Annotated in this window: 56 protein-coding genes and 5 pseudogenes; 28 read left to right on the forward strand and 33 right to left on the reverse strand. The window is 68.4% G+C overall.

Features of this window, described 5'->3' with window-relative positions:
* The first annotated feature begins 486 nt into the window (after positions 1-486).
* Positions 487-1068: a TetR/AcrR family transcriptional regulator gene (locus tag ACIBK0_RS46105; RefSeq protein ID WP_399094658.1), complete on the forward strand. Its 582-nt coding sequence runs from the start codon at positions 487-489 to the stop codon at positions 1066-1068.
* A gap of 744 nt (positions 1069-1812) precedes the next feature.
* Here ACIBK0_RS46105 and ACIBK0_RS46110 read toward each other — a convergent pair.
* The gene (locus tag ACIBK0_RS46110) at positions 1813-2529 is read right to left on the reverse strand and encodes a hypothetical protein (protein ID WP_399094661.1); all 717 of its coding nucleotides are present in this window, start codon (positions 2527-2529) and stop codon (positions 1813-1815) included.
* Positions 2530-3433: 904 nt separating this feature from the next.
* Here ACIBK0_RS46110 and ACIBK0_RS46115 point away from each other — a divergent pair.
* The 5 genes from ACIBK0_RS46115 (at position 3434) to ACIBK0_RS46135 (ending at position 7845) form a co-directional block, all read left to right on the forward strand.
* Positions 3434-4702, forward strand: coding sequence for a hypothetical protein (locus tag ACIBK0_RS46115; protein ID WP_399094664.1), 1269 nt, complete (start codon positions 3434-3436; stop codon positions 4700-4702).
* A 37-nt stretch (positions 4703-4739) separates the two neighbouring features.
* Positions 4740-5243, forward strand: coding sequence for a hypothetical protein (locus tag ACIBK0_RS46120; protein WP_399094667.1), 504 nt, complete (start codon positions 4740-4742; stop codon positions 5241-5243).
* An 898-nt stretch (positions 5244-6141) separates the two neighbouring features.
* On the forward strand, positions 6142-6351 hold the full coding sequence (locus ACIBK0_RS46125; protein ID WP_399094670.1) for a hypothetical protein: 210 nt from the start codon (positions 6142-6144) through the stop codon (positions 6349-6351).
* Entirely contained in the window at positions 6348-7049 is a 702-nt protein-coding gene (locus ACIBK0_RS46130; RefSeq protein ID WP_399094678.1) for a restriction endonuclease, read from the forward strand. The genes ACIBK0_RS46125 and ACIBK0_RS46130 overlap by 4 nt, the downstream gene beginning before the upstream one ends.
* 454 nt (positions 7050-7503) lie before the next feature.
* Complete coding sequence (locus tag ACIBK0_RS46135; RefSeq protein WP_399094681.1) at positions 7504-7845, forward strand: DUF6233 domain-containing protein; 342 nt, start codon at positions 7504-7506, stop codon at positions 7843-7845.
* A gap of 80 nt (positions 7846-7925) precedes the next feature.
* On the opposite strand, the gene ACIBK0_RS46140 is transcribed toward ACIBK0_RS46135, so the two are convergent.
* Positions 7926-8867 carry a Ku protein gene (locus ACIBK0_RS46140; protein WP_399094685.1) on the reverse strand — a complete coding sequence of 314 codons (942 nt, stop codon included), beginning with the start codon at positions 8865-8867 and terminating at the stop codon, positions 7926-7928.
* Positions 8868-9067: 200 nt separating this feature from the next.
* Here ACIBK0_RS46140 and ACIBK0_RS46145 point away from each other — a divergent pair, with 200 nt between their 5' ends.
* Positions 9068-10594: a pentapeptide repeat-containing protein gene (locus ACIBK0_RS46145; protein WP_399094689.1), complete on the forward strand. Its 1527-nt coding sequence runs from the start codon at positions 9068-9070 to the stop codon at positions 10592-10594.
* Between the two features lie 419 nt (positions 10595-11013).
* Here the strand turns inward: ACIBK0_RS46145 and ACIBK0_RS46150 are convergent, their stop codons facing one another.
* The 5 genes and pseudogenes from ACIBK0_RS46150 to ACIBK0_RS46170 all read right to left on the reverse strand — a co-directional run bounded on the left by ACIBK0_RS46150 (position 11014) and on the right by ACIBK0_RS46170 (position 15254).
* Positions 11014-11646: an HNH endonuclease family protein gene (locus ACIBK0_RS46150; protein ID WP_399094692.1), complete on the reverse strand. Its 633-nt coding sequence runs from the start codon at positions 11644-11646 to the stop codon at positions 11014-11016.
* Positions 11647-11836: 190 nt separating this feature from the next.
* Positions 11837-12360: pseudogene (locus ACIBK0_RS46155) on the reverse strand (Tn3 family transposase); the annotation flags it as partial.
* 311 nt (positions 12361-12671) lie between these two features.
* Positions 12672-13301 carry a hypothetical protein gene (locus ACIBK0_RS46160; protein WP_399094695.1) on the reverse strand — a complete coding sequence of 210 codons (630 nt, stop codon included), beginning with the start codon at positions 13299-13301 and terminating at the stop codon, positions 12672-12674.
* A gap of 287 nt (positions 13302-13588) precedes the next feature.
* A complete protein-coding gene (locus ACIBK0_RS46165; RefSeq protein ID WP_399094698.1) occupies positions 13589-14167 on the reverse strand; it encodes an HD family hydrolase in 579 nt (192 codons plus the stop codon).
* A gap of 13 nt (positions 14168-14180) precedes the next feature.
* The gene (locus tag ACIBK0_RS46170) at positions 14181-15254 is read right to left on the reverse strand and encodes a helix-turn-helix domain-containing protein (protein WP_399094701.1); all 1074 of its coding nucleotides are present in this window, start codon (positions 15252-15254) and stop codon (positions 14181-14183) included.
* Between the two features lie 239 nt (positions 15255-15493).
* Here ACIBK0_RS46170 and ACIBK0_RS46175 point away from each other — a divergent pair, with 239 nt between their 5' ends.
* From ACIBK0_RS46175 to ACIBK0_RS46190, 4 genes are read left to right on the forward strand one after another with little or no spacing between them, the layout of a single operon-like run.
* The gene (locus ACIBK0_RS46175) at positions 15494-16441 is read left to right on the forward strand and encodes an ATP-binding protein (RefSeq protein ID WP_399094704.1); all 948 of its coding nucleotides are present in this window, start codon (positions 15494-15496) and stop codon (positions 16439-16441) included.
* Positions 16435-17445 (forward strand): ATP-binding protein, encoded by a 1011-nt coding sequence (locus ACIBK0_RS46180; protein ID WP_399094707.1) that lies wholly within the window; start codon positions 16435-16437, stop codon positions 17443-17445. Before ACIBK0_RS46175 ends, ACIBK0_RS46180 begins: the two co-directional genes overlap by 7 nt.
* A gap of 8 nt (positions 17446-17453) precedes the next feature.
* Positions 17454-17642, forward strand: a complete 189-nt coding sequence (locus tag ACIBK0_RS46185; RefSeq protein WP_399094710.1) for a hypothetical protein — start codon at positions 17454-17456, stop codon at positions 17640-17642.
* Complete coding sequence (locus ACIBK0_RS46190) at positions 17639-17848, forward strand: hypothetical protein (RefSeq protein WP_399094713.1); 210 nt, start codon at positions 17639-17641, stop codon at positions 17846-17848. The genes ACIBK0_RS46185 and ACIBK0_RS46190 overlap by 4 nt, the downstream gene beginning before the upstream one ends.
* Positions 17849-18465: 617 nt before the next feature.
* Here ACIBK0_RS46190 and ACIBK0_RS46195 read toward each other — a convergent pair.
* A complete protein-coding gene (locus ACIBK0_RS46195) occupies positions 18466-18645 on the reverse strand; it encodes a hypothetical protein (protein ID WP_399094716.1) in 180 nt (59 codons plus the stop codon).
* Positions 18646-18723: 78 nt separating this feature from the next.
* On the opposite strand from ACIBK0_RS46195, the gene ACIBK0_RS46200 reads away from it, so the two are divergent.
* Both ACIBK0_RS46200 and ACIBK0_RS46205 read left to right on the forward strand, forming a co-directional pair.
* Complete coding sequence (locus ACIBK0_RS46200) at positions 18724-19092, forward strand: transposase (protein WP_399094719.1); 369 nt, start codon at positions 18724-18726, stop codon at positions 19090-19092.
* Between the two features lie 32 nt (positions 19093-19124).
* Complete coding sequence (locus tag ACIBK0_RS46205) at positions 19125-19721, forward strand: nucleotidyltransferase family protein (protein WP_399094721.1); 597 nt, start codon at positions 19125-19127, stop codon at positions 19719-19721.
* Between the two features lie 76 nt (positions 19722-19797).
* On the opposite strand, the gene ACIBK0_RS46210 is transcribed toward ACIBK0_RS46205, so the two are convergent.
* Together ACIBK0_RS46210 and ACIBK0_RS46215 are read right to left on the reverse strand one after the other, a co-directional pair.
* Positions 19798-20901, reverse strand: coding sequence for an IS481 family transposase (locus tag ACIBK0_RS46210; protein WP_399094724.1), 1104 nt, complete (start codon positions 20899-20901; stop codon positions 19798-19800).
* 49 nt (positions 20902-20950) lie between these two features.
* Complete coding sequence (locus ACIBK0_RS46215; protein WP_399094727.1) at positions 20951-21349, reverse strand: VOC family protein; 399 nt, start codon at positions 21347-21349, stop codon at positions 20951-20953.
* Between the two features lie 93 nt (positions 21350-21442).
* Between ACIBK0_RS46215 and ACIBK0_RS46220 the strand changes: the two genes are divergently transcribed.
* Positions 21443-22453 carry a helix-turn-helix transcriptional regulator gene (locus ACIBK0_RS46220; protein ID WP_399094730.1) on the forward strand — a complete coding sequence of 337 codons (1011 nt, stop codon included), beginning with the start codon at positions 21443-21445 and terminating at the stop codon, positions 22451-22453.
* Positions 22454-22500: 47 nt separating this feature from the next.
* Here ACIBK0_RS46220 and ACIBK0_RS46225 read toward each other — a convergent pair whose 3' ends face one another.
* Positions 22501-25614: an NACHT domain-containing protein gene (locus tag ACIBK0_RS46225; RefSeq protein WP_399094813.1), complete on the reverse strand. Its 3114-nt coding sequence runs from the start codon at positions 25612-25614 to the stop codon at positions 22501-22503.
* Here ACIBK0_RS46225 and ACIBK0_RS46230 point away from each other — a divergent pair.
* Positions 25565-26278 (forward strand): Ku protein, encoded by a 714-nt coding sequence (locus tag ACIBK0_RS46230; RefSeq protein ID WP_399094733.1) that lies wholly within the window; start codon positions 25565-25567, stop codon positions 26276-26278. The two genes, ACIBK0_RS46225 and ACIBK0_RS46230, sit on opposite strands and share 50 nt — an antisense overlap.
* A gap of 43 nt (positions 26279-26321) precedes the next feature.
* Positions 26322-26468: a hypothetical protein gene (locus ACIBK0_RS46235; RefSeq protein WP_399094736.1), complete on the forward strand. Its 147-nt coding sequence runs from the start codon at positions 26322-26324 to the stop codon at positions 26466-26468.
* A gap of 66 nt (positions 26469-26534) precedes the next feature.
* On the opposite strand, the gene ACIBK0_RS46240 is transcribed toward ACIBK0_RS46235, so the two are convergent.
* The 4 genes from ACIBK0_RS46240 to ACIBK0_RS46255 all read right to left on the reverse strand — a co-directional run bounded on the left by ACIBK0_RS46240 (position 26535) and on the right by ACIBK0_RS46255 (position 28713).
* The gene (locus ACIBK0_RS46240) at positions 26535-26831 is read right to left on the reverse strand and encodes a hypothetical protein (RefSeq protein ID WP_399094739.1); all 297 of its coding nucleotides are present in this window, start codon (positions 26829-26831) and stop codon (positions 26535-26537) included.
* A gap of 205 nt (positions 26832-27036) precedes the next feature.
* Entirely contained in the window at positions 27037-27483 is a 447-nt protein-coding gene (locus tag ACIBK0_RS46245) for a hypothetical protein (protein ID WP_399094742.1), read from the reverse strand.
* An 87-nt stretch (positions 27484-27570) separates the two neighbouring features.
* Positions 27571-28323, reverse strand: coding sequence for a DinB family protein (locus ACIBK0_RS46250; protein ID WP_399094745.1), 753 nt, complete (start codon positions 28321-28323; stop codon positions 27571-27573).
* Positions 28324-28338: 15 nt separating this feature from the next.
* Positions 28339-28713 (reverse strand): VOC family protein, encoded by a 375-nt coding sequence (locus ACIBK0_RS46255; RefSeq protein ID WP_399094748.1) that lies wholly within the window; start codon positions 28711-28713, stop codon positions 28339-28341.
* Positions 28714-28822: 109 nt separating this feature from the next.
* Here ACIBK0_RS46255 and ACIBK0_RS46260 point away from each other — a divergent pair, with 109 nt between their 5' ends.
* The gene (locus tag ACIBK0_RS46260) at positions 28823-29812 is read left to right on the forward strand and encodes a sigma-70 family RNA polymerase sigma factor (protein WP_399094816.1); all 990 of its coding nucleotides are present in this window, start codon (positions 28823-28825) and stop codon (positions 29810-29812) included.
* A 36-nt stretch (positions 29813-29848) separates the two neighbouring features.
* On the opposite strand, the gene ACIBK0_RS46265 is transcribed toward ACIBK0_RS46260, so the two are convergent.
* The 3 genes and pseudogenes from ACIBK0_RS46265 to ACIBK0_RS46275 form a co-directional block, all read right to left on the reverse strand.
* A complete protein-coding gene (locus tag ACIBK0_RS46265) occupies positions 29849-30061 on the reverse strand; it encodes a hypothetical protein (RefSeq protein ID WP_399094751.1) in 213 nt (70 codons plus the stop codon).
* A gap of 516 nt (positions 30062-30577) precedes the next feature.
* Positions 30578-30727, reverse strand: a pseudogene (locus tag ACIBK0_RS46270) (IS256 family transposase); the annotation flags it as partial.
* Between the two features lie 386 nt (positions 30728-31113).
* Complete coding sequence (locus ACIBK0_RS46275; protein WP_399094754.1) at positions 31114-31779, reverse strand: DUF4097 family beta strand repeat-containing protein; 666 nt, start codon at positions 31777-31779, stop codon at positions 31114-31116.
* A gap of 498 nt (positions 31780-32277) precedes the next feature.
* On the opposite strand from ACIBK0_RS46275, the gene ACIBK0_RS46280 reads away from it, so the two are divergent.
* Together ACIBK0_RS46280 and ACIBK0_RS46285 are read left to right on the forward strand one after the other, a co-directional pair.
* Positions 32278-32496: a hypothetical protein gene (locus ACIBK0_RS46280; protein WP_399094757.1), complete on the forward strand. Its 219-nt coding sequence runs from the start codon at positions 32278-32280 to the stop codon at positions 32494-32496.
* A gap of 464 nt (positions 32497-32960) precedes the next feature.
* On the forward strand, positions 32961-33311 hold the full coding sequence (locus tag ACIBK0_RS46285; protein ID WP_399094760.1) for a hypothetical protein: 351 nt from the start codon (positions 32961-32963) through the stop codon (positions 33309-33311).
* Positions 33312-33427: 116 nt separating this feature from the next.
* On the opposite strand, the gene ACIBK0_RS46290 is transcribed toward ACIBK0_RS46285, so the two are convergent.
* The 4 genes from ACIBK0_RS46290 to ACIBK0_RS46305 form a co-directional block, all read right to left on the reverse strand.
* Positions 33428-34819, reverse strand: coding sequence for an IS4 family transposase (locus ACIBK0_RS46290; protein WP_399094819.1), 1392 nt, complete (start codon positions 34817-34819; stop codon positions 33428-33430).
* 294 nt (positions 34820-35113) lie between these two features.
* The gene (locus ACIBK0_RS46295) at positions 35114-36634 is read right to left on the reverse strand and encodes an FG-GAP-like repeat-containing protein (RefSeq protein WP_399094763.1); all 1521 of its coding nucleotides are present in this window, start codon (positions 36632-36634) and stop codon (positions 35114-35116) included.
* Positions 36635-36971: 337 nt separating this feature from the next.
* A complete protein-coding gene (locus ACIBK0_RS46300) occupies positions 36972-37604 on the reverse strand; it encodes a hypothetical protein (RefSeq protein WP_399094766.1) in 633 nt (210 codons plus the stop codon).
* Positions 37601-37966: a DUF6221 family protein gene (locus ACIBK0_RS46305; protein ID WP_399094771.1), complete on the reverse strand. Its 366-nt coding sequence runs from the start codon at positions 37964-37966 to the stop codon at positions 37601-37603. Before ACIBK0_RS46305 ends, ACIBK0_RS46300 begins: the two co-directional genes overlap by 4 nt.
* A 142-nt stretch (positions 37967-38108) precedes the next feature.
* On the opposite strand from ACIBK0_RS46305, the gene ACIBK0_RS46310 reads away from it, so the two are divergent.
* Together ACIBK0_RS46310 and ACIBK0_RS46315 are read left to right on the forward strand one after the other, a co-directional pair.
* Positions 38109-38696, forward strand: a complete 588-nt coding sequence (locus tag ACIBK0_RS46310; RefSeq protein ID WP_399094774.1) for a hypothetical protein — start codon at positions 38109-38111, stop codon at positions 38694-38696.
* 37 nt (positions 38697-38733) lie between these two features.
* A complete protein-coding gene (locus tag ACIBK0_RS46315; RefSeq protein ID WP_399094777.1) occupies positions 38734-38943 on the forward strand; it encodes a MerR family transcriptional regulator in 210 nt (69 codons plus the stop codon).
* An 11-nt stretch (positions 38944-38954) separates the two neighbouring features.
* Here ACIBK0_RS46315 and ACIBK0_RS46320 read toward each other — a convergent pair whose 3' ends face one another.
* Positions 38955-39671, reverse strand: a complete 717-nt coding sequence (locus ACIBK0_RS46320) for a hypothetical protein (RefSeq protein WP_399094822.1) — start codon at positions 39669-39671, stop codon at positions 38955-38957.
* Between the two features lie 411 nt (positions 39672-40082).
* Here ACIBK0_RS46320 and ACIBK0_RS46325 point away from each other — a divergent pair, with 411 nt between their 5' ends.
* Both ACIBK0_RS46325 and ACIBK0_RS46330 read left to right on the forward strand, forming a co-directional pair.
* Positions 40083-40277 (forward strand): hypothetical protein, encoded by a 195-nt coding sequence (locus ACIBK0_RS46325; protein WP_399094780.1) that lies wholly within the window; start codon positions 40083-40085, stop codon positions 40275-40277.
* Positions 40278-40919: 642 nt separating this feature from the next.
* Complete coding sequence (locus tag ACIBK0_RS46330) at positions 40920-41333, forward strand: DUF4328 domain-containing protein (protein WP_399094783.1); 414 nt, start codon at positions 40920-40922, stop codon at positions 41331-41333.
* A gap of 252 nt (positions 41334-41585) precedes the next feature.
* Here the strand turns inward: ACIBK0_RS46330 and ACIBK0_RS46335 are convergent, their stop codons facing one another.
* From ACIBK0_RS46335 to sigJ, 3 genes are all read right to left on the reverse strand, one after another.
* Entirely contained in the window at positions 41586-41747 is a 162-nt protein-coding gene (locus tag ACIBK0_RS46335; protein ID WP_399094786.1) for a hypothetical protein, read from the reverse strand.
* Positions 41748-41846: 99 nt separating this feature from the next.
* The gene (locus tag ACIBK0_RS46340) at positions 41847-42299 is read right to left on the reverse strand and encodes a VOC family protein (RefSeq protein WP_399094789.1); all 453 of its coding nucleotides are present in this window, start codon (positions 42297-42299) and stop codon (positions 41847-41849) included.
* A gap of 121 nt (positions 42300-42420) precedes the next feature.
* Entirely contained in the window at positions 42421-43353 is a 933-nt protein-coding gene (gene sigJ, locus ACIBK0_RS46345) for an RNA polymerase sigma factor SigJ (RefSeq protein ID WP_399094792.1), read from the reverse strand.
* Positions 43354-43560: 207 nt separating this feature from the next.
* Here sigJ and ACIBK0_RS46350 point away from each other — a divergent pair, with 207 nt between their 5' ends.
* From ACIBK0_RS46350 to ACIBK0_RS46360, 3 genes are all read left to right on the forward strand, one after another.
* Positions 43561-44139 (forward strand): NADPH-dependent FMN reductase, encoded by a 579-nt coding sequence (locus ACIBK0_RS46350; protein WP_399094795.1) that lies wholly within the window; start codon positions 43561-43563, stop codon positions 44137-44139.
* A 52-nt stretch (positions 44140-44191) separates the two neighbouring features.
* Entirely contained in the window at positions 44192-45037 is an 846-nt protein-coding gene (locus ACIBK0_RS46355) for a nuclear transport factor 2 family protein (RefSeq protein ID WP_399094798.1), read from the forward strand.
* A 115-nt stretch (positions 45038-45152) separates the two neighbouring features.
* Positions 45153-46175 carry a hypothetical protein gene (locus ACIBK0_RS46360; protein ID WP_399094801.1) on the forward strand — a complete coding sequence of 341 codons (1023 nt, stop codon included), beginning with the start codon at positions 45153-45155 and terminating at the stop codon, positions 46173-46175.
* 428 nt (positions 46176-46603) lie between these two features.
* Here ACIBK0_RS46360 and ACIBK0_RS46365 read toward each other — a convergent pair whose 3' ends face one another.
* The 6 genes and pseudogenes from ACIBK0_RS46365 to ACIBK0_RS46390 form a co-directional block, all read right to left on the reverse strand.
* Positions 46604-46912, reverse strand: coding sequence for a hypothetical protein (locus tag ACIBK0_RS46365; RefSeq protein ID WP_399094804.1), 309 nt, complete (start codon positions 46910-46912; stop codon positions 46604-46606).
* A gap of 27 nt (positions 46913-46939) precedes the next feature.
* A complete protein-coding gene (locus ACIBK0_RS46370) occupies positions 46940-47236 on the reverse strand; it encodes a hypothetical protein (RefSeq protein WP_399094739.1) in 297 nt (98 codons plus the stop codon).
* 177 nt (positions 47237-47413) lie between these two features.
* A complete protein-coding gene (ltrA, locus tag ACIBK0_RS46375; RefSeq protein ID WP_399094807.1) occupies positions 47414-48424 on the reverse strand; it encodes a group II intron reverse transcriptase/maturase in 1011 nt (336 codons plus the stop codon).
* Complete coding sequence (locus tag ACIBK0_RS46380) at positions 48418-48576, reverse strand: hypothetical protein (protein ID WP_399094810.1); 159 nt, start codon at positions 48574-48576, stop codon at positions 48418-48420. Before ACIBK0_RS46380 ends, ltrA begins: the two co-directional genes overlap by 7 nt.
* A 565-nt stretch (positions 48577-49141) precedes the next feature.
* Entirely contained in the window at positions 49142-49426 is a 285-nt protein-coding gene (locus ACIBK0_RS46385) for a transposase (protein WP_399094825.1), read from the reverse strand.
* Positions 49416-49958, reverse strand: a pseudogene (locus ACIBK0_RS46390) (IS5 family transposase); the annotation flags it as partial. The pseudogene ACIBK0_RS46390 and the gene ACIBK0_RS46385, both read right to left, overlap by 11 nt.
* Positions 49959-50292: 334 nt before the next feature.
* Here ACIBK0_RS46390 and ACIBK0_RS46395 point away from each other — a divergent pair.
* A pseudogene (locus tag ACIBK0_RS46395) lies at positions 50293-50688 on the forward strand (ISKra4 family transposase); the annotation flags it as partial.
* A gap of 21 nt (positions 50689-50709) precedes the next feature.
* Positions 50710-50925: a hypothetical protein gene (locus ACIBK0_RS46400; RefSeq protein WP_399094828.1), complete on the forward strand. Its 216-nt coding sequence runs from the start codon at positions 50710-50712 to the stop codon at positions 50923-50925.
* 390 nt (positions 50926-51315) lie between these two features.
* On the opposite strand, the pseudogene ACIBK0_RS46405 reads toward ACIBK0_RS46400, so the two are convergent.
* A pseudogene (locus ACIBK0_RS46405) lies at positions 51316-51489 on the reverse strand (IS5/IS1182 family transposase); the annotation flags it as partial.

Raw genomic sequence — 51489 nt, forward strand, 5'->3', positions numbered from 1 at the left:
GCGCAGACCCGTGCGTATGCGCGGGTCAGAGCAATCTTGAGAAGCGCTTCCTCCCGGGCGTGAACGCCCGGGGTTCCGCGCTAGATGATGCTGAAGTTGCCCCGTAATGGCAGGCTGCCGGGTAAAGCCGGTTCTCGTCGTCGGCGCTGAAGGTGACGGTCGCCGATGAGCTTCATCCCGGGCCTGCGGATGACACCCGTCTTGCCGCCCACCGCCCGCGCAATGAACTGACCAGAGGGCCACCCTGAGGCGCGCCGCGAGCAAGCACCCCCGCCTGTACCTGGACGGGCCGTCACCGTCTCGACAGGAACCTCGGCCGCAGCGCACTCCGCGAGTGACGCATCAGCACGGACGGTGGTGACGGCCGCAGGGGGCGGCTCGCCCCTGCCCGCGCTGCACGATACTCTTATCCGGATCAGTGATCCATGTACTCGGACCACTGACCCGAATACATGTACCACCGATCCGAATACTCAAGGGGGACAGATGCGGGCCGATGCCAGGAAGAACCGCGACCACCTGCTCGCCGTAGCGGGAGCCGCCATCAGCGAGCAGGGCGTCGACGTGTCGCTGCGCGACATCGCGCGCAGGGCCGATGTCGGGCTCGCCACGCTGCTGCGCCACTTCCCGACGCGCGAGGCGCTGCTCGATGCCCTGCTCCACACGAGCTTCGGCGAGCTGACCGCCAAGGCGGACGCCCTCGAGACGGACGACTCGCCCGGCGACGCTCTCGTTTCGTGGCTGCGCGACTGCGTTGGATGGACGACCGAGTACCGGGGCGCGGTCGTGCTGATGGCAGCCGCCATCGCCGACCCCGACTCCGCACTCCACGCTTCGTGCGTCACCCTGCGCGCGGCCGGTGCCCGGCTCCTTTCCCGTGCCCAGGCCGCGGGCCTGGCGCGGACCGACATCGACGGCGACGATCTCTTCGCGCTGGTAGAAGCGCTCGCCTGGCTCGGCGACCAGCGCTCCCTCGCGCCACGCGCCGACCACATCTTCGACGTGGTCGCCAGCGCGATCCTGACCAGCACGGCGAGCAGCGGCGCCGAAGAGGGCACCCGTAGCTGAAATCGTCTCGCACCCGGACCGGCGCGCTCGGCAGGAGCGGAGCGGCGCCGAGCGCGCCAAGGCGGCCGAGGCCAGGGGCGTCGAGCCGCGCGCTACCCGGGAGCGGACCGCGACCGCTCGAAGCGGCCGACGAAGGTGGAGGCACGCCGGCTGGTACGACGTCATCCACTTGCTCCCGGGATGAACCGCCTGGCATGACTGCCCGTCAACAGTGAATGGGTAGACGGACAATCATGATGTCTGGTGCCAGATCATCCAGGTACTTGTTGGCAAAGGCCAGGTCGCTCGTCCCGGACGGAGGGACAGCCGAGACGTACATCCACCTTCCGTCGAGGGTGAGCAGGTGTTCCGTGGGGATTGCCCACTCGGGCCGTCTCTGCCGGTACGGAGTCCGGCTGGCACGACAGGGGTCAAGACTCGCGGCCATGTCAGCGGCGCAGGTGCGTATGCCCTGCAGGCCGAACAGGCAACGTCCCGCTCGGCGGCGCATCGCGCGGCGAAGTCGTCCTCAAGCCGTGCCACCAAGCGGTCGAACAGCGCGCCGCTCGGACCAGCCTGAGGCCCGAACCCGCTGGGCAGGCCGGTGACGGCTGGGGCGGTACCTCTGCGCTGCCCCAGCCGTCACGGGACGATCAGGCGGTGGTCCGGAACGGTCCGGTGACCTCGTAGGTGATACCGCCGGAGGAGCTGCCGGACGTACCGCGCCGTGCGGGCCCCTCCTCGGGGATGTACAAACCCCGGCGGCTAGGGCATCTGATCGCGGTGGGGCCTCGTGCTCGCGGCTCTGCGAGCCTCGCGCAGGAAAGGCTCGATGCCCTCCCGCCGAAGAGCCTGCCGCCAGGCATCCCTGGCCTGGGCGACGTTCTGGCTGCGGAGCACCTCGTCAGGGGCGGATCGCCCGGCAGCGCTGCGCAGTGCTGCCAGCAGAAGCGCAATCATGACTGCCAGAACGCTCGCCGCCGTTGCGGCGAGGAACGTCCAGCCCGTGGTGAGCAATGTTGCGGCCACCGCGGGCTTCGGGTTCGCCATACCCACTGCGTAGCCCACGACCAGGAAAATCAATGCTGCGGTCCCGAACAGCGCAGGCGTCAGGACAGCAAGGATCGCGCCGATACCGGCACCGGACGGCTCGGCGGGAGCCTCGTGGCTGGGCTGTGCAGGCAATTTATGCGAGCGACCGCCTCGTTCGCGCACCTGGACGTAGTGGGCGTACTCCGTTGCCGCCGCAGTGTTGATGAGGTTCGAGGCGGCGAGCACCATCGTGCGCAGCTGCTCGGCAGTCAGGCGTTCCGTCGCCTTGGGCGCGTCCGCAATGAGGACCTCATCCACTGTGCGTTCAAAATCGGGCCGGTCCTCGGCCAAGAGCGCAGACTTTCCGTGGCCAGGCACTGGTTCGTCGAGGACAGGAGTGCGCCGCGCGAGCGAGGCGATGACCTGTTGCACGAATGAGTCAGCCGCCATCTGCTGCTCCTTCCGCTGGGACGGCCCCCGGGCTGGAGGGGTGACCGGAAACAGGGTCAGGCTCGTGGGGCGTGTCGGGGGCGAGGGAGTCGCTCTGCTCAGGGTCGGGCGGAATCCGTCGCCCGGGACTGTCCTCAAGGCCGAGGCGAGAGGCAGGCCCAGCGCTCGTGCCGACGCGCAACACCTCACGCTCTGCGAGTTTCCCTCCGGCCAGCTGTTCCAGGACCTTCGGGGCCGCGATACCGACGGCCATGACCCCTACTGGCCCGCCGGCCTGCCCGGAGGCCCCGAATGCGGCGGCCATACCCACGCCCAGAGCGAGTCTGAGCCCCAGCGCCACTAGATAGGGCCGCAGCGGCAGCTCCCCCTGAACCCTCCACGGCAGGTTCTTGACCCGGCCGATAGCGCTGTGCAGGTGATGCGCCTCGATGGCGCTCGCCCCCAAAAGCCCCCACATGCACGCCATCCACACCGACACGGCAAATGAACACCTCCCGCCCGGATGAGGTATCCCCGAAGAGGCCGGGCCCTGCGATCCTCAAGGATCGCAGCACAAGGGGCAGTTGAGGAAGTGCAAGCCCCGCTGCCGTCTGTTCCGCCCTCCTGGATCCGACCAACAAGCAAATCCACACGCCTGCGGGCGCTTCTGGACGTCATGAGCATGGAGCGATCACCGGCTCGGCTCCTCGCGACCGACATGCTGTTCCGTGATTTCCTCGGCCGGAAGAAGTCCCTGCTGGACGGCCCCCCTGCTGACGGAGAACGAGCGGAAGGCCGCAGGACTGTGATCACGCCGGAATTTCGCCGGCTCGTCATCTGAAGGCCGCCATTGATGCCTTGTCACGCTCCGCGTGATCCAGTCCACTGGAGCGCCCCCCTCCGGACCTGAAAGTAGGGACGCAAGTTGAGACGCACGCTCAAGCGCGGGCTCATCACGCTCGTCGCTGTCGGACTTGCCTCTTCCGTGGTGCCGATCGCCACGGCATCGGCGGCCGGCGGCCCACTGACGCTCGCCGTGTTCGGAGATTCGCCGTACGGCAGGTCGGCGTACGCCCCTGCGGGCCAGACCGCCGACACCTCGCAGTTCCAGAAGACCCCGGCGTTCATCGGCACCATCAACAGTGACACGGCGATCAGCGACGTCATCCACGTCGGCGACATCCACTCGGGCAAGGAGTTCTGCACCGAGGACTACGACACCTCGATCGCCTCCGTGTGGCAGACGTTCACGAAGCCGCTCATCTACACACCGGGCGACAACGAGTGGGCCGACTGCCATAAGGCATCAAGCCTCACCTCGCCCGGTCAGGGCGGCGGCTTCTACGACTCCACCTCCGGTGCGATCGACTACCTCGGCACAAGCGGCCTGTCGACCGATCCGGCAGACTGCGTCAGCTACCACTGTGGCAACCCGCTCGACAACCTCGCCGAAGTCCGGCGGGACTTCTTCGCGCAGCCCGGCCACACCCTCGGCAGCGGGGCACTGAACGTGGTGTCCCAGGCCACGGCCTACGACCCGAGTCACCCGGCCGACGCGCAGTACGTCGAGAATGTGATGTGGACGCAGAACGACATCTCCTTCGTCACCATCAACGCGCCGGGCGGCTCGAACAACGACGCCGACCCCTGGTACAAGGTGCCCACCGCGACTCAGGCTCAGATCGACGAGCGGACCAACCGGACCGCGGCCGATGTCCGCTGGCTCGATGCAGCCTTCGCCGAGGCGCGGGCCAAGCACGCCAAGGCCGTGGTGATCTCGGTGCAGGCCGACATGTGGGACCTCGACGGCAAGACCAAGGACCGCCTGACGAACTACGAGCCGATCATCAGCGAGGTCGCAGCGAAGACGACCGAGTTCAGCCGCCCGGTGCTGATGCTCAACGGTGACTCGCACCTGTACCGCTCGGACAACCCGCTGTCGCCGATGGCGACGTGCACCGGCGAGACGGACCCGGCCACCGGCGCCAGCGTGTGCGCCCACGACCCGGGCAACAACGCGTGGAACGAGCACCCGTACTACAACGTCCCGAACTTCCACCGGATCGTCGTGCACGGCAGCACCACCCCGCTGGAATGGCTGAAACTGACCGCCGACCCGAACGCCAACTACTCCGTCACCGACACCACCTACGGCCCGTTCAGCTGGCAGCGGATGCCGCAGCCGCAGCTGTAAGCCCACTGACCGCACACGGCCGGCCACGGTGTCCGATGTGGACTCCTGGCCGGTCGCGCACTCACGGCCTGAGCCCCTACTACTCCCTCGCTTCTTCCACGCCGCGCTGTACCTGGCCACGCCGTCCGGCGCTGACGTACGGGCCGCCCTGCAGGCTGGCCTCCTGGCCTGCATGACGACCCCGGCCCAGGGCAACGTGATCCCGCCCGGCGCCCTGTACGCCTGCGACAACGGCAAGCTCGGCATGGGCTGGCCCGGCGCCGAGGCCTGGTTCGCCTGGCTGAAGGCAACCATCGACCGCTACGGCCGCGACCGCTGCCTGTGGGCCGTGGAACCCGACGTCCCCATGGACGCCACGGCCACCCTCGCCGCATCCATGCCGTGGCTGGAGCGGATCCACTCCCTGGGCGTGCGGGTCGCGTTCGCCGCCCAGGACGGCAGCGAGCACGGCCACATCCCCCTGGGACTTGATCGACGTGCTGGTCCTCGCGGGCTCCACCGAGTGGAAGACCTTACCGGCCGCCCACCGCCTGGCTCTTGATGCCCGCGAGCGTGGCCTGGCCGTCCACATGGGCCGCGTCAACTCCCACCGGCGGCTGCGCATCGCGCAGGCCTTCGGTGGCACCAGGCCGGAGCATCAGTTGAGCCCACCGGCATCACGGACAGGACCGCAAGGCACTACGTTGCCGTCGACTTTCGAAGACAGCCCCCTCCGAAACGCTGTCTGCTGTCGGGATCCAATGATCCGGCAGGACTCAGGCGACCGCCTCGCCTGGTGGCAGATCTACTGGAGCCACCGGCGCGCAAACAGCCGCGTCAGCAACCCACCCGAACAACACCCTCCGGCCTGAGGACAGGAGCCTTCGGTGAGAGTGCGCCGATTCGGCTCACCGAGGCGAGGGCGGAGCCGGCGGTCTCCATGCTGACGGCGGTGGTGTCCTCGTGCGGCTCCCCCGCACATACGGCAGCGGCGGCATCCCCCTGTGCCAGGCGGCATCCCCCTGTGCCAGTGGTGCATGACCTGCGTACAGCAGCAGCGGGGGCCGGCCGTCCGCTTCGTCAACCAGGGCGTCGTCGCCGCTCGGCGGCCCTCGCACACAGACCACCTGGACGTTAGGCCGCCGCCTGATGGCGGGCTATCACCGGCCCGTGCTCATGCCCAGGCGTCGGGGCGCTGACCAGCTGCGGACCCTCTACCGCGCACCCCTGGGTCACGGATAGGAGTCCGGGGCCGTCCTGACCTGTCCGGTTCTCCCCTGCCTTGATCACATGACGTGATGATTCGCTGACCCAATGTCAGTGCCTGCTGCAACGATGGTCCGTTGCGCGGGGACTACAACTAGGGGGAGGCAGTCGTGCCGTGGGTCAATGCGTATGTGCGCTCTGACGGGACGCCAGTTCGCGGGTACTCCCGGTGGGCGCCGGGCGCACGCAGGGAGATGGCGATATCAGCCGTGGTCACGCCGGCGGCCGTCGGCACAGGGAACGGCAACGTCACCGTGGGGACGGGCAACGACACGGGGCCACGGCCGCAGTCGGCGGTGCACTACCCGATCAGGTTCGAGGACAGCAGCACGGTGACGGTGAAGCGGCCGCAGCCTACGGTTTCGTACCCGATCCGGTTCCCGTCGCCGGATGGTGAGCAGTGACGCGCCGGCAACCGCCCGCGAGGCGGCGCACGCGGCGACGGAGCAGGCGGCAGCAGCAGGCGGATGTCCAGCTGTTCGTGGTCCTGGTGGTGGCGGCCGCCGCCATCGGGCTGTTCGTGATGGTGGTCAATTGGCTGTCGGCTCACTGGTGCGTGCTCGTGGTCACCGCCCTGCTCGGGGCCCTGGCGGGCGGTGGCTGGCTGTACCAGCGCGGCCAGCGGGCACGATGGGAGCAGGTGCGGGCGCGCGGTCTGCGGTACGCGCTGGCGCATCTCGACGCGCTGCACCACCGCGAGTTCGAGAACGCGGTCCGGGAGCTGATGCGGCGCGACGGCTGCCAGGACGCGGTGCGGGTCGGTGGCGGCGGTGATCTCGGCGCGGACGTGAAGGCCACGGATCCGTTCGGGCGGCGCTGGGTGATCCAGTGCAAGCACCGCCGCAACGGGGACCGCGGTTCCGCGGTCGGCACGCCGGACCTTCAGGTGCTCAACGGCACGGCCAGGCCCGTGCACAAGGCGGATGTGGTGGTCATGGTGACCAACGGCCGCATCACGGCGCCGGGGCGGGACTTCGCGAAACAGCAGCGGTTGCACCTGGTCGATCGTCGCCTGCTCGGCACCTGGGCGTCGGGATCGCAGCCGCTGTGGGAGCTGCTCCGGGCGCTGCCGCCTCCACGAAAACCGTCCGCGCTGTCGTGAGGGAACTTGGCGACAGTTGGGAGGGTTCGCTGGTGCCAGCACGGGCCGTCAGCGCCCGTCTGGCACCCCGTCCAGGGCCCGGACCGGACAGTCGACTGGATGGCCGCACCCCTGTAGCCGCGCCCTGATGCTTGCGGTCACGTGCGGCCGCCAGCGGTGACCTCGATCTGCCAGCGGTCCATCGCCTCACCGCGGTGCGTTCCCCGGGCCAGTTCCCCCTTGAGCCGATGGTGGCGCTCGGTGCGGGGGCCGGGGCCGGGTCGCGCCGTATGAGGTGCCAGGCTGCGCGGGTGTTGCTCGCGGCTTGCGTGCCCAGCTGCTCCCAGCCCTTGGCCGCGTCGCCGTTGGCGAACCGGATGTCCCACTCGTCCTCGGCGGGCGGCGGGGCGGCACGGTCTCCGCGTTTTGGGCTCACGCGGCGGCCCCGGGCTACAGCGGGCATAAAATCGAACACGTGAACGATAGTGCCGCCTCCCGCCTCGACCAGCTCCTCTTCCTCAAACGAGTCCAGGAGCAAGACCTCGAACGCACCCGGCGGTGGATCACCGACGAGGAACGGCGGCAATCGGAGCGCAGGCGCGGTATCGAGGCACGTCCGCCGCAGCCGGACTGGCTCATCGAGCGCGGCCTCGACGGGCACTCACCCCCCGTGTACGTCCACGTCGGCGGCTGCCACATGGCGGGCAAGCGCAGCAAGGGCGTCGAACGGGAGCAGGCGCTGCGGGCCCTCGCCGACGGCGTACCCGCCTGCACCCACTGCCAGCCCGACTCGGAACTCGGATACCTGGAGGGATGAGGCCAGGCTCGGCCTGCGGCAGGCGCGGTCATCTGACATCCCTCGGGGTGCGTGGGCGGTAGCCCTACGCCTGCCGCACCTCACGCGCTCCGCGGCTTCCGTCCCGCCGTCTTCTTGGCGGTCTTCTTCGCCGCCGCCTTCTTGGTGGTCGTCTTCTTCTCGGCGGTCTTCTTGGCGGGCGACTTCTTCGTCGTCTTGGCCGTCGTCTTCTTCGGCATCTCGTGGACGGTGGCGTCCTCGCCGCGCAATTCCTGCGCCTTCGCCACGGACTCCTGGAGGGCGGCCATCAGGTCGACGACCTGGCCCGGTGCTTCCGGCTCCTCGGCCCTCGGCGGTTCCTTGTGCTCCCGCTTCGCCTCGATGAGCTGCTCCACCGCCTCCGTGTACCGGTCGGTGAACTCCTCTCCTTCGAGGTCGTCGCGGGACATCCCCTCGATGAGGTGCTGCGCCTGTTCGATCTCGTCGTCGGTGAGCTCGACGGCCTGGGGAGTCAGCTCGGCGGGGTCGCGGATCTCGTCCGGCCAGCGCATGGCGTGCAGCACGATCACGTCGTCCCGCACCCGCAGCATGCCCAGCCGCTCCCGCCCGGACCAGGCGTATTTGGCGATGGCCACCTTCGACGACCGCTCCAGTGCCATCCGCAGCAGCGTGTACGGCTTCAACGCGACCTGCCCGTCCGGCTGGAGGTAGTAGCCCTGGCCAATCTTGATCGGGTCGATGCTCGCGGCCGGCACGAACGCCTCGATCTCGATCGCCTTCGCCGTCGGCAGCGGCATCTCGCGGAGCTCCTCGTCCGAAACCGCGATGATCGTGTCCTTGGAGACCTCATAGCCCTTGCCGATCTCCACGTTCGACACCTCGCGGTCCTCGAGCGAGCAGTACTTGCGCACCCGTACCCGGGCCATGTCGGCGAGGTGCACCTGGTGGAAGCGGACCGAATGGTCCTCGGTGGCACTGACCACGTGGCAGGGAACGGTCACCAAACCGAAGCTGATGGCGCCCGACCAGACGGTTCGAGGCATGGCAGACCTCCGCGACGTGCCCCGAGAAGGCCAGCCTATGAGGGGCGGGGCGGTCCGGCATGCTGCAGAGAGGACTTCCGTGACGCCGTCCGAGGCCGGGGCAAGAAGGCTGCCCCGAACGGGCTCCGGCTCGGCCGGGGGCCGCGGCGTCTTTCGTCAAGTCGCTGTCCCGGAGGGCGGGCGGGCTCCATGCTCCTGACGTGGCAGTCTCACTCCGGCGCAAGCGCGAGTCCCCCCGGGGCCGGTACACCCCGAACCTCTGGCCCGTCTGGATCGTGGCACCCCTGGCGCTGATAGCCGCCGGTGTCCTCGGCTGGGTCATCTACCACTACGCCTACGACCACTTCGCGCAGGCGGCCGCCGACCAGAAGCCGCCCAAGCCGGTCAACATCAATGACGTCCTCAAAGCGACCGTGACGGCCTTGACCCTGATCGGTGCCGTCCTCGCTGGTCTGTACGCCTACCGCAAACAGCTCCTCGCCGAGGGCGACGCACACCGCGCGGACGCAAGCCAGCTCGCCGAGCGGTACACCACCGCCGCCGAACAGCTCGGCCACGACCAAGCCGCCGTCCGCCTCGCCGGCGTCTACGCCCTCGCCCGCCTCGCCGACGACTGGACAGAACAACGCCAGGTCTGCATCGACGTCCTGTGCGCCTACCTCCGCATGCCCTACGAACCCAACCCGACAGCCCCCAGCCACAAGGAAGGCGAGCGGGAAGTCCGCCAGACCATCATCCGCGTCATCCGCGACCACCTCCGCCAACCGGACGACCCCATCTCCTGGTGCCAGCACTCCTTCGACTTCACCGGCGCCACCTTCGACGGCGGCGACTTCAGAGAGAGCCACTTTCGAGCCGAAGTCGACTTCTCCGGCGCGGCGTTCACCGGCGGCACAGTCTCCTTCGTCAGCGCGATGTTCAGCGACGGCACGGTTCACTTCGACAATGCGGCGTTCAGCGACGGCACGGTCGACTTCCGCCGCGCGACGTTCAGCGGCGGCACCGTCCACTTCCGCCACGCGGCGTTCAGCGGCGGCACGGTCACCTTCGGCCACGCGGCGTTCAACGGCGGCACAGTCGACTTCGGCCGTGCGACGTTCAGCGACGGCACAGTCAACTTCGGCGGTGCGACGTTCAGCGGCGGCACGGTCGACTTCGACCTCGCGACGTTCAGCGGCAGCACGGTCGGCTTCGGCAACGCGACGTTCAGCGGCAGCACGGTCACCTTCGACAACGCGACGATCAGCGCCGGCACGATCCACTTCAGCAGTGCGACGATCAGCGCCGGCACGGTCGACTTCAGCAGTGCGACGATCAGCGGCGGCACGATCCACTTCGGCCGCGTGACGATCAGCGGCGGCACGGTCCACTTCGCCGATGCGATGTTCAGCGCCGGCACGGTCCACTTCGGCGGGGCAGCGTTCAGCGGCGGCACGGTCCACTTCGCCGATGCGGCGTTCAGCGGCAGCACCGTCGACTTCGGCCACGCGGCGTTCAGCGGCGGCACGGTCCACTTCAGCCACGCGACGTTCGGCGGCAGCACGGTCAACTTCGGCGATGCGACGATCAGCGCCGGCACGGTCCACTTCGGCGGGGCAGCGTTCAGCGGCGGCACGGTCCACTTCGAGCGAGCGACCCTCGTCGGCGGCACGGTGACCTTCGACGACGCCGCGTTCAGCGGCACCGTGTTTGAGTGGGGCCCTCTGCCGGTACCGGCGGGCGCCTAGAGCGTCGCACTGCTCGGCTCCGCGTACGGGCGCCGGTGTTCAAGAACCGATCGGTTGTTGGACAGCGGCGCGTGGACGTCGATACGCCAGGCCGGACCCGGATTCCGGTGTCCAACAAGGGTGTTCAGCTCACTTCGAGCTGTTCTACGAAAGCACACGCTCGACCCGCTCGTCGTCGGTGAGCCGCTGGTCAGCCAGAGTTCCTCGATCTCGTAGTCACCCCTGCCCCGTCGATGCGCAGAGGTGCTGCCTGTCGGGTGCTGCGCTCTGACCCGGCCGGCGGCATCCGCCACGGACGCCAGCCGCAGGGAGAGTGCGCCCGCACACATCGGGCGCGGGCAGGCATCATGCGGGCCGGAAGGATGGCAGCAGCGCAGCACGCCGGCCTGAGTCAGAGGTGCAGCGGCAAAGATTCTGGGTCAGTTGGTGCAGGTGTCGAGCATGGACGACAGGGCGGTCTTCTCGTCGTCGGTGGTGGTCAGCTTCCAGATGGATTTGATGTGGGTGTAGTCCTTGGCGTAGGTGCACCAGAAGGTGTGGTTGGTGGGCTTCCAGTCGGCGGGGCCGCTGTCGGACTTGGCGGAGTTGGAGGACTGAGAGGCGATGAGGAGTTGGGGGTCTTTGAGGTCGTTGCCGAAGGCTTTGCGCTGGTCGGCGGTCCAGGTGTCGGCGCCGGAGCGCCAGGCTTCGGCGAGGGGGACCATGTGGTCGATGGTGGCTTGGGCGACGCCTGTGACGGTGGTGTCGTCGTAGGCGGAGTACCAGGAGCCGCTGCTCGGTTGGCAGCCGTCGGGCTGGTCTTCGATGTTCTTGCCGTCGCGGGCGAGGACGTCCTGGCGGGTGGTGCAGCCGTCGGGCTGGGTGGACCAGATGTCGAACTTGTCGCGGGCGTAGCCGTCCATGGAGTGCGGGGCGGCGACGGTCAGGGCGGCGAGCTCGGTGCGGGCGGTCGCGGTCGACGGTGGTGCGGGCGGCTCGGCCAGGGCGGGCGTCGTACAAATGCCGAGCAGGAGCAGCGAGGCTGCGGGCAGGCCGTAGGCGGTGCGGTGCATGAACTCTCCAATGAGTGTGGGGGGTTGGAGATGCGTTCATGAGGAAACCGCACCGCCGACGGCGTTCGCTACGCGCGTTGAGTAGGCGTGACAAGCCCTCCACGGCGTCTTCACTCCACGGTCACCGCACTGAACGGGCGAGACCACACGGGTGGGGGACGGACCGGACGCCCGACCCGTCCCCACCTGTCACTCCCCTACCGCGGACGTCGAAGCCGTCCGCGCGCAGCTGGTTGACCGCGACGTCCATGTACCTCGTGTTGAAGAGCACGAGGGCATGGAGGACCATGCCAAGAGCGCCGATCTGGTCCTCCATGCCGTCCTGGTAGCGCTGGTAGAGCTGCCCGTGCTTCCCGTGGAAGGTCTTCCGGGCGAGGGAGTGGCGGCCTCATGGAGGTTCGCCTGCACCTTGATCTGCCTGCGATAGCCGGGCTCGTCGGCCAGGCGCAGGATATGCAGGGTCTTGGAGATCCGCCCGTAGTGGGCGATTGCGTCCCCCAGCGGGGTCGGCCGCCCGTCCCGCGACAGCATGCGGATCACGTCGTAGGCGCGGACGGCTCCGGTGTGGAGGGAGCTGATGATCCGCGGAATGTCCTCCCCGTGCCTCTCGGTCCTCGCGAGGTCGACCCGGCCGCGGGCGGCGTCGGTGAACGCGTTGCGGTCGATGCGCCACATCTTCTGGTCCGGCAGGTCGGCCAGCTGCGGCGCGTACGTGCAGCAACCCGTCGTCCACAACTCGGACTCGTTCGCCGCGCGGCTCTCCGCCTCGGGTGCAGTGAAGGCAGGTGCAGGACGGAGACTCCACTCTGGCGTCCGTCCCCGTACCTCAGGCCACACGGCGCGCGACCCCAACAGCGGTATCAGCAAGGGACTTTGACCGTGCGCTGGACGCTCCCCGGTAGCGGTTTATTGCCGACGCCGCTCACCAGGATGCGTCTGTGGACACGCCTCATCAGGATGCGGGTGGGGGGCGCCTGCGGTGAACCACGCGTCACCGCGGTGCGGGATCAAGGAGGCCGATGACATCAGGTGAACGGGGCCCCAAGGATGATGATGAGGAGAGCGGCGCCGGCTCCAGCGATCGGGTACACGACTTGTGTCAGCAGCCGGGAGGCGAACCCCAAAGTGATTCCTTCTCGCAGGGGAACGTTCAGGAGCGAGTGCCTCAGTTCGAAAGCCGGTGGTCCATCGATGAGGACGACGTACGAGGTCTCCGTGGCCGTGCCGAACCGTCCCGGTCCGATGCGCAGTTCGTTTCCCGAAACAACGGCGAGGGGCGTGTGCGACGTCGGGGGCTGCGAGCCTGAGCTCAGCAGTTCAAGGACGGGCACGCCGAAGCACGCCTGGATGGGCTGTGCGCCGTCGAAGTCGTTCGCACTCACATCGCGCCGACCGTTGTTGCGGATACGGAGGCGCACAATCCGGGGATCGGTGAGCAGGACTCCGTTTCGCCGCAATTCTATCGTGCCGTCCAGGTGCTCGTGGGGCTGGAAGAGGCGCGTCTCCTCTATGGCGTATTGGATGCTGCGTTGGGGGTTCGCGGCCCGGAGGGTGGCCCACATGGTGCCCACGCCGATGACCACGGCAGCCACAACAGCCGCCGCAGCCCAGAAGATTGGGGACCGGTAGAACTCCTGCGAGGCGATGACGGACATGCCTGGAATTGAAGCAGGATTCAAGCGGCCGTGAAGGGGCTCAGCAGGAAGTCAGTGCCCCGCGTGCCTCCCTCCGGCGGCAACGTCTCCTTCGGTAGCGCACAGTTCTGCGGCGGCGCGGGCGACTTCCCGGCCGTCTCGGGTGACGCACCATCTGCCCTGGTGTAATCGGGCGGACAGCCTCCCCCGACCGGGCTCAGGTCCTCGTTCGGCAATCAAAAGTATGCGGCTACACGGCACCCACCGACACAGGACCGTGCACGGCGACAGCCTGAGCCGCTTCGACCTCAGTTCTCGCCGAGCGCCGCGCGGAGCCAGTCGAGGGAACCCGTCTCAAGCACTGCGTCAGCGAGGGCCTGGCCAGATTTCGTGACGATCCGGCCGCGGGAGTTGTCGATCCACCTCTGGGTGTTGGTGTATCCCTGGTCCCGGTATTCGATGCCTTGGATCATGCACTCCAGCTTGTCGGCGTCGCGGGCGCAGATCGCCTCCGGGGAGTCCTTGGCTTCGTACTCGGCGACCAGGTCGCGTACGGTGTCGGCCAGGAGCTCGGGCATGCCGGCGACCTGGTCGGCCGTGATCGCGCGCGGGTCTGCCTCACCGGCGCTGTACTTCTTGCCGAGGTGGTTCACGTCCCCGGTGCGGGTCTCCTGGCTGTCGTGCCAGACGGCGAGGAACGCGGCCCGGGCCGGGTCGGCGGCTTCGAGTTTCGCGATGATCGTTGCGATGAGGGCCGTGCGCCACGAGTGGTCGGCGACAGACTCCGGGTCCTTGACGCCGGCCATCCACCAGCCGCTGCGCTTGGTCTGCTTGAGCGTTCCCGCCTCGTACAGGAAGCGTGCCACTGCGGTCAGGTCCTCGGACACCGTAGGGCTCCTCTCATGCCTCGACGAGGCGGATCACGTACCGGATGCTCTCCAGCTCTCGTCGCCCGCGCGACGAGAGCTCCTGGCTATCCAACATGATCGGAAGCCGCTCGCGTAGAGCGCGGGCGGCAGCTCCGGACCGCAGCAGGTTGGGGCGGACTTGGAGGAGCGCCCACACACTGTGGATGTTGAGGTCCACGTACCCGTGTTCCGGCGCGATGCCGTCGACGAGGTGAGCGAGGAGCCTGTCCCCGGGCCACGGACCGAGGGAGCCGTCCCCGATGAAGTCGTCGGACAGCTGCGGCGTCGACGTCTCGCCCACCCAGTACGCCCAGTACGCGAGGTTGGCGGCCTCACCAGCGTCGTCGTTCAGCAGGGCGGTGTCGATGAAGTGCGACATGCGGTCGACGTCGCCCTGGCGGGCGGCGACGGCTGCGACGGAACGGGAGTTGAGCCAGCCGGTGAGCCAGTCGTCCGGTCGCTCCGTCCGCTGCTGGTGCGCGAGCCAGTCCGCGGTGTCTGCTGCACGGTCGTACCCGGACAGGTAGAGACACTGGCGGCGCAGGAGGAACCTGCCGGGCCCGCGTGCCTGCTCGGCCGTACGTCTCATCTGTCCGAAGAATGCGCGCCGTTCGGGGGTGCTCAGGTCCGGGCCGGATGCTGCAGGGCCACGGCGCGGGCGGCGCGGAGCCGGCAGCTTGCGGACCGGGCGCGGTGCGACGCCGCTGAGCGGCCACGCCAGCACTTCGGCGAGCTCGCGTTGCATCACCATCGCGCCCAGCGGGCTCTCTTCGACGGGCGCGTCGCCGGCAAGCACGCTCGCGAGGAGGACGTCTGCCTCTAACGCCCGCTCCAGTGCCTGTAACAAGGCGGGCGGGGTGCCCATCTGCATCAGCCGGTGCCGGTGCATGAGCATCTGCCCGACGGGCACGGCGGTGAGCGGACGCCGTCCCGTCTCCCATCCTGCGATCGTGTCCGCGCTCACCCTGAGGTGCTCGGCAGCCTCATCCTGGGTGTAGCCCTGCTGCTCTCGTATCACCCGAAGGACGTAGCCGCTGATCAGGCCGGCTCGGGCGCGCGGTGCCATACCCGTACCGCCGGTCAGGGTTTGTCGTGGGCTGGGCCGCATGGGAGGTCCCGTTCCGGAGGTTTGCAGGAAACCACCTGTACTCGCGGTCACTTCAAACCTGGTGACCGGCTTTCTACCGTCGATGCCATCCCGAGAACGAGCCTAGTAGGAAGGCAGCGACGCATGGGCTCTGTTCAGCATGCTCTCGCCCCATCGGTGCCGGCTCAGGCGGCATCGCGAGCAGCGGAGGGCGAGCGGTGAGCACGCCATCCGCCATGACAACCGAGGACGGCGAAGACATCCGCACGGCGGTCCTGTGCCGTGTGGAGCAGTCGGGCGCCAGCGCCCGCCATCTCGTCCGCGAGAGCGTCGAGCGGTGGAAGCTGGACGCCGTAGCGGACGACGCCGAGCTGGTCGTCGCGGAGCTGGTGGCCAACGCCGTTTGTCACGCTCGGGCCGAGATGTTCCGGGTGACCGTCCGGCGCCTTGATGACGCCACCGTGCGTATCGCTGTCACGGACAGGAGCCGCATCCTGCCCACGCTCCGCACGCCGAGCCCCGACGACATGCGCGGGCGCGGTCTCGGCATCGTCGGCGCCCTCTCGCGGCACTGGGGCGTCGAGCTGCTGCCCTGGGGCAAACGCGTCTTCGCTGATCTGGCGGTGTCCGATGAGGTCTGCCCCCCAGGGTGGGAGGGACCACGCTCCATGCCGGTCGACTTCCCCGGCTCGGTGATGACCGCGCCGGTGCAACTTCCGACACGCACCCTCGACCGGGGCGTACCCGCCGAGCAAGCCCGTACGGGCGATCCGACGCTGATGTCCGTGGTGCTCATCAAGCTGCGGGAGTTCGACGGCGACGCCGCCCTCGCGTTGCGCGACGACCTCGTTCGGCTCGCCGAGAACGTGTGCGCCTGGGACCTCGAACAGCCCGGCTGCGCGCCGAAGCCGAGGGTCGTGATCAGCGCGCACGCCGTCCTGCAGGAGCAGATCACCCGCCTGACCGACCACGTCGTGCAGGTCATGGCCGCCACCACGACGCGCCCGGACGATGTCTTCAGCGCTGCGAACGCCGCTCTGGGCGAGGCATACCGCCAACTGCCCGCCCTGGCCCAGGTGAAGACCCCCGGGGCCACCCAGCAGTTGGCGCGGCTGGTCCCGGCACTGTATGCCGCCCACGACCGTGTCGCACGGGAGGAATGGTGAGCACCTTCCTGCGGCCCGAGCTCCCGGCAGACGCTGCCCCTTTGATGGCGTTGGAGCGGCGTGCGGTGGCGCTGTCCGCGATCGGCCGGCGTACCGCGGAGTTGCGCTCGGAGCTCGGTCTGAAGCGGTTGGGCCCGCTCTGGGAAGGCGTAGCGGAAAAGCTGGGTGTCGATCGGCAGCAGGGCCCTTTGCGGCAGGCCGGATTCGTCTTCCGTGCACGCGTGCACGGCATGCTCGACCAGCCTGATCCTGAGGACCCCGGCCCGCTTGCGCCGGACGTTTTCGCTCTCGTTCGCGCCTACGCCCTCGGCAAGACGCAAAAGCAGCACGCGCAGGACTGGGGCGTCCCGATCTGGCAGCTCGACGAGGTCGCCCGCCTGGCCCGGAAGTGCCTGAACGGCGCGTTGACGCAGCCGAACGTCGTCTACCGCGCGCTGCCCCAGTTGCTTCGCGCCATCCAAACACCCCTAGACCCGGGCACCGGTATGCAGGCCGCCGCGGCGTCAGCGCCCCTCCTGCAAAGCCTGTCGACCGAGCTCCCCGGCGACAACAGCGCCCTCTACCTGGCGCGCATCTGGAGCCGAACCAGCGTCACCGCCCTGGGCTGGAAGGGCGACATCCTCAAAGCCACCGAAGTGATCACCCGTCTCGTGGACAACGCGGTGCGCCACGGCGGACCCGACGGCGCGCACACAGCCCCGCAGGTCCTGCTGCGCGCGGCCATCACCGAAGCAGGCGAACTCGTCATCGACGTGAGCGACCTCAACCCGTCCTTCCCTGAATTCTCGGCAGCGGTGCAGGGAGAACGTGGCCGCGGACTGCAGCGCATCGCCCAGCACGGGGCCCAGCTCACCTGGTTCCTGCACCACCCAGGCCCCGGCAAGACAGTCCGCGCCCACCTCTCGCCCGAACCCCGAATTCCTGAACCAGCGCTCCGCCCTCCAAGCGCCGCACACGCCGCGGACTGCCTGGGCAGACCCACGCCAGCGAAGGCACGCGGATGAAGACGACCATGAGCCCACCCGTCAGGCTCGCCATGCCCATCGACGAGCCCCCGCCGGCGCCGGGCTGCGGTGTCTGTACGGCCCTGGCCCGACAGCGGGCCGACGCCATCGCGGCCCAGGACCCCTCTCGTGCGACGGACTGCAACGTCGAGATCCGCAACCACCCCCACCCCAAGCACCACGGAGGCAGGTCGTGAGCGGCGCCCGGTGGCAGTGGCGCGACTCGGGGAGCGCCTGCGGCCACATGCAGCAGGTCGCCGGCAGCGGCGCGTACCACCGCATCCAGATCGCGTATCGCGCCTACATCGACCACGCCACCAAATGCGATGGCTGCCGGCATGGAGAGGTCCGGTGCGCCAGGGCGGACGACCTGTGGGACGCGTACCGCGCTGCGCGGTCGTAGACCCCCGCCCGTCCCCGTACCCCGTGAGCTCTGGGGCGGGCGGGACCAGGCCCCGGCCGGACCGGATTCCCGGCCGGGGCCGCGCAAGCTCCAGGCCTGCCTGGCCTCAGCGACGCCGCTGTTGCAGACGCCGCATCGCCAGTACCCGCTGACACGCGCCCGGCAGGCCCAGCCCTCCACGGGGAGGGCTGGGCCCGTGCCGCCGCTACCGGTGAAGCCCCTGGCGCCCGGATCGCTCCGGGCCCTCCATCCGGCTCGGCCGCTCTCCTGCCACAGGGCAGGGCAGCCGGGCACCGTGGCACCACCCGACAGAAGGTCAGGATCGTGACGATCACTCCCGAGGCACCCGCAACACCCACGCGTCTGACATTCCTTGAGCTGGAGATCACCAGCCGCTGTCGGCTCACCAGCTCGTCGCGTGTCGCGGCACTTGCCGTGTCCCACGCAGGTCGTGTCGCTTTACCCGGTGGCCGAGCCTCGGCGTTGTGTCGCGTTTCGACGAGCCATCGTGTTCCTTTTTGGGACGCCCGGTGTGACGGAGGTCATGGTGTGCGGTCTGCCGGAATCTGACTATATGTGGGGCACGTCTGCCACGGAGGCCGGATCGGCGGTCCCGCTCAGCTTGTTCGCCGCGTGGTGGTGGCGCTGCCTCCGTCGCCTGGCTGTGGGGCGGTTTTGGTGACCTCGTCGAGTGCCGCCACCTTGCGCACGAAGTCTGTGGTGACGCGGCGCAGATCTTCGAGTTCGTGTACGTCGATGGCACCGACAATGCTGGCCTCGGCCCGGATCTTCTTCATTGTGGCGTTCTCGAAGTACTCGGCGTATGGAGCAACCTCGGGCAGTGGATCCCCCCTTGCCTCGGACGCGCGCACCTCGTGGATCTCCCGCCCCGGGAGACGCTCACCGAAGGCCAGGACGAGCGACTCCTTCAGGTCCGGCTCGCCTGCCCGGACATCACCCCGGCCTGCGACCTGGCCCGGGCGTTCGCCGACGTGGTCCTTCACCAGTGCGGATACCTGTTGCTGGAGTGGATCCGGCAGGCCGAGCTGGACGCACCGAAGCCGATGAAGGGCTTCGCCGGTTTCCTCCCCCAGGACCTCGACGCAGTGACCGCCTGTCTGACCCTGCCCTGGAGCTCCGGCATCATCGAAGGTCAGTCAAACCGGGTGAAAACACTCAAGAGGGCGATGTATGGCCGGCCCTCGTTCGAACTTCTCCGGACGCGCATCCTCACCCAGCCGTGATGCCCCGGGAGCGATCGTGGTAGGCAAGGCGCATGCTTGGCCGACTTCCTCTCATTGAGCAACTCGACGGCTTGCGATCCGTACTCTCTCAGAACGAGATCTTGACTGACGTGATGACCAGGGCGGCAACACTGGAGTTGCCCGGCTGGTACGTGACGGCGGGATGTCTGTTCCAGACAGTGTGGAACGTGGCCACCGGCAGGCCTCCGGCCAACGGCATCAAGGACTACGACGTCTTCTACTTCGACGGCAGCGACCTCTCCTGGGAAGCGGAGGATGCCGTGATCAAGGCAGGTCAGGAGGTGTTCGCTGACCTGCCGGCCGAGGTGGAGATCCGCAACGAAGCCCGCGTGCATCTCTGGTATGCGCAGAAGTTCGGGGTGCCCTGTCCGCCGCACGAGTCCACCGAGTCCGCGATCGACTGCTTCGCTGCAACGACGTGCTGTCTGGGCGTCCGGCTGGAACCCGATGGAGGATGGCGCGTCTATGCGCCTCACGGGCTCTCTGACGTGTTCAACCTCGTCGTTCGACCCAACCCGGTCCTTGCCCCGCAGGAGGTCTACGAGACGAAGGCGGCCCGCTGGAAGAGCGAGTGGCCGGAACTCACAGTCCTGCCATGGCCGAACTGACGGCCTTCACGGAACCGGAACTGCGGACAGAGCCAGATTCAAAGGTCCCATTAGATGTGGTGTCTCGGGACCTTGGTTACACGAAGTCCTCGAAGGTGAGCTGCTGCGGGATGTCCGCGAGTGGTTCGGGTGGCTGGTCGAAGACGATCCGGTAGTCGCTCCCGGCGGTCCGGCTGACGGGCGGTCGGCCGCCGAGCGCGGCGTGCGGCCGCTCGTGGTTGTAGTAGTTCACGAACTCCGCGAGAGCGACGCGGCGTTCACGCTCGGCTGTGTAGTCGCGGACGTACGCCGACTCGCGGGAGAGCGTCCCGTTATACCTCTCCACCTTCCCGTTCGTGCGCGGCGTGTACGGCCTGGTCCGCTTGTGCTTCGTACCGGTCGCGGCGAGGGCGTCAGCCCAGGTCGTAGACCGGTACCACGCGCCGTTGTCGGTGAGGCAGCGGCGGATCGGTGTGATGCCGTGGGCGGCGAAGAAGGCAACGGCCCGGTGCCAGAAGGCGACCGCGGTGACGGCCTTCTCATCGTCCAGGGCCTCGGTGTAGGCGAGCCGGGAGTGGTCGTCGAGCGCAGAATGCAAGTACGTGTATCCGACCTTGCCGGTGCCGGGACCGGTGCGTTTGGAGGCGCGGGCGGACTCGGTGCCGACGCCGTGCATCCGCCAGCCGCCGCCGGTCGGGATACGTCCGAGCTTCTTGACGTCGACGTGGACCAGGTCGCCGACCCGGTCGTGCTCGTAGCGGATGACATCGCGCAGTTGCTCGCCGGTCGGTGGATCGAGGTCCCGGAGCCGGTTGAGTCCTCGCCTCACCAGGATGCGGTGGACGGTCGTCGGTGCGAGCGTGATGCCGTGCAGCCGTTGAAGGTCGGCGGCGAGCCGGGCTGGCCCGTGCTTGGTCTGCCGCCGCAATGCCTCCACCAGGTCGCCGATGTTCTCGGGGGTGCGGGCGGGGCTGGTGGCGGGGCGGGAGGAGTGGTCGAGCAGTCCGTTCTCGCCGTGCGCGCGCCAGCGGGCGTACCACTTGACCAGGCAGCGGCGGGAGATCCCGGCTCCCGCAGCGACGTGCGCGATCGGACGTCCGGCGTCGATCCGCAGGCACAAGCGCAGACGTCCTTCGGGGGTCAGCGGTGCGTTCGGATGTCCCCTGCTGGTGGCGCTCTTGGACTCGGTGCCCGCGTTCACCGGGAGCCCTGGGATCTCAGGGCTCCCGCGTGAGCGGCTGTGCGTGGCGTCAGCGTGCGAACTTTTCGATAGCCGCTGGCGTGACGGGGGTGAAGAAGTTGACGAGGTTGCCGTCGGGGTCGCGGAACAGCAGCGACCGGTTGCCCCAGGGCATCGTGGTGGGCCCGTTGACGAAGTCGGTGACGAAGCCGGTCAGGTTCCGGTGAACGCGGTCCACGTCGTCGACGAGGAACTCGGTGATCACGCTGTGGTTGTCCGCCGGGCGGGCAGAACCCGGGGCGAACAGCGGGACGGTGCGGGTGCCGGCGATCGCGAGGGTGGCGCCCGCGGTCCTGAGTTCGGCGAAGTCTTCGGTGGCCCACGTCGCCCGCGCTCCTGTGGCTCGCTCGTAGAACTCGACGAGGCGCGCTACGTCGCTGGTCATGATGCGGATCGAGACGAAGTCCATGGGAATCTCCTTGGCTGTGCTGGAGGCGTGCACGTCGCAGGCTAGGAGAAATAGTGGACAGAATCGGTCCTGTATTCGCGTTAGGCTGCGAACATGCCTCGACCCACCGGCCGCGTGCTGACACTCCTGGAGCTGCTGCAGTCGGGCGGCACCCGGACGGTGGCCGAACTCGCCGACCGGCTCGGCGTCGAAGGGCGCACCGTGCGGCGGTATGTGGACCAGCTGATCGACCTGGACGTGCCCGTGGAATCGGTGCGCGGCCGCTACGGCGGGTACCGGCTCGCCCCCGGGTACCGCTTGCCTCCGCTCATGCTCAGCGACGACGAGGCGCTGGCCGTGCTGCTCGGCCTGGTCGCCGGCCGCCGGGCAGGGTTGACGACGACGCAGCACACGGCAAGCGAGACGGCATCGGCGAAGATCCGGCGGGTGCTGCCCAAGCACATCGCCCGTCGGCTCGACACAATCCTGGAAGCTCTCGCCTTCACGGATCGGCCCGGCGAGTTCGACACCCCGGACGCCGAGGTCCTACTCACCATCGCCGATGCGGTGCACCACCGCCGACCGGTCTCGATCCGCTACACCGACCGCGACGGACAGCGCAGCGAACGCACGCTGCACGCGTACGGGATCGTCGCCCATGCGGGCCGGTGGTACGTCACGGCCAAGGACGCCCAGATCGGCGAGGACCGAACCTTCCGGCTCGATCGCATCGCAGACGCGAGGACCCTGCCCGGCTCATTCGAAGCGCCCGCGGGTCCCCGTCCGGCACAGCGTGTGCTGTCAGGGTTCGCCACGGCCGAGTACCGGCATGAGGTGACCTTGCGGATCCACGGGACCGTCGAGCAGATCCGCGCCCGCCTTCCCGCCAGCGTCGCGAGCCTGGCGGAGTACGCGCCCGTGGCAGGCGAGGACCGGGCGACCGAGCGCTGGCTGCGCGTCGAGCTGCGGGTGGAGCGGCTCGACTGGTTGCCTCCGGTACTCGCCTCACTCGACCGGCCGTTCGTCATCGAGCGCCCCGATGAACTGCGCGACCTCGTCATCACGCTCGCCGATCGCCTCACGTCCTACGCCGCCAAGCCTGACAGCGAGGAACCAATGTCATGAGATGGCACAGGGGGTGTGCCGTCTCAGGAGGTTGGTGTCGCTTCGATTCAGGTGGGCGGGTGCGGCAGTTCGTCGAGCAGAGGGGCGTACGCTTCGGCGGCCGCGTATGTGTCGATCAGGCTGTGCACCCTGTCCACCCAGTCCTGCGGCACGAGGTGTCCGGCCAGCTCCCATTGGCGCAGCACCGCGGCCAGATAGCGTTTGATGAAGTCGGTCGCGTCCGGGGCGAAGGAGTACAGGGCCGCCTGCACTGCGTCCCGGTGCACGGCTGAGAAGTCGCCGGCCGTGCTCCACAACTGGAAGAGCAGCCGGGCGGCGGAGACTGCCTCTCCGTCGGGCAATATCACATAGCTAGTGAGCGCAAGGCCGAGGCCGAGGTCCTCGAGGACCTGGGCCATGTGCAGCAGTGCATTGGTCCCTATGTCACACCGCAGGTGGGCGTCCCACGCCACCGTGTCCGGGTTGGTGTGCAGCCAGCCGTGGTAGCGCCGTCCCTCGCTGCCGGGCCCGTAGCCATAGCTCCAGTACGGGTTCACCACGCGAGGGTCTGCCGTTCTGTGCACCCCCACATCGCACAGGGGGTCGGGCTCCAGGTCGTCTTCCAGCCGAACCGTGATGTCGCGCCCTTCCCCGTGCCACGCCCGCTCCAAGCTCAGCCGGCCCGCCAACGCGCGCCACTCCCCCACATACAGCTGCGACTCCAGCAGCAGCATCGTGTCTCGCCATGCGCCGACGGGATCCTGCTCTGTGGGGAACAGCTCTCGTCCTGAAATCTCCTCCGCCACCACGAGCAGGAGTAGTAACAGGTTGGCGCGGTAGAAGGACGGGGCGGCCGGGGCAGGTCGCACACTCGGCTGATAGGACCCGTACGAGGAGGCGGGCCGCTCGTCCAGCGACTCGTGGAACAGCCGCAGCAGCAGTCGGCGCAGCTCCTCACGGTCCTGCGACGGCAGCGGCCGCAGCGCCTCAACCAGGAACGCCACCACGGGCCCGCGCCCCGCGCATGCGGCGAACGACAGCAGCGCGTGCAGGAACGAGTCATCGGTGTGGGAGCGTCGGGCCCTTCGGGCCTCTGCCCGCTCGGCGGCCATCAGGTCCTGAAGTTCGTGAGCGACGAGCCGGGCGACCAGGAACTCACCGAAGGTCGAGTGCAAAAATTCGTACGAGCGCAGCCTCACGTCGTCGCGGAACGCCTCGGCGCGGTGGATGAAGAAGAACCGGCCGATGGTCGTCTGCGCTCCGTTCAACTCGGCTTGCAGGCCCGTGGGCGGGGAGGCCTGCTGAGGGAGCAGCGCACATAGATCCGTCTCCAGCTCGTCTTCGGTGACCCACTGCCGACCTCGGTTGAACATCGCGAAGGCGGCCACCGAGAGCCGCAGCAACTCGCGCTCGATCGCCTGCGCCAAGTCCTCGTCCGTCAGCCGCGCCTCATGCTTGAGGACCTCGCGGCGCGCGAAGCGGGCGAGTAGCCGCTCGTACAGCTCGAAGCCGGCGAGCGTGCCTACCTCCCGCTGGTAGGCGTTGTCCTGGGCGTCGTACAGCGCCAGCATCAGCAGCAGGAGCGGCTGGCTGGCGAGGTCGGGCTGGGTGAGGGCCTGTTCGGGGGTGAGCGGGCGCAGACCGTGGTGGCTGAAGTAGGCGGCGTTTTTGCAGTTCCACAACTCCAGCCACTGTCCGGTCTGCGTGGCGCTGAAGGGTTCGAGCCGGATCGCAATCCCCTCGGGCGTCAGCCGGGCCCGGTCGGCAACGGCGGTGCGGCTCGTGACGACGATGGCGAGTGGCCGGCCGAGCGCGGCCTCGCGTTGCTGGAAGTTCGCCACCCGTTCCAGGTAGTCGGACTGGTGTAGCCCGGTTGCCTGGAGCAGTTCGTCGAACCCGTCGAGGAGGACGACCGGCAGGGTGGGGCAGGCCGCGCGGACGACGTCCGCCCAGTCCATGGTCCGCTCGCCGGTGGCCTGCTGTATCGCCGCCTCGATCTGGTGCTGTATGCCCGTGTCGGCGGGCACGTCCCGCAACGGGACCCGCACGACCAGGAAGTCCTCAGCGGGCAGCCGGGCCCCGAGCACCTTGGTCAGGAGTGACTTGCCGGAGCCGGGAAGACCCAGCAGCAGGATCGGTACCTCAACCGCCTTGGGCGCGGTCAGGAGTCCCTCCAGGAACGTGTCCAGACTGCCGTGCACCTCGTGCTGCCGCCACCAGGCCTCGCTGGTCAGTCGATCCGCCGTGCCGAACGCTGCTACCCGGAAGTCCGCGCTCACGTACGCTTCGCGCAGGCTTGGGATCACCATCCCCTCGGCGGTGTCCTGCGCCCCCAGGACCGGCGCCTGGAGCGGCAGGGCTCCGGCGCGGCGTAGGGCGGTCAGGCGGCCGGTCGGAAGGTCCCCGTGCACGAGCCGCGTGACGGTCTCCTCCAGGCGGCGGACTGCGACCCGGGTCGCCCGGTGGTCGACGCGGTCGGCCCAGATCCCCACGTCCGGGAAATCCACGACCAGTTGGCGGAACATTTCCTCGTAGAAGGTCAGTGCGGCATCCGGGACGCGATCGTGAAGGGTCGCGCGCACCTCCTGGCGCGCCGCGGGTGTGAGTCGGTCCCAGACCGCAAGGCCGGAGACGTATGCCTCCATGTGCCCGGACATCGAGGCGTAGAAGCCACGCAGCGCGGTCTGGGTCGACTCGTACGGCTCGTGCGGCGAGGGCAGTGGCAGGTGGGAGCGCAAGAGGTGGTCGGCGATGGCGGCGAGGCGGCGGGACTCGGGGGCGTCACCGGTGGCGAGGCGCACTGAGTCAGTCCACGTCGTAGCCAGTTCTCGCACGTCGAAGGGCAGTCGTGCCTGCGCCATCGCGTCCCCGTAGGCGGCCACCACGATGACCGCGTGGGCGGCGGCCAGGCGCTCGGTGCGCTCGAACCGGCCCAGGCCCTGGATCCGTTCAGCAGTGCCCGACACCAATGAGCGGCTCAACTGGGCTAGTTGGGCGTCGACTCCGAAGAGCGAGAGGACCAATTCGGGCGCGGGCCCGGCGACGGTCGTGAGGCACCGCCCACAACGCGGTCCAGCGCATCGAGGGCTGGACCGTTCCCTCCGAGTAGTCGTACGGCATCGGCGTAACGCAATGGACCTGGCATCCGCCGCACCCCCTCGGGAGCCAGAATGCCCCCGCAGCCGCCATACGCAACCACACCTGCGTCGTCACTGCTACTACCTTCAGCCGCAGGGCGCTGTCGCCGCCAAGCCGTACCTGGTCCTCCGGCACGCCCTGGAGCGCGCCTCGCGGGTCGCGGTCGCGCGATATGCGTGGCACGGCCGTGAGCGGATCGGTCTGCTGCGGGTCCGGGGCGATGTGATCGCGCTGCACGGTCTGCTGTGGCCGGACGAAATCCGCGAACCCGCCGCCGTGGCCCCGCCTCCGGTCCAGCTGGACGAAGACGAGATCGACGAAGCCATGGCGGTGATCGAGGCCATGACCCGCGACGACCTCACCGGCCCCGAGTTCACCGACCGGTGCACCGAGGCCCTGCAGGCGGTAGTTGAGGCCAAGCAGGAAGACCGCCAAGTGCCGCAGGCCCCCGAGCCGACGGCCCGGCCGGGGCAGCTGATGGACCTGATGGCCGCGCTGCAGGAGTCCGTCGGCAAGGCCCGGGCGGCGCGCGGCGAGATGGATGCACCCGAGGTGCCGGCCAAGGCGGCGAAGAAGGCACCCTCCCGGAGGGGCTTTTTCGAGGACCGCCGGGCGCGCGGGCGGACGGCGAAGTACGCCCGCACGCTGACCTGCCGCGGTCGGGGTCATGGGGTGCACGCCACCGTGGTCGGGCCTGCGGGTGCCTAGTCGGTGATGTGGTCGGGGTCGGGGAGTTGCCGCGGGAAGTGCCGTGCCAAGACGCGCCCGCGCGGCTAACATCCGGGCCGACGCCGAAGGCCGGTACGCCGGCGCGGAGCCCGGATGGCAGGCCGGAGTCGAGTGGACGCTGCTGTGGATCGAGAACACCGCCGGCCAGCTGACCGAAGGCAGGCCGTAGCGAACCGGTGGTGCGGGCGAGCAGCACGCTGACCTGCCGTGGTCGGGTTCATGGTCGGGGCAGCGGTCAGGGTGTGTCGCCGGAGTAGTAGAAGCGGCACATCACACCCGGGCCGGGCGTGCGCGGTTCATCTCGGTGCGGGTCGTACAGGGCGCGGCCGCCAGGCCACCGCGACAGCTCGGTGGGCAGGGCAGCGCCGTCGTCGACTTCCTCCGGCCGCCAGCCCGTGATGTCCAGCAGCAGTCCGTCCAGCGGCCCGCCTACGAGCGCGGCGTACGTCTGGTGCGGCAGTGGGCCGGGGTCGGGGTCGTCGTGGTCGTGGCCGTAGACCCGGCCGCGCAGCAGCTGCTCATCACCGTTCATCCGACCAGCCTTCCAGCCGCCACCGACAACCGGCCCTGGACGGCGCAGTGCCCGGCCTGGGTGGAGGCGGGCACGCCGTGCTCAGTCAGCGCCTGTGTCAAACCCTTCGATCCCCAGGTGGCTGCCGATCGTGCTCGGGAACGACGTTCTGCCCATCTCCCCTGCCCAGCTGAGGAGTTTGCGTTGCAGCGGAGCGGTTGGCCGCTCAGGTTTGGCACTGCGCCGTGCCGGCGGTAGACCACCCGCTCCAGGCGGCCCCGTCGGCACGGGCGTGTACACGAATCTCGACCTTCACGGGCCCGCACACCCGGGTCGAGCTTCCCACCTCCGTGGGCTCGACAGTCCCACCTGCCGGGACATAGGTGCGAGCGCTGCCCAACTTCACCCAGTAGCCACCGTCGACGACACGGAAGAACGCCTCGTAGGAGATGTTCACCGCCCTGGGCCCTGTGTTGCGCGCCTTGACGTACGCCGTGATCTCCCGAGTGTAGATTCGGCCTTCCTTTCCGCGTTGGGCGCTGATGCAGCCGTTGACGGCCACCCGGCCGGTCGACACACCACCGCCGCAGGCGACTGCTGCGGCGTGAGCGTTCGTCGCAATGGCCAGCATGGTGAGCGCGGCAGCGCTCAGGATTGTTCCGATACGCCTCATATGCACAACCCTGCTCCCTTCGACCCTGATTGCCTCAGAGGAACCATGACGCGTTGAGGCGTGGCGGGCAGCGGCTGATCGAGATCTTCACTCCAACGGAAGTGTCACCTGGTCGCCGACGGCGAACAGTTCGGGTGCCGGTGGGGCAGGCCGCGTGAACGGGCTACCGGGCAGAGTGCGTCGGCGTCGCCGGAGCGGGTCGGCCCCGCCGTGGGTCGGCGGGCCCGGCCGGCTCAGCTCAGCTCTGCTCTGCTCGGCCACCGCCGCCACGCGGTCGCGGTACGCCGCCCACCACTGCTCGTCCGCCGTGGGCAGCCGCTCGGTACCCCGGCGGTAGCCCACCGCGCCGTCGATCAGCTCGCGGACGATGTCGGCGTGCCCGGTGTGCCGCTCGGTCTCGGCGATCAGGTGGACCAGTACCCGGTGCAGGCTGGCGGCACCGGCCTGCGCCGGCCACCACGGGACGTGGCCGACGGCGTCCAGCGGCAGCGCCTCGATGGTCACATCGGCGTGCTGCCAGGCCTTGCGGTAGACGTCAACGATGTACTCGCGGGACTCCTCGGCGGTGGCCCACTGGTCGGTGTTGGGCGCGAGCCCCGCCGGACCCAGGTCCGGGCGGAACCAGGGGACCGGCACGGCGTAGTGCCGGTCGAACACCCAGCCCAGGTAGAGCAGCTCGACGCCGGCCAGGTGCTTGACCAGGCCGAGCAGGTTGGTCCCGGTCGGGGTGAGCGGGCGGCGGACGTCACGCTCCGTCAGACCGTCCAGCTTCCACAGCATGGTCTCGCGGGCATCCTGAAGGTAGCGGCGCAGGTCGGCCTTGGGGTCGATGGTCGTCATGAAGGGTCTCCGATCTCAGGCGCTGAGCAGGCCGACGGGGTTGCCGTCCGGGTCGGTGAACACGGCCATCCGGCCCATCCCGGGCAGGCTCTGCGGCTCCAGCCGGCGGCTGCCGCCCAGCTCCTCGGCCTTGGCGAGGGCCACGTCCACGTCCGCGACCCGGAAGTAGACGACGACCCCGGTGTACGGGCTGCCCGGACCCGCCTGGCCGATCCCACCGGCCGGTCGGCCACCGTCCGCGCCCACCAGCGCGTAGGTCCCGTCCAGCACGTTAACCGGCCAGCCGAACAGCTCCTGGTAGAAGCGGTGGGCGCGCGGCGCGTCAGGGGTCGAGATGTCGAACCAGGCGGCCGTGTGCGGGTATTCGGTGTTCGTGTCGGGGCTCGTCATGGGGTCCTCCTCGGGATGTCGGAACGCACGGTCCAAGAGGTGACTCCTGCGGTGAGGCAGAATCGTCTCTCGTGAGCAGGAATTCTCAGGACCGTCCGCGGCCGCCGACCTGGCACTGGCCCGCGACGGCGACGACGCCGCGTTCACCCGCCTGGTGGCGCCGCTGCGCCGGGAGCTGCACGCCCACTGCTACCGCATGCTCGGCTCCACCCACGACGCCGACGACGCGCTGCAGGAGGCCATGCTGCGTGCCTGGCGTGGCCTGGACCGGTTTCAGGGCCGCAGCTCGCTGCGCGCCTGGCTCTACACGGTGGCCACCCGCACCTGTCTGGACGCCATCGACCGCCGCGGCCGCCGAGCCCTGCCGGTGGACCTCGGCCCGGCCAGCGGCCACGCGGTGATCGACGCCACGCCGTTGACGGAGGTCGCCTGGCTGGGCCCTTACGCCGACGCGGGCCTGCCGGCCGGCCCCGCCGGTCCCGCCGCCAGGTACGAGCAACGCGAGGCGGTGGAACTCGCCTTCGTCGCGGCCGTGCAGCACCTGCCCGGCAACCAGCGGGCCGCGCTGCTCCTGTTCGACGTGCTCGGCTTCTCCGCCGCCGAGATCGCCACGATGATGGACACCTCCACCACCTCGGTGAACTCCGCCCTGGCCCGGGCCCGGCGGCTGCTCGCGGCGAGGGTGCCGGACGTGTCCCAGCAGCAGACCCTGCGGATGGTCGGCGATGCACGGGTACGTGAGGTCGCAGCCTCGTTCGCCACCGCCCTGGAGCGCGGCGACACCGACGCCCTGGTCGCGCTGCTCACCAAGGACGTCACCTGGTCGATGCCGCCGCTGGCACAGTGGTACGCCGGTGTGGACGCGGTGATGGACTTCGCGAGGGCCGTTCCGCTGACCCGCTGCCCGAGCTGGCGCTATCGGCCCACTTCGGCCAACGGGCAGCCGGCAGTGGCGTTCTACGTGGGAGCAGCGCCTGACGTGGTGCACGGGGCCTGGTCGCTCACTGTCCTGACACTACGCCAGGAGCGGGTGGCGCAGATCGTCTCGTTCCTGGGGGCGGAGCAGGTCGTGGACTTCGGGCTGCCCGAGGTGCTCTGAGGGTCGGCTGGTGATCGGGGGCACGAACGGGCCCTCTCAGGCGCAGAGTTCCGCCAGATGCTGGACCACAATGCCCTGTGCCTGCTGCGGGCTCAGCCGCGCCCGGCTCCGGCTGCTGTCCCCGGTGGCGAAGGCCTCGAACCGGTTTTTCCGGAGATCAGTCCGGGAAAGCGCGCACGTGCGTTCAGCCGGGGGGTGCCTCACAGACAGCAGCAGACCGAGCAGGTCATGCGCTTCTTCCAGGGTCAACAGCCGGCCGCTCCATGGTCCTCGACGGGCACGAAGCCGACCTCGTCGAGATCAAACCGATCGCCCTCATTCATGCCCGGCGCAACGCGATCAGGGCCCACCGGTCACGGTCGGGCCCTGATCGCGCATGCGACCCCGGACAGCACACGTTGCCGAGGCCACGACGTGCATGGGTCGTGAAGGGCGGTCGCCTACGCGGCGAAAGGCTCCGCAGGGCTTCAGCCGAACGATCTTCCCTGCGGGCTATAGGTGAGGCCCGGGGCACTGTCCCCTCCACGACCACACCCTGACAAACAGCCCGCGCCGCTCCGGCATTCCCGGCCCCCGGGCGGACACGTGCGCGGTATCGGGCATCTGCCTCCGGGGACGTCGCCCGGCCGCGAACCCCAGATGCCGGGCTACTTACTTCGCGGACGGCATCCGAAGAGGACCTGTCGCAGGGTCGGGTGCTGCCGGGGCAGGTCGCAGCGGCAGGAAGGGCAGTGCCGGCCATCCTCCGGTGGAGCGGACTCCCCGGCCGTATTCGGCGTTGCAGAGGGCATCGGCCTCCGCGGACATGAGCGCGTCGGCGAATGTCTTGACCATCGCGCGCAGCAGATCGGAACTCGCCGCGGCGAGATTGTCCTCGGCGAGAGCGTGCAGAGGCAGACTGTCTGGTGCGGTCATCGTGCTGATCTCCTTCGAGCTTCGACACCTCGAAGATCAGCCGGTGGCCGTTCATCTATGCGGGCCTCATCCCGACGCCGGAGCAAACCCCCGGATCAGGTCGAACCCGTACACCACTTCCCTGGACGCAACCGACCTCCTTCGCTCAGGTCAGCCTTCCGGTTCCCGCAGCGGCGGCGTTGCGCGCCGTCCGACCGTGTCGCAGCTCATAACGTGAGCTGCAAGGCTCCCCGGCCTGTCGAGGTCGTGGAGACTTCCCGCTCTCTCCACGACCTCGACCCGACTCGACCGCCCCGGCGCGGATTTCGTGTGGATCACCGGGCAGAGCAGAGGAAGTGGCCGTCGATGTGGAGTCCGGCCAAGTGCCTGCACTCCCACCCGACAGATCAGAGGCTGCGAGCGGTGATGTCGCCGTGCGTGGAGGTCGCCTTGACGGTCAGGGCCGGGGTGCCGTCGTTCTTCAGCGTGTTGTCGATACGGCCGTAGCCGGTGCCGGCGTCGAGGGAGGCGGAGACGCCGTGGGCGGCGGCGACGGTGATGTCGCCCATCTGCGTGGTCAGGGCGAGGCTGCCGCGCACGGCCTCGGTGACGGTCACGTCGCCCTTCTGGGTGCTGATCTCACTGGGACCGTTCAGGCGGCCGACCGTGATGTCGGCGTCCAGGGCCGTCAGGCGGGCGCTGTCGGCATCGTCGATCTTCACGGTGCGGTAGCCGCCGTCGAAGGAGACGTCACCGAGGCGTCCCACGCCGCGGAACTCCGCACCCTCCGTCTTCGCCTCCACACGGGAGCCGGCCGGCAACTGGACGGTCACCTCGACGCAGCCGGAGGGGCCGAGGATCCGGTTGTTCGCTTGGGGGGCCTCGATGCGCAGGACACCGCTGTCGTAGGTGACCTGGATCTGTTCGGCCGCCTTCACATCACGGCTCTTCGAAGCGTTGGCGGGCAGGACCTCGACCGTGGTGTCGCAGCAGTCAGCGGCGATCAGTTGGATGCGTCCGGCAGGGATGGCGAGAACGGCCTGGACGGGGGCGGGGGTAGCGAACTTCTGCATCACGCAACTCCTTCATAGGCCGGTGCGAGCCCCCTTGGCCCGCATTTTCCGACAAAAGAAACGCTACGTTGCGTTCGTAGATCTGCCAACAAGCTTGTTGCGTCAAAGCATTGTTGTTGCAGGTAGATTGAGGGAAATCATTGCAACGACCCTGACAGGAATGCAACAGACCTGCGATCATTCATTGCAATGGAATGAGAGTGAACGCTCTGGAAGCGGCGCCGCGCAGTACGGAGAACGGAGCAGGGCCGTGTGCAGAAAGAGGCGGTCTTCGAAGCGCCTCGCCGGCGCGGACCCTCCGGGCTCAGAGCGCACCTGCATGGGGTCCTGGTTGCGGGTGCCGTGCATGCACCTGACGCCGGGGCCGGTACCGGGCGACTTCGATGCTCGTTGGGCGTGCATCGGGATCGGGAGGCGGGCTGCGGGGCCCGCCGTTGCGACTCTGGTCGTGGTCGGGAGGCGGTCGGGGGGACGGCGGCTTTACGGGTGGTTCCCGTCGTGGGTGAGACGACGTGGTCGTTTTTGCACCGGGTGGCAGCCGCGTACGTGCTGGAGACCGGTGACCTGGCGGGATCGTGGCTGTGGTCGGGCCCAGTGCAGCGCAAGGACAGTTGGCGTCCGGATGGCGAGGTGTTGCTGGACGAGGCGGCGCAGGAGCAGCTGGCCGGGTGGTGCGGTGTCCCGGCGGGGTATCTGGCCCAGGCGTTGCCGTCGTAGGGAGCGGGGCGGGAGGCGCCGGCCGGCAGGGGCGGGGATGCGCAGGGGTGGGCGCGGTGGCGGCGGGGGGCGTCTGAGTGGGGGCCGGTGGTGTTCGGCTGCTCATTGAACATCCACCATCTTGAATTCGCTGGTCACGGGGCTGGTGTGGGGTGGGTTATGTACTCGCGCTGGTCGGGGGCGGTTGTCTGGCGTCAAGATCGTCTGTCAACGCGCGATCTCGATGTTGGTCAGTACGAGCAGGGCGCGAAGGAGCGTGGTGGCGTGACGGACGTGCAGGCGGAGCTTGGTGAGGATTCTTCAGGTGCGCGAAGGCCTGCTCGCAGACCGCGCGGACAGACGCGATCAGCTTATTGACCTGCTTCTTCGCAGGGATGAGTGGCTTGGTGCGGGCGGCTTTACAGCCGGTGATGACCCCGGGGTTGTCCGGGTCGTCGTCCAGGCCGACGAAGCCGAGGTCACCGATGGCACCCAGCTCGACGGCCCGCAGGCGCTCGACGAGCTTGTTGTGCCCGGAGTGGGAGATCAGCTGGCAGCGCGCCTACCGGCTCGCCCTCGCCCACGTGAAGGGAGGCGGTGTTCTGCCTGCCGGGCCCGGCGAGTTGATTGTGCAGGGTGAAGACCTGGAGGCGTGGATCGGCGGGCAGCAGACGGGATGGGACCGGCTGGAGCCCGCGCAGCAGTACCTCCTGGAGACGCTCGGCATTCAGCCCGCCGGCAAGGACGCTCCGCAGCCCGCGCGCCGCTCGCAGAGCGCGGCATGGAGCGCAACGTCGCGGCCGCCCGTCAGTTCCACGCCCGCGAGGGCCACTTGATGGTGCCACGCAAACACGTGGACACCGTGGACGGTGAATACCATCCTGACTCTTGCGGGCCAGACTGAGCAGTTGACACAAGACGCCGTGCGTGCAATCGAGCGGGGCTTGGGCGGCTAAAGCCCAAGGCCGTGAAGTTCTGGGCTGATGGGTCCTGTCAACAGGATGTCGATGCTGATGGTGGCTTGGTAGGTGCGTCGGTCGACGCGCAGGCTCTTGTAGGCGTAGCGGGACAACGGCCGTTTGACGGCGCGGGGGCTGACGCGCAGGCGGCGGGTGGGCATGAGGTGGTTCAAGACCGCGCGCCCGATGGTGCCGACGAGGTCGATGGTGGTGCCGGCGATCACGCCTGCGGCCTGGATGACCTGGTCACGGGCGGTGTGGAGAGCGACGCTGAAACTGGCGCGGTCCGGGTCGGCCCCGGGGACGGTGCTGGTGGCGTCGGCGATGGCGATCCTTATCGCCTGGTAGACGGTCAGTAGCGCGTAGATCTCTTGCGCGATGCCCGGCAGCGTGCGGGCCCGCAGCACGCGTCGGCTGAGCATGGACTGCTTGATCGCGAAGTAGGCGGACTCCACCTCCCATCTCTCGTGATACACCCTGACCAGCTCGAACGCCGGGTAACGGCGGGGATCGAGCAGGGTGGTGGCCAGGCGGTAGACGCCGGTGTGCCGCCCGGCGGTGGTGGCGATGGTGATCTCGCATTCGATGATGCGGACTTCAACCGTGCCGATCTGGGAGAGGAAGGAGCCGTCGTCGAAGCGGCGCAGGATGGGCGGTTTGCGCACGGCGGAGAGCCCGGCCAGGAAGTCGGCATCGGCGTCGGCCACGGCTTGAAGGAAGGCATTGGTGGCAAATCCGCGGTCCAGCAGCACGACCATGCCTTGGTGCAGTGAGCGCAGCAGGCGGCGTCCCAGGACGGGCTCGCCGGGTTTACGGGGGCCGAAGACCGCGTCGATGACCGCGCGGGTGCCGCAGGCGACCAGGGCGATCAGCAGGACCTGCGGGTAGCCGGAGGCGGCGGTGTACTGGTTGGCCCCTTTGCCCAGCCGGGCCCGCACGTCCGCATCGTCGGCGACGTCCAGGTACGTGCCGTCGATGGCGACCACCAGCAGTCCGGCCCAGTGGGTCCCGGCAGTGCGGATCGCTGAGGCCGGGCCGCGCAGCAGGTCGAACAGGGCCCGCATCGGGCGCACGCCGAGCCTGGTGCGGGCGTGCCACAGCGCGGTCGCGGTCACCGTCGGCACCGGCAGCGTCTCAAGGGCGCCGGTCAGCTTGCGCCACACGGCCAGGTAGCCGCATTCCTCGAACAGCGTTGCTGCGAGCAGCAGGTAGACCACCACCCGGGCCGGCAGTTTCCGCAGCCGCTGCTGCACAGCCCCGGACTCGGCGAGGACCTCGTCAACCATCTCGAAGGGCACGACCTGGGTTAACTCGCCCAGATGTCCCGGGGCGAAGACGCCTTCGGCTACCGCGATTTCACGCGTGATGACAGGCTGTCCGGACAGCGGAGCCTCCGGTTCTTGTGAACGGCTTGTCTTGGCGGACCAGCCAGTTCTACCGGGGCTCCGCTTGTCGCGTCCGACGTCCTTCCAGATCAGCCCTCACTTGCGGCCACAATCCGACCCGTAACTTCATGGCCTTGGCCTAAAGCCCAGGACCGCACAGCCACAGCCGCAACGACGCCGCGCCGTACGGCCCCCTGCTGAGGCCGACGCGCCACGCCCTATGGTGCTTGTTCATGTCGCTCTCCCCCGACGTGGGGGTAGGAGGCTTGCGTTCGCAGGAGGATGTAGTCGCCGTCAGTCGGCCACCGAGGCTCCGAACAGGGCCCCGGTCGCGGGCAGGCCCATGGTGGACGGGCCGAACGAGAAGGAACCGCTCGCGGTGATGCCGCTGGAGGTGGCCGAGAAGACCCACGCGGCACCGTTGTTCGCGTTCTCCGCCCAGTCGCCGACGATCAGGCCGTCCTTCTTGTCGCCGTTGGCGTCGACGAGGGCGGTGTCGCTGCCGAAGCGGTCCAGCTTCTCGGCGGTGCCGGGCACCCCGGCGGTGTTCTGGTTGAACGACTTGATGCCGGTGGTGGTCAGACCGTTCGCGCTGCCGCGCAGCACGAGCACGGTGCCGGCGTCGGTGAGGCCGTCGAAGGCCTCGCCGGGCAGGCCGGTCGCCACGTCGGGGTAGCCGTCGCCGTTGGTGTCGCCGATCGACAGGCCCGAGCCCATGCCGTCACGCCACTCCCCCACGCCCGGTACGCCCGCGGTGTCCTGGTTGATCCACACCGGCTTGCGGGTGGTGGACACGCCGTTCGGGCCGCCGTGGACGACGGCGATCGCACCGCCCTTGACCGGGAGGCCGACGTCATAGTCGGTGCCGTCGACGGAGTGGCCCACGATGATCTCGGCGTGACCGTCCTTGTCGAGGTCGCCGATCTCGACGTCCTCGCCGCGGATGAGCCGGCCCTGGGCGTCCTTGAGGAGGCCCTTGTACGTGAACCCGGAAGGACCGCCCACCAGCAGGGCGACCCCGCCGGTACCGATCTCGCCGTCCTGCTGCCGGGCGCTGACGGCCAGATCGGCAACGCCGTCGCCGGTCACGTCACCGGCGGCCATCGCGAGGGCGTACCACTCCTCGCCGGGGAAGAGGGTGAACCGGGTCGTCCTCGCACTGCCGCCGTCCCGGTGGAACGGGCCGTGCAGCACCGAGCCGTCGCCCGGCGTGTTCTCGTCGCCGTAGTCGTCGCCCCACGCCGCCACGTCCGGGTTCTTGTCCCCGTCGACGTCGGCGACCACGAAGGCGCCGCGGGAGTTCGCCGGCACGTTCCTCAGCAGGGTCGGCGTGGCGGACAGCCCCTTGGGGCCGCCCCAGTTGACGGCCAGGAAACGTCCGTCGTAGCCGCTGATCGGCGACATGTCCACGAGAGACAACAGATCGGCGTAGCCGTCCCGGTCGAGGTCACCGCTGTGCAGGTCACTGCCGTAGCGCGTCTGCGGCTGCGTCGTCGACCGGCTCGACCAGGTCACCACCTGCCTGCGCGAGGTCGACAGCCCGCTGGACGAGCCGTACAGCACGCTGACGGCCCCCGCCTTCGCCTGCCCGTTCAACGTGGTGTTCGGCGCGCCGATCGCCAGGTCGGGGTAGCCGTCGCCGTTGAAGTCGTCGTGCAGGCGCTTTGTGCTGGGCGTGGTGGCGGTCGTGGCGGTGGTCATCGCGGCCGGGGTGGCGGCGTTGACGACGGGAACCAGCACGGCCCCGCTGACCAGGGCGATACCGGTGGCGATGACGAGCCGTCTGCGGCGCCGGGGAAGCGAACGGGAAGCCATGGTTGTCCTGACGTAGGCGAAGAGGAAGGCGCGTGAGGGGTGGCGGGGAATCAGCGCGGGAACGCGTCGCCGATCGTGCCGAGATCTCCGTCCACGCCGCCCAGTAGGACTCACCAGACAGACGGTTGGTTGTGCTGGGGTACGTCAGCTTCACCGCCCGCGAGCCGGACCACCCCGACCACGGGCGCGTCCACCTGGTGTTGGCCCGTCAAGCGGAATTGGCCCCTCAGTGCGCGGAACCCAGGGATCCCGTCCGGCCGCGGGCTCGGGTACAGCCAGGTTGATCAGCCGCGGAAGTCGGAGATACGGCCCCAGCCCGTACCCCCTGCGCGAAGCTCTACTTGGGAGATGGATCGCGTGACGTCTCACCGCGCTTCGCGAGCTGGGCCAGTTCGATGCCGCGCTTGGTCCGCAGCCAGCGGAGGAAGGTGAAGGCACCGGTGCCGATCACACCGACAACGAGACAGTCGGTGCTCAGGAAGGCTCGTGGGCCGTCGCAGTCGATGAGGTACCCGGCCACGGCTCCGCAACATGAGGCCACGACGGCGTTGACGCGGCCGTCCGAGCGCAACACCCAGTCCACTGGGCGCCACAACGGCCGAGTGGTGTCGCTCAGGCGAATCCTGACGGCAGCGATGAGGAATCCCAAGGCATAGGCGTCGCGCTCTCGGGCCGAGAGCTCCTTGCCGGAATCCGAGGGGCCCACCAGGTGCGCCGTCCATTCGGATCGCAGGTGGGCGCGGTGCTTCCCGGCCACCAGCGCCGCCAAGGCGGCTTCGGTGGAGTGAAGTCGCTCTCGTATCACCGATCCCACGCGCTTGCGTGCCTCCGTTTCCTGTACCGCGACGGCAATCAGAAAGCCGACGGCAACCAGCGCGATGAACTGAGGCTTTTCATGGCCTTTGGTACCCATGAACCCCTGGACGTCCGCGCCGACCGTAAGAACCCAGCTCTGCGGCAGGGCCTTCACCAGCGCGATGATGCCAACTGCAGAGCCCCAGGCTCGGGCTGGAAGTCGGGGTGGTCTTCGTACGCCGTAAGGAGCCTGGAGATCACCGGGCTACGGAAATACTCAGGGACACCGGCGATCACATCCACGATCGCCTTCTGCCAGATGGGGAGACCCCTGGCCTCCGCCTCCGCCTTCCACGTCGACCCCTGATTCGCCTCAACCCAGGCCACAAGCCTGCGCTTCGCGGCGACGTCGGCGAGGACCCGGGCCTGCAACCTTTCCAGGTCCTGGCTCTTGCCGGGCTTCACTGCGCGAGCAGCAGCTTCGTCCTCGCGAAGATGGGCCTTGAGGAACACCATCGCGGTCGCGAAATCTCTCATCGCCTACCCCCCTGTCGGCATTGCTGGAGGGCCATCATCCACCTGGATCACAGCCCTTCAGAATCTCTGCCCTGGGGTTCCTGTCTGCTGCGAGCCGTCCACCAGTAGGGCACGAAGGAAAACCGTCCCCCTGGAGGCATCGATGAACATCGCGCAGCACACCTGGCCCCTCTACCACCCGGGCTCCGACGAGCCGGTGCTCCCCGAGCTGCTGGAGGAGGCCCGCAAGGCCAGGGAGGAGGGCGGTTGTCGTCACCCTCCTCCACTGCGAGGCCTCCTGGCACATCCTCTACGCACGTCAGGCCGAGCCGATCCCGGCCACCCTCCGGCGCATGGCGGCCAGGGCGCATGGATTGGCGAACTCGTCGAGTGGACCACCACCTTCGATGCCGCCCTCCTCGTCGTGCCTAATGCTGCGGAGATGCGTGAGCGCGTGTTCGAGGTCGTCAGGCAGCTTGCGTTCTATGAGGCACTGGGGCAGACGCACAGCGAGGCGAACGGCTGGATCGACGTCACGTGCATAGAGGCGCTCGAGATACTCTCCGCCTTCCTGCGCGAGGAGCCGCTCCCGCCGCGATCGAAACCGTTCAGAGATCGCGCGGAGATGATCGCGGCACACATTCGCGGCCCGTCAGGCCCGTCAGAGACATGCTTGCGTTTTGAAGCATCGGTCCGCATAATCGCGATCAGCAGGACCACTGCGTCCTCATGCAGGCCCCGACTCCTCTGAAGGTCCGGGGTCTTTCGCGTTCCCAGGGAGGCCGTCAGTGGAGGACGAAGTCTGGATGACGGTCAAGGAAGCGGCGTTCCTCGCGTGCGTCACCGTTCAGACGGTCTACTCCTGGGAGCGCCGAGGCCACCTGACGGTCGGAGGGCTCGACCACCGGGGCCAGAAGCTCTTCCGCCATCTCGACGTCGCGAGGGCCGAGATGGCCACCCGGGCCAAGGCACAGCGCGTGCTGGTCCCTGCGCCCTGACTGCTAGCTCGTTACGAGGCCGGAGTCTCCGACCTCTGCGGCAAGAGCACGTCATTAACCGGCGGCGCCACTTCGGAGTCAGTCGGCTTCAGCACGCCCTCCAGCTCGGGCAGCTTGGCGGCGGCGAACTTGAGAATAAGCGCCGCTTGGAGATGAGATTTGAGGGCAGAATCGTCGACGCCATCGAGCAGCCGTATCGCTTGACTCGCGTCTCGCTCCACCTTCATGTCTTGCCGAAGAGACTGTGTCTGCGATTCCATATGCTTCAGGGCTTGATCAGCCCGGCGATGGAACAAAGTACCGATGGCAGTCATCAGGAGCCCGGCGACACTCGCCGTGACCGAGGCGTACTGGTCACCCGTGGTATCTGCCTTCAATATCGCCATCGCTACACCTGAGAGCAAGACGAGCCCGCCCAACACCGAACACGACAAACTCACGCTGAAACTACGGCTCGCCTGAGTCAAGCCGTACGCGTAGTACTCGATCAAGAGCCGCGCGAACCGCGTGTCGGCAGTCCCATGGGTCAAGTCATGAGGCGTCGTCGAAGATGCAGCCCCATCCGCACCTTCGCCTTCTGACTCCCCAAGCACCTCGGCACGGAGCCTACGACGCTCCTGATCAACGTTTAGGCCAGGAAGTCTGCGTCCCAGCGACCATGCAACATAAGGCAGTGCGAGGCTGGATATAACGCTCACAAGGCTGATGAAAAGCGATATGGCAGTCATCACGTCCACAGGCCCACTGTGGCAGAAGTCTGCTTCGCTCAACAGCGTTATCGACCAGGCATCACCTGACCGGTCACCCGTCACCACACGTACGTGAGGGGGTGAGCCGGCTGTGGCCCGCACCTTCTCCGCAGAGGACGAGGAGACCCTCCGTCAGCTCCACGCTGACGGCGTCAGCCGCAACGAGATCGCCCGTCAGACGCGTTGGTCCGTCGGCACCATCACGAACCACGCGCAGCGCTTCGGGCTCTCCGTCATCGTCAACAGCGGGCCGACCTGGCGACACTCCCACCCGGCAAAGAGTGCTACCTGTACTTCGAGATGGCAGAGACCACCCAATCCTTCGCCGTCGCGGGGGCCCGGCCTGGCCGGTTCGGGCGTCGCACAACGGTCGACTTCCACTGTCAGGGCATGGGAGAGAGATCGGTACGGATGGCACTCGAGGTCCACTGGCCCTTTCGCGGCGATGCCCGCCGGCAGGCTGTCGACATGGTGACCGTGGTCCACTCCGCGGCCCTGAAGTTCAGTGAGGAGCTGGGTTGCGGTCCCGAGGCCGAACCGCCGGCTACGCCACCGACGGAGCCGATCCAGGAGTCCGCACCATGACGTCGGCCCCGGTGCCGTTGGCTTTGGCGTACGCGTCGAGGTCGCAGGAGTCTTAATGGATGATACAAGCCGGCGGGGCACCGTCCATCGGTTGAGGACGGCGCCCCGCGTTGGCAAAGGATTTGAGGTCTGGCCTCATCTTTATCAGGTCGATTACGACGGCTCGATTGCCTTCGTCTTCTCCTGGTGGTCGCAGAATGAGCGGTCGTGAGGGTCCGGCGTCGACCGCCGAGGTTCGCGCTTGTTGGTGTCAGCCGCTGATGTCAGCTCGCTGGGGCGGTCTTGACCTGCCAAGACGCTGTGTCAGCCGCTTCTCCGGGGGTTAGGATCCGCTGCCGACCTGCGGGGAGTCCGAATGGGCGGCTTCTGTGAGGTGTGAAGTGGCTGGAGCAGTCAGGTTGCCGCGTGGGCAGGCCCGGTTTGCCTGCGGCGCGCTCGCCGCGTTCGTACTGGTGACTGTCGCAGCCGGGCTGGCGGCATGGCACAAGTACCAACTACTGGCGGGACCGCTGACGCCGGGACCATACGTCGACAACCCGCTCGTCGAGGTCGACACGTATTTCAGAAACCTGACGGGCTGGCGGACGGGGCTGCTCCTCATGGTGCTGCTTCAGTTCAGCATCTGGCTCGCCGACATGCGCGATGTCGCGGATACGCCGTCAGGGACAGCGTCGCCGCAGGGTGTGGCTGGTCTTTGGCTGGGTGATACCGGTTGCGCAGCTCTTCGTTCCCAAGATGTTCGTCAACGATCTGTGGGCTGCCAGCCGGCCGAAACCGCAGCGTCGACGTGGACATCCTCTCCTGACGGCGTGGTGGCTATCTGTCCTGGTCGCAGGCAATGCGTATGCGTTCAACGATGCCTCAAAGAATTTGAAGAAGGCCGTCACCGCGACTCAAGCGCGTGATGCCCTGCGGCAGATCATGTTCATCGACGGCCTGGACATCTGTGCCGCTGCGCTGTCGATCGTCGTCGTCTGGCAGCTCATTCGCAGGCTGGAGCGCGCCGCTGCGATAGCGCCCGCTGAGGTCTGGGCGACGGGCCAAACGACATCCTGAGGTCCCGGGGCGCGTGCATGCCCATGCGGGCGGTCGGATCACTTGGGTGAGCCAAACTCGTGCGGGGTCTTGAAAACCGTCGTGGCAGCGATGTCACCGTGGATTCAAATCCCACACCCACCGCACGTGAACGGCCCCTGATCAGGTAAATCGGTCAGGGGCCGTTCTCGTGAGCGTTGTCCGCCAGCGACCGCTGTTCCCCGCTGCTTTCCGACGGAACGGGCACGGGAGGGGCACGTCGACTGGCCATCCCTAGACTGCGAGCAGCCCGGCGAGCGTCAAAGCCGCCACCGCAGAGAAGACCCGCCGCTTCCTCCAGCCCGGTCCCGAAGCCTGGCGGGTCAGCTCCCAGACGGCCACCAGACCGCCACCAAGGCCCAGCGCGCTCCGCAGCAAGAAAACGGTGGTGTGCACAGGGAGCCTCCAGGGACCTTCGAACGGACGGGAAGGCTACCCCTGGTGGTGGTCGCGTGGATGGCCAGCCCCAGAAACGTGCCGCCGGCACCACAGCGTTCAGCCCGCGGTGAGGCCGGAGAATGCTTCGGTCGTGAGCTCCTGGAGCTCGGCGAGCGGGACGTCGCGGAGATGCTGCGTGAGCCCCCACCGATGACCGAAGGGGTCGAACAGCTGACCTTCTCGCTCGCCCCAGAAGGTGTCGCTCAACGGGCGAATCACGGTGGCCCCGGCATCGACGGCCCGCTGCCAGGTGTCATCGACATCGTCGACATGCAGGTAGATGGCACCGTAGGTGCCGCCGAAGTGCAGCGGCCCGAAGGACTCCATCTCGGGGAACTCGTCGGCCAGCATCAGGGTGAGCGTCCCGATGCGGACCTGGACGTGGATCAGCCGGCCGCCCGGTACCACCAGCCTGGTGAGCTCCGTGGCTCCGAAGGCTTGTTGGTACCAGGCGGATGCCTCGTCCGTGCCGCGAGCGGTCAGGTGCAGGGTGTGGGAGTTGAACGACATCGGTGCTTCCTTTCTGAGATCTGGGTGCGGCCGGTTCGAGCACGGCATCAAAGCGCGCCGACGGCCCGACCGATCGACGGCCTTGCAGCGGGAGTTGTCAGGCTCGAGGTCGACGCGCGCCTCAGCTGCCCCATGACTGCAGCTTGTCCGGGTTGCGAATCGCCCAGATACGTCGGATGTGGGACTCGTCGATGTCGAACGCGTACACGGTCAGCACCTCACTGCCGTTCACCGCGACGAGGCCCGGTTGGCCATTGACGGTCCGCTCAAGGAGGTCGAGTCGGCCCGCGAGACCCGCCAGGTGTACCAGGAACTCCGCAACCCGAAGGTGGCCCTGGACCGGCACCGGCGAGGCCATCGCGCGACCGCCACCGTCGGCGATGGCGACGACCGACGGGTCGAGGAGTCGTACCAGGGCATCAACGTCCTTGGCCTGCCACGCCTGCCGGAACTCACCGACGATGGCAGAACGCCGCCGCGCCCGTGCACCGCCGGTGCGGGCAGCAGCCACTCGTCGACGACCCGACGAGGCGAGTTCGCGGCAGGCACCCGGCGTGCGGCCGACGATCTCTGCGACCTCGTTGAACGGCACCCGGAAAACATCGTGCAGCATGAAGGCGACGCGCTCGGCCGGCGTCATCGAGTCGAGCACGACCAGGAACGCCATCTCGACGGACTCGTCCAACGTGATGTGGTCGGCGGGATCTCTCGCCGTCGATCCGTGGGAGAGCGCGCTCCACTCGGCCCGCGCCGGCAGTGGCTCTGGAATCCACTCACCGACGTACCGCTCTCGGCGCATACGCGCCGAACGGAGCTGGTCCATGCAGATCCGGCTCACGACGGTGGTCAGCCAGGCTGCGGGATTGGCGATAGCGGCCCGGCGCTCGACAGATTGCGCGAACCAACGGGTGTACGCCTCCTGGACGGCATCCTCCGCCTCGGTCAGCGAGCCGAGCAGCCGGTAGGCGATATTGGCGAGGTTGCGCCGCTCCGCCATGAGCGGCTCGTCCGCAAGGCGTGCCGGAGCGTCTTCGTTTCCGCCTGTGATGTCCATTGGGTCAGCGCCTTTCGCTCGCCACGTATGAATCCTCCTGCGAGATACGACGGATCAGGACCCGCAAACGTCAGCGGGCGACCACGGCGGCCCGTCTCCTGACGATCGAGGCCACTACCGCGTCGGTGTGGGCGTTGGCACAGCGGTCGACCACAGCGGCGACCGCGTGCCCATGGTTCGCCCCGATTCGCGACAGGAGAACGCATCATGACCAAGATCGGCATCATCATCGGCAGTACGCGTCCGGGACGGCTCGGCACGCAGGTCGCCGGGTGGGTCCACGAAGTCGCGGCGCGGAGGTCCGACGCCGAGTTCGAGCTCGTCGATCTCGCCGAGTTCCGGCTTCCGCTCTTCGACCAGCCGGTTCCACCCGCCATGGGCGGAACCGGAGGCCCCGAGGCACAGGCCTGGGTGCGCACGATCGATAGGCTCGACGGATTCGTGTTCGTCACGCCGGAGTACAACACCCAGCTCCCCGGCGCACTCAAGAACGCCATCGACTTCGTCTACGCTGGCTGGGCGAACAAGGCCGCCGGGATCGTCGCCTACGGCGTCGTGGGCGGCGCCGGGTCCGCGGCCCAGTTGCGGCAGATCTGCGGTCTGCTCGGGCTCGCGGACGTGCCGGCCCAGGTCTCCCTTCACCTGGCCACGGACTTCGAGAAATTCACGGTGTTCACTCCTAGTGAGTCCAGGGCGCGCTCTCTGGAGGAACTGCTCGACCGTGTCGTCGCCTGGACCGCGGCACTCGAGCCCGTGCGAAGTGCCCACGCGGCGTCCATCGCCTGAGCTGCCTCCCCTGAGGGACAACCGATTGAGACCAGAAGGGAGAGGATCGATCATGCCTCATCTCACCGTCCACGCTCTCGAGCCTCAGATCACCGGGCACGAGAACGACCTCATCGCCCGGCTCACGGACGCGGTCACCTCCGTCTACGGACAGTGGGCTCGCAACCTCGTGGTCGTACAGCTCGCGGGACTCGCGGTCGGCCGCTGGGCCGTCGGCGGGGTCGCGCGCCATGAGGTAGCGCCGACCGTGACGCTCGCCATCCGAGAGAAGGCGCTCACCCGGGCCGACGGTCCGCAGATCGCGGCCCGGCTCGTCGCAGCAGTGACAGACGCAGTCGCAATGGCGCTCGGCGAGCAACATCGCGGCAGGATCGTCGTCGACCTGGTCGCCACACGCGACGACCGCACCGCCGTCGGCGGCCGTCTCGTGAACGAGGCGGTGATGAGTGAACCGGACGAGCTGAGGGACCGCGTCGAGATCGAGGCGCTCCGCGCGGAGTTCACGGACGCGGCGATGATGAATGACCACGATCGACTTGCCTCACTCTTCATGCCCGACGGCGTTGTCCGAATTCCGGACGCCGGCATCGAGGCCGCCGGCCGCGACGGCATTCGGGGTCTCGGGCAGCAACGTGAGGCCAGCTTCGAGGTCTTCGCCCAGACGACCCACCCCGGGGTCATCTCACTCTCAGGAGACACCGCGACCGGCCGCGCCTATCTCTCCGAAGTCATCCGGATTCGTGGTGGCGCCTCGCACCTCAATCACGCGATCTACCACGATCGCTACCAGCGCACCCCAGACGGCTGGCGCTTCGCTGAACGCGCGTATGAGATTCGTTATCTGGACTCGACGCCACTCGCCGGGAGTCCTGGTGGATCCGTCGCGGATCACGGATAGTCGCATTCCGCGCAGGACTCGTCACTGAGGGGTTGAGCGGCGAGGACCGGCTCCAGGTCCAGCTCAACCTCTCACAGCATGTCGACACGACTCCCCCAAGAGCTTCCTTAACCGCATGACCCGATCCAGCAACCCGGACAAGCGCCCGCGCCGACTCACCGTGCTCGCCATAGGGGTGACCACGGCGATCACCCTCTCCGCGTGCGGCGCAGGCTCGGACACCGGCGCGGCCGGCAGCCCCAGCCCGAGCGTGAGCCGCACTCCGCAGGGCGTGGTGACGCAGGAGACCGCCAAGAAGGTGCTCGACAACTACGAGAAGATCAACAACGAGGCCAACAAGACCCGGGATGCGAAGCTGCTGGGCACGGTCGAGGCCGGGCAGGTCCACGAGGGCTCCAAGGCTGACTACACGCTGTTCTCAACCTGGTCGGCCACGAACCGCACGGCGCATGGAAACCCGTTCTCCTACAAGAATCGCTCCTACTACCGTCCCCCAGCCGGTACCGCGACCTGGTTCGCGGTCAAGGCCACGGCGTCCTTCGACAGCAAGCAGGACGTCCTCATGGTCTTCGACAAGGTCGCCGGAACATACAAGATGGTGTTCGCTCTGTGGGCCGGCGAGGCTCCGATACCCGCGATCACCGTCGACCGGTACGGGCTCGCCTCCGTTGCCGACCCCTCCCAGCCCGTCGGGACGCTCGCCCCGGACAAGCTCACCGGCGCCTACGAGGACTTGATCGAGACCGGCGGCAAGAAAGAGGGAAAGCAGCTGGCCTCGACGAAGACCTCCAAGGGCTCACTGAGCCTCTACGACAACCGTGACAAGGGCGCCGAGGCCCGCTGGTCCACCAAGAACTTCTTCGCCGCCAAACCCGCGTATCCGAAGGTTTATGCGCTGGAGTTGGCCGACGGGGGCGTGCTCGCTGCGTTCCCCACCGCGCACACCCAGGAGTCGCTGCTCAAGCCGGCGTACCGGGGCTCCTTCCAGATGGGCCCCACCAAGGAGGAAGCGGTCTACAACCCGTCGAAGAGGGCCGTGATCACGGATACCTTCCAAGGCCAGGGCCTGGCCGAGCTGTCACCGAAGGGCAAGCCCAAAGTGACCGTCATGAGCTACAAGATGGTGGACTCGCGCTGACAAACCACCGGCCCGGGACCCTCTCGGCCACTCCCGCATCAGCCGGTGCGCAACCCTCGCACACGCCCTCCCGGTTCCGTACGGTTCGGCGATGCGCAGTGCCCAGCGTCGCGGCAGGCAGCCACTTGCCGGGGGCGCAGAGTCTGCACAGTGATCTCTGACTGCGCACTGGTGGTCTGAGCAGGGATTGTTCTGATTGTGCATCGGGCTCGGACTGTCGCGGGTCCGTTGCGCAGCCGGCCCGGGCACCGAAGTCAACCGGGCGTGGACGACGTGGAGTTGGAGACGGAACAACTATTCATCAGGACCTGCTTACTTCCGCCACCGACCGAACCGCTGCCGCCCTGTAGGCCGGGGCGCTTCCTGCCACAAGCCTGACCGACCTCGGAGGACCGTACTCGCATGTCCCACTTCGTCATCCCGGCCCGTTAAGCTACTGCTGCCACCGCGCTGTTCATCACAACAGGCTGCTCAGGTGGCAGCGGCCAGGACCCCGGCCCGCAGGACAAGCCGCGCGCGGCGGCCAGCCTCACTTCGCCGTCGCTGAGCGCGACCCCGGGGAGCTCCGCCGCCCGGGCCTGATCGTCCTCGGCAACTCCGAGCATCAGCACTCCGCCGGCGGTGTTGGCCAAGACCGCCATATCACCAGCCAGGTCCCGCTTGGCCTTGTCGTTGCCGCCGTAGAGCTCCTGACCGAAGGCAGGCCGTAACGAACCGGTGGTGCGGGCGAGCAGCACGCTGACCTGCCGTGGTCGGGGCAGCGGTCAGGGTGTGTCGCCGGAGTAGTAGAAGCGGCACATCACACCCGGGCCGGGCGTGCGCGGTTCATCTCGGTGCGGGTCGTACAGGGCGCGGCCGCCAGGCCACCGCGACAGCTCGGTGGGCAGGGCAGCGCCGTCGTCGACTTCCTCCGGCCGCCAGCCCGTGATGTCCAGCAGCAGTCCATCCAGCGGCCCGCCTACGAGCGCGGCGTACGTCTGGTGCGGCAGTGGGCCGGGGTCGGGGTCGTCGTGGTCGTGGCCGTAGACCCGGCCGCGCAGCAGCTGCTCATCACCGTTCATCCGACCAGCCTTCCAGCCGCCACCGACAACCGGCCCTGGACGGCGCAGTGCCCGGCCCGGGTGGAGGCGGGCACGCCGTGCTCAATCAGCGGTCGGGTCGCCCGGGGGAATCTCACCCCCGGGCTCCCACAGAACCGTGCGTAACAGTCTCCCGTTACACGGCTCTTGCCACCTTGATCACCAGAACATCGGGGTCCATGCCCAGTGGGCGAAGAGCCTCGGGTGCTGGCGAGTGATGCGCTGCCAGCACGCGTGGGCCTTGTCGAACCTCCGGAGCCGTCTGTACTTCTTGCGGATCCAACGCATCAGGTAGGCGTTGATGCGCTTTAGGAGACGATGCAGTTCGGAGCGGTAGAACGCCCCGTAGTACTGCATCCAACCGCGCACGATGGGGTTGATCTGTCGTGCGAGCTCGAAGAAGGTGAGGTGCATCCGCATGTGGAGCCGCCATGATCGGACTTCACAGCTGATCTTCTTCAGGGCGTCCTTGCTGATCGCGGGCAGGAAGTTGGTGAAGACCTCTCCGTTCCGGTTCCACGCCGAGCGGGCTCGGAAGGTGTATCCGAGGAAGGTGAACGACGTGTGCTCGGAAGAGCCGCGCCGTTTCCCGTCCTTGCAGTACACGATCCGGGTCTTGTCGGGGTGCAGTCGCAGCCCGACTTCTTCCATCTTGTTCCCCAGCGCTTCGAGGACCTCGCGGGCCTGGCGCTCGGAGACGCAGTGCACGACCGCGTCGTCGGCATACCGCTCGAACTGGATTCCCGGATAGGTCCGGGTGAGCCAGAGGTCGAACGCGTAGTGCATGAACAGGTTCGCCAGCACGGGCGAGACCGCAGACCCCTGAGGGGTCCCTCGGTCGCGCTTCTGCAAGGTGCCGTCGGGCAGTTGAAGCGGCGCACGAAGCCACCGATCAACATACAACTTCACCCAAACGGCGTCAGTGTGAGCCTCCACAGCCTTGACGATGAGGTCCCAGCGGACGCTGTCGAAGAACTTCTGGATGTCGAGATCGATCACCCAGTCGCGCTTCCAACAGCGTCGCCGGCATGTTTCCACGGCATCCAGAGCCGACCGCTTCGGCCGGTATCCGTAGGAATCTTCGTGGAAAGCTGGATCCACTCGGATGCCCAAGTGCCTGGCTACTACGGTTTGCGCGACCCTGTCGGCGACGGTGGGAATTCCTAGCATTCTCGTGCCGCCGCCGTGCGGTCATCGACCACGATGACCCCGCCCTCGTGCGGAGCCGTCGCCGGCTGCTCGCGCAGCAGCTCAAGCCGCCGGTCGTTGACCTGCTCCGCCTCCCAGGGCGACTCGGACAGGAAGAACTGCAGCCGCTGCACCCCCGGTATCCCCGCACCGGCCACCGGCTCCGCCCCTGCCAGGCAGGTGATCGCATGAACTCCGGTCGGTGACGGGAGAGATGGGCGTGGTTCGTCCGCTCGTCTGGCTCGTGGAGGTGGCTGGTGCCGTCGGTGCTCGGTCTGCTGGAGGCCCGGGAGAAGAAGGTCCGGGAAGAGATCGCGCGGCTGCGGGAGGAGGTCGAGCGGGTGCAGGCCACGCTCGCCGAGGCGGAACGCGCGCTTCAGCGGCTGGTGGATGCCCGGGCAACGGTGGCCGAGGTGCTGGCCGAGCCGCCTTGCGTGGTTGCGGAGCCGGCGCGGAGCGCGGTGGCGGGCTCGCCCGTGCCGCGGCGGGCCAAGGGCATGGCGGCGTCGGTCCTCGCGCCGGACTACCAACGGATCGTGTCGGTGCTGAAGTCGGAAGCGGGCCGGGAGGGCATGCGCTGCCAGCAGTTGGCCGTGGCCCTGGGCCTGGAGGCGGTGCCGGCGAAGGTCGAGGGGCTGCGGTCGAAGGCGAAACGCCTGGTGGAGCGGGGGTGGGCCCTCCAGGTGCGGCCGGGAGTGTTCACCGCGCTTGCGGAGCCGGCCGGCTGAAAGCACCTGGGCGGCGTCCCGCGAGGAGGCGGCCGCTCATGAGCATGGTCATCGACCACAGGACCATGGCTTCGTGCATGGCGGGCCGGGTCTCGTAGTCGCGCGCCAGGCGACGCGAGCGCATCAGCCAGCTCAGCGTTCTTTCCACCACCCACCTGCGCGGCAGCACCACGAACCCCGTCGTGTCGTCGGTGCGTGACGATGTCGAGGGTGAGCTGGAGCTTCTCGCGGGCCCAGTCGACCAGGCTGCCGGCATAGCCACCGTCCGCCCACACCAAGCGGATGGAGAAGTACATCTTGCGCAGCCGCTCGAGCAGCGGGAGGGCGGCGTCGCGGTCCTGGACGCTTGCCGCGGTCACCGCGACGGCCAGGACCAGGCCGAGGCAGTCCACCACCAGGTGCCGTTTGCGGCCGCCCACCTTCTTTCCGCCGTCCCAGCCGGATGTCGAGCGCGGGATGTTCGCCGCTGCCCGCACCGACTGCGAGTCCACGATGGCGGCCGTCGGGTCCGGCAAGCGGCCCTCTTTTTCCCGCACCTTGTCGCGCAACCGATCGTGGAGCTCGGCGAGCAGCCCCGTGACCTGCCAGCGGCGGGCGAAAGCATGCACGCGCCGATATGGCGGGAAGTCCGCGGGCAGGCTGGCCCACTTGATGCCGTTGTCGACCACGTAGCGGACCGCGTCGAGCATCACGCGGTCGCAATAACCCTCCGGCCGCCCGCCCCGCCCCTCCAGCCAGGCGGGAACCGGCAGCACAGCCCGGACGACCCGCCACTCTGCGTCCGTCATGTCGGAGACATAGCACGCGGTGCGGTCCGGCCGGTCTGCCGCGTTGCCGAACCTGTGCGCGAGGCAGTCACACGACAGGGAAGGCGAGTTGGACTCCAGGCACGCGAGCGCGAAAGACTGCGACAACAGGGCCTCCTGGTGCTTGGTTTGGTTCGCACCCCCCAGCTACCAAGAGGCCGTGCTGTCATGCGCCGGTTCTCGCGCCATCACCCGATCAAGAACCCTGTTCGACCAGACCAGCCCGGTGATCGATAAGCGGATGGCGTCTCAGCCCAGCTGGGGAATTACGTGAAGCTGATCATGAAGATCGTGGGGAATTACATGACCGCTGACACTCACCGCGATCCTCGCCGGACACGCCGACCGAGCCGCCGCCGAGATGACCGCCCAGGCCGCAGCCGAACAGCTTCCCGCCACCCGCCGCGAAGCCGTAATCACCTGCCACCGTTACCTCACCGGCCACCTCGACCAGCTCCATTACGACACCGCCCTCGCGGCCGGCTGGCCGATCGCGACCGGCGCTGTCGAAGGCGCCTGCCGCCACCTGATCGCCGACCGCCTCGACATCACCGGCGCCCGCTGGGGACTTGACGGCGCCGAAGCCGTCCTCCAGCTCCGCGCATTGATCACGAACGGCGACTTCGAGGGCTACTGGGCCTTCCACGCGGCCCGTGAACATCAACGCCTCTACCCCGGCCCCGACCAGCAGAAGTACAGCCTCACGGCTTGATCCCGACCGTCACTTCAGAGGATCCGCACCCAACGGCAACTGCTGCACCTGCTGACCTCCGGCCTCAAGGACGAGGCCGCCGCCCGGCACCTGGGACTCAGCCTGCGCACCGTGCGCCGCCGTATCGCCGCCCTGATGGACCGGACCGGGGCGAACACCCGCTTCCAGGCCGGGTACCTGCTGGGGTTGGGCTCCACCACTGCCCCCGGCCGCAAGCCCAGCCGTCCGGCCGGCTGACCGGAGGGCCGTCCCCACGCTCCTACGGACCTCGCCGCGGCGTACCGCGAATCGAGAGGCACCGACATCAGCGCCTGGAGGAGGGGTACCAGCGGGGCCCTTCTCCGGCGACCTGTCCTGACTCTGGGGCTACCTCACGGCTCCCCTGGCCTGCTCCTGGCTCCCCCTCGGTTTGCCTCCACACCCCCCATACCGACGGCGCGGGCCGTCCTGTGCGCACTGCGCGGCCCCCAGCCCCTTCCCGACGCAATCTGGCGCGTGGCGGCGCATCGAACCGGCACTGCCGGCCCCTGCCAGTTGGCCGGATCCGTGGACTCCGCGGCTCGACGAGCTGCCACGCCCGCGGAAGCGGGCACGGTTGGAACCCATGTAGGTGCCTTAGGGGTGCTTTCAGAAAGCCGGGTGTTTGCGGGCGAGGGTCATGCAGTGGGGGCGAGCTGGAGGAAGGCGTCGTGCATGTCATCGCGTACTTCCCAACGGATCCGCAGCCGGCGGGGGCCGTGGAGCCAGGCGATGGCGGACTCGGCAACCCACCGGGCTCGACCCAGGCCCGAGCCGTGCGGT

This window comes from Streptomyces sp. NPDC050564, from assembly GCF_044457265.1.
Classification (GTDB): domain Bacteria; phylum Actinomycetota; class Actinomycetes; order Streptomycetales; family Streptomycetaceae; genus Streptomyces.

Bases quoted from the DNA above. Each gene is read 5' to 3' on its own strand.
- ACIBK0_RS46215 (WP_399094727.1), bottom strand. From the start codon at position 21,349: ATGGACTTCGTCTCGATCCGCATCATGACCAGCGACGTAGCGCGCCTC.
- ACIBK0_RS46385 (WP_399094825.1), bottom strand. From the start codon at position 49,426: ATGCCGGCAGCCTGGTCGACTGGGCCCGCGAGAAGCTCCAGCTCACCC.
- ACIBK0_RS46205 (WP_399094721.1), top strand. From the start codon at position 19,125: ATGCTTGGCCGACTTCCTCTCATTGAGCAACTCGACGGCTTGCGATCC.
- ACIBK0_RS46110 (WP_399094661.1), bottom strand. From the start codon at position 2,529: ATGGCGGCTGACTCATTCGTGCAACAGGTCATCGCCTCGCTCGCGCGG.
- ACIBK0_RS46245 (WP_399094742.1), bottom strand. From the start codon at position 27,483: ATGAGGCGTATCGGAACAATCCTGAGCGCTGCCGCGCTCACCATGCTG.
- ACIBK0_RS46160 (WP_399094695.1), bottom strand. From the start codon at position 13,301: ATGTCCGTCATCGCCTCGCAGGAGTTCTACCGGTCCCCAATCTTCTGG.
- ACIBK0_RS46170 (WP_399094701.1), bottom strand. From the start codon at position 15,254: ATGGCACCGCGCGCCCGAGCCGGCCTGATCAGCGGCTACGTCCTTCGG.
- ACIBK0_RS46105 (WP_399094658.1), top strand. From the start codon at position 487: ATGCGGGCCGATGCCAGGAAGAACCGCGACCACCTGCTCGCCGTAGCG.
- ACIBK0_RS46295 (WP_399094763.1), bottom strand. From the start codon at position 36,634: ATGGCTTCCCGTTCGCTTCCCCGGCGCCGCAGACGGCTCGTCATCGCC.
- ACIBK0_RS46285 (WP_399094760.1), top strand. From the start codon at position 32,961: ATGGCACCCAGCTCGACGGCCCGCAGGCGCTCGACGAGCTTGTTGTGC.
- sigJ (WP_399094792.1), bottom strand. From the start codon at position 43,353: ATGGACATCACAGGCGGAAACGAAGACGCTCCGGCACGCCTTGCGGAC.
- ACIBK0_RS46250 (WP_399094745.1), bottom strand. From the start codon at position 28,323: ATGACGACCATCGACCCCAAGGCCGACCTGCGCCGCTACCTTCAGGAT.
- ACIBK0_RS46125 (WP_399094670.1), top strand. From the start codon at position 6,142: ATGGCGATATCAGCCGTGGTCACGCCGGCGGCCGTCGGCACAGGGAAC.
- ACIBK0_RS46140 (WP_399094685.1), bottom strand. From the start codon at position 8,867: ATGCCTCGAACCGTCTGGTCGGGCGCCATCAGCTTCGGTTTGGTGACC.
- ACIBK0_RS46240 (WP_399094739.1), bottom strand. From the start codon at position 26,831: ATGAACGGTGATGAGCAGCTGCTGCGCGGCCGGGTCTACGGCCACGAC.
- ACIBK0_RS46195 (WP_399094716.1), bottom strand. From the start codon at position 18,645: ATGAAGAAGATCCGGGCCGAGGCCAGCATTGTCGGTGCCATCGACGTA.
- ACIBK0_RS46230 (WP_399094733.1), top strand. From the start codon at position 25,565: ATGGACCTGGCATCCGCCGCACCCCCTCGGGAGCCAGAATGCCCCCGC.
- ACIBK0_RS46180 (WP_399094707.1), top strand. From the start codon at position 16,435: ATGGTGAGCACCTTCCTGCGGCCCGAGCTCCCGGCAGACGCTGCCCCT.
- ACIBK0_RS46150 (WP_399094692.1), bottom strand. From the start codon at position 11,646: ATGCACCGCACCGCCTACGGCCTGCCCGCAGCCTCGCTGCTCCTGCTC.
- ltrA (WP_399094807.1), bottom strand. From the start codon at position 48,424: ATGCTAGGAATTCCCACCGTCGCCGACAGGGTCGCGCAAACCGTAGTA.
- ACIBK0_RS46305 (WP_399094771.1), bottom strand. From the start codon at position 37,966: ATGAGAGATTTCGCGACCGCGATGGTGTTCCTCAAGGCCCATCTTCGC.
- ACIBK0_RS46185 (WP_399094710.1), top strand. From the start codon at position 17,454: ATGAGCCCACCCGTCAGGCTCGCCATGCCCATCGACGAGCCCCCGCCG.
- ACIBK0_RS46310 (WP_399094774.1), top strand. From the start codon at position 38,109: ATGAACATCGCGCAGCACACCTGGCCCCTCTACCACCCGGGCTCCGAC.
- ACIBK0_RS46275 (WP_399094754.1), bottom strand. From the start codon at position 31,779: ATGCAGAAGTTCGCTACCCCCGCCCCCGTCCAGGCCGTTCTCGCCATC.
- ACIBK0_RS46340 (WP_399094789.1), bottom strand. From the start codon at position 42,299: ATGTCGTTCAACTCCCACACCCTGCACCTGACCGCTCGCGGCACGGAC.
- ACIBK0_RS46325 (WP_399094780.1), top strand. From the start codon at position 40,083: ATGGGAGAGAGATCGGTACGGATGGCACTCGAGGTCCACTGGCCCTTT.
- ACIBK0_RS46330 (WP_399094783.1), top strand. From the start codon at position 40,920: ATGTCGCGGATACGCCGTCAGGGACAGCGTCGCCGCAGGGTGTGGCTG.
- ACIBK0_RS46360 (WP_399094801.1), top strand. From the start codon at position 45,153: ATGACCCGATCCAGCAACCCGGACAAGCGCCCGCGCCGACTCACCGTG.
- ACIBK0_RS46350 (WP_399094795.1), top strand. From the start codon at position 43,561: ATGACCAAGATCGGCATCATCATCGGCAGTACGCGTCCGGGACGGCTC.
- ACIBK0_RS46220 (WP_399094730.1), top strand. From the start codon at position 21,443: ATGCCTCGACCCACCGGCCGCGTGCTGACACTCCTGGAGCTGCTGCAG.
- ACIBK0_RS46370 (WP_399094739.1), bottom strand. From the start codon at position 47,236: ATGAACGGTGATGAGCAGCTGCTGCGCGGCCGGGTCTACGGCCACGAC.
- ACIBK0_RS46320 (WP_399094822.1), bottom strand. From the start codon at position 39,671: ATGACTGCCATATCGCTTTTCATCAGCCTTGTGAGCGTTATATCCAGC.
- ACIBK0_RS46355 (WP_399094798.1), top strand. From the start codon at position 44,192: ATGCCTCATCTCACCGTCCACGCTCTCGAGCCTCAGATCACCGGGCAC.
- ACIBK0_RS46255 (WP_399094748.1), bottom strand. From the start codon at position 28,713: ATGACGAGCCCCGACACGAACACCGAATACCCGCACACGGCCGCCTGG.